Source organism: Pseudomonas sp. PSB18, assembly GCF_014596565.1.
Taxonomy (GTDB): Bacteria; Pseudomonadota; Gammaproteobacteria; order Pseudomonadales; family Pseudomonadaceae; genus Aquipseudomonas.
In genome coordinates, this window is record NZ_NOIN01000011.1 from 115,344 (window position 1) to 159,505 (window position 44,162).

Below are 44,162 nucleotides of genomic sequence, written 5' to 3' on the forward strand. Positions count from 1 at the left end.
GGTGCCAGCGGCGCTGAACAATCTGGTGGGGTTGAAGGCCACCCTGGGGTTGATCTCCACGGCGGGCGTGGTTCCGGCCTGTCGCACGCTGGACTGCGTCACCACCTTCACAGGGACGGCGAAAGAAGCCAGCCAGCTCTTGGCGCTGACGGCCCGTCCAGACCCTCGTGATGACTACAGTCGCCACAACCCGCAGTGGAACGATGGCACCGCGTTCGGCACGCCCCGACGCTTTCGCTTCGGTGTGCCGCGCCAACAGGACCTGGCGTTTTTCGGCTGTCCTGAAGGTCCGCAACTGTTTCTGGATGCCATTGAGCGCCTCGAACGTCTGGGCGGCGAAGCCGTGGAACTAGACCTGTCGCCGTTCCTGGAAGCGGCGCGGCTGCTTTATGAAGGCCCGTGGGTGGCCGAACGCTACAGCGTTGCCGGCCCATTGATGGAGCGCGAGCCCGACGCCGTACTGCCCGTCATCCGTGCCGTATTGGCGAAAGCACCTACGGTGGATGGCGTACAAACCTTCCGCGCCCGCTATCGCTTGCAAGCGCTCAAAGCCCAATGCGACCGGGCCATGGACGCGCTCGATTGCGTACTCACCCCGACCATCGGCCGGCCGGTGACCCTCGCAGAGCTGGCCGCCGAACCCGTGTTGCGCAACTCGGAGCTGGGGTACTACACCAATTTCATGAACCTGCTGGACTATGCCGCCGTCGCCGTGCCCAGCGCGTTCATGGCCAACGGCTTGCCCTGGGGCGTGACACTGTTCGGTCGAGCGTTCACCGATCAATACCTCTTGAGCGTGGCCGACGCCTTGCAGCGTCAACAGGGCAAGGCCTTGCCCGTTCCCGGCCATCCGGCCCGCCATGATCGGGCGCGACTGGTGGTGTGTGGCGCACATCTGGACGGGTTGGCATTGAACTGGCAGCTCAAGCAACGCGGTGCCCGGCTGATCGAGGCCACCCAAAGCTCGCCGGACTACCGCCTCCATGCCTTGGCCGGTGGCCCACTCTTGCGTCCCGGCATGGTTCGGGTTCGTGAAGGCGGTGTGGCGATCAAGGTCGAAGTCTGGGAGCTGCCAAGCAGTGAACTGGGCTCGTTCCTGACTGGCATTCCCGCACCGTTGGGGCTGGGCAAGGTGCAACTGGCCGATGGGCGCTGGGAAAGTGGATTCATCTGCGAGTCGTATGGCCTGGAGGGCGCTCAGGACATCAGCCATCTGGGGGGATGGCGGGCTTATCTAACGACCCTTGAGTAAACACTGCCCTGTGGCGAGGGGATTTATCCCCTCGCCACAATCTTGCAAACCGGCAAATCTGAATGTCTTTTCCCACAAGGCCACTAAACTGACGTCATTGTCTGTGCCAAGGGAATCGCCATGTCGCTCCGTTCGCCGTTGTATTCCCAGCGCAAGCCGCTCCTGGCGGTGGTGGCGCTGCTCGGTACAGGTTTCCTGATCATTGCGTTGCTGGGTTATTACGCAGCCCATGCCTCTGTGCGTGACCACATGCTCAAGACGCTGTACTTGAACCTGCTGATCGGCGTGCTCGTGACGCTGGCGGTCCTGGCCATCCTTTATCGGCTGATCAATCACTACCAGCAGCGCATCGACGCCCAATCCACACTCGACAGCCTGACCGAATTGCCGAACCGTCGTGGCTTCGACCTGCTGGCCGTGCAAGCCCTGCACGAAGCCCAGCGCGAGCCAAAACCCTTGACGGCGCTGCTGGTGGAGCTGGACGACTTCAAACGGCTGGACACCACCCACGGTCACATCGCCACCGACCAACTGCTGACCGCGTTCGCCCGCGACCTGACCCAGAGCCTGCGGCATTCGGACATCGTGTGTCGCTGGAGTACCGACGCCTTTGTCGTCCTGCTCAAGGACACCGACGGACAGACAGGTCTGAAGATCGCCGAGAAAATTCGTCAGCACATCGAGAGGCAACGCTATTTCTGCAGTGGCAAGCAATTGTTGGCGACCATCAGCATCGGCCTCACCACCTTGCAGGACAACGACACCTTGCACAGCCTGCTGTCGCGGACCGATCATGCGCTTCAACGTGCCCGACAGACCGGAAGCAACCGAACCTGTGTAGAGATGCCTCACTCCAGTTATGAATAAACCCGACCTGTGCCCCGCCTGCGGCAGCGCCAACGACTGCACCCTGGCCAACCCGAAGACAGTCGACCGAACCTGCTGGTGTTACGGCGTGAGTATCGACCCGGCTGTGCTCGAAGCATTGCCGGTCGAGCTGCGCGATCAATCCTGCCTGTGCCCGCGCTGCGCCCAGGTCGAAAGCCAATTGCGCGCCAAGCAGCCGCCGATCGCGTAAGATTCTCGCCCTCCGCTCCTTTGCCTGAATGCCCCATGCGTGTCGACCGTTTCCTCAGCAATCTGTCGCGTTTCAATCGCCAGCAGGTCCGGTTATTGCTGGTGGCACGCCGGGTGCGAATCGACGGCCTGGTGATCAGTGACCCACACGCCCAGGTCCGTGAGTTCAGCCGCGTCGAAGTCGACGATGAACTGTTGCAGGCAGGCCGACCGGCGCGGTATTTCATGCTGCACAAACCCGCCGGCTGCGTCAGCGCCACGCGCGATCCGCAGCATCCCACCGTGCTCGATTGGCTGGACGAACCGGACAAGGACGACCTGCACATCGCCGGGCGGCTGGATTTCAACACCACCGGGCTGATGCTGATCACCAATGACGGCAGTTGGTCGCGACGGCTGACCCAGCCGCAAACGAAACTGCCCAAGGTCTACTACGTCGAGACCGAGCAGACCATCACTGCCGAATACGCTATCACCTTCGCCCGTGGCCTGTACTTTGCCTTCGAAGACCTCATCACCCAGCCTGCGGAGTTGACGCTGCTGGGGCGGAACTCGGCGCGGCTGAGCATCGTTGAAGGGCGCTATCATCAGGTCAAGCGGATGTTCGGCCACTTCGATAACAAAGTGCTGCGCCTGCACCGCGAACGTATGGGACCGCTTTCGCTGGACGCCGAGCTCGAGCCGGGCCAATACCGCGCCTTGAGCCCTGACGAAGTCAGCCTGATCTGAGCGGACGACCGCCGGGCAGAAGTGTCGAACAATTTTCAAAAGGACACTTGCGCAACGGCCGTCCCCCTGCTTGAATCAGACCGTCGGCCGAAATGTGACCGATGAGTCACCCCATACCTCTAAGAAACTTTTTGTCGGCCGGAACCCTCTGGTTCCACCTTGCCCGCCGACAAACTGCCCGCCTAATAACAACACCCGTCGACCGGTCTGTATGGATCGACTTGGGCCTGATCTTCCAGGCGAATGCCTACCTGTCACATTGCCCGTGCAATCTCATTGCGCGCATACCCGCTTGCCAGGAGTCTATGACATGAGGCCAGAAATCGCTGTGCTGGATATACAAGGTCAGTATCGGGTTTACACGGAGTTCTATCGCGCAGACGCCGCACAAAAGACCATCATTCTGGTCAACGGCTCGCTGGCCACTACCGCGTCGTTTGCACAGACCGTCAAGAACCTTCATCCGCAATTCAACGTCGTGCTGTACGACCAACCGTACGCAGGCAAGTCCAAGCCCCACAACCGGCACGAGAAGATGCTGACGAAGGAGGTCGAGGGCCAGATCCTGCTGGAGCTGATCGACCATTTCGCCGCCGAACACGTGCTGTCATTCTCGTGGGGCGGCGCCGCCACGTTGACCGCGTTGTCCCATCGCCCACGACGCATCGAAAAAGCGGTGATCAGTTCATTCTCACCGGTTCTCAATGCGCCGATGCGCGACTACCTCGAGCGTGGCGTCGATTACCTGGGCAGCCTGGATGGCGACCGGGTGGGGCATCTGGTCAACAGCACCATCGGCAAACACCTGCCGCCACTGTTCAAACGCTTCAACTATCGTCATGTCAGCAACCTGGCCGAGCATGAATATGGACAGATGCATTTCCACATCAGCGAAGTGCTCCAGAGCGACCTGCGCTGCTACGCGACGGCAGCAAAAAAAATCAACGTACCGGTGCTGTTCCTGAACGGTGAATGGGACGAGTACACCTCGGCCGCCGACGCCAGGCTGTTCGCCGACTATGTGCAGCACAGTACATTCAGCACGCTGCAAGCCACCGGGCACTTCCTGGACATGGAACACAAGGCCGCCTTCCGGGACAGTCGCAACGCCTTGCTGGGCTTCCTCAAGCCGGGTCACCACGAAAGCCGGCCACGCTACAGCCAGGTGCAGGGCTACCATGCACTGGCAATCTGAAACCGCGTCCTCGCGGGCAAACCCCGTCCCCTCGACAACGGGGTTTGCTCGCGAATGACCGCTCTGTTTTGAGGCTTGGGTCGACCGGAAACCTCACCGCAGGCAAAGAAAAACTTCAAATCCGCGCCCACATCTGGTACAAAGTCAGCCGCTCTGAGCGGGTGTCGTATAATGGCATTACTCCAGCTTCCCAAGCTGATAACGAGGGTTCGATTCCCTTCACCCGCTCCAATCGAATTCAGGTCTCGCGTCGTGGTGGTTTGACGGGGGATAAAAAAACCGGCATTTGAATGGCCGGTTTTTTTTGGTCTGGTGTTTTTGAATGGCTCGCCTGGGGCCGGTTGAATGGTTAACCCCTGCTCACCATCGAAGCTCCCAGCGCTCACCTGCGGCTTTTGTTCTCGGAGAGGCAGTTGCCCCCATCCACCACGAGAACCTCGCCCGTAATGTAGCTGGACTCCGGGGAAGCCAGAAAAGCGACCGCTGCGGCAACCTCATCTGGCCTACCGGCACGTCCGACGGGAACATACTGCGCTGCGCTCATTTCCTCCGCAGTGCTGGACTGCGTCGCGATCCACCCGGGGGCAACTGAGTTCACGGTGATACCGTAGGGCGCGACTTCCAGCGCCAAGCTCATGTTCATGCCCACCATCCCCGCTTTCGCCGCCGCATAGGCCGCCTCGCCAGGATTGCTGACGCGGGTGCCGGTCGTAGAGCTGATATGGACGATGCGTCCGTAACGACGATCCTGCATCCCCGGCAACACAGCACGGGTCAGCAAAAATGCAGTGGTCAGATTACGGGCAATCGAAGTGTTCCACAGCTCGACGCTCATATTGGCCACTTCAGAGAACGTTTCAGGTTCACCCTGAATCGCCATACCGGCGTTGTTCACGAGTATATCGATTCGTCCCCAGAGCGATTCAGCCCACGTCACCAGTTCGACGACCTGAGCCGGCTGGGTAAGATCCGCAGCACGTCCTTGCACCTCATGACCTTCCGCCCTCAGCTGCGCGACGCGATCATGGATACGGGCACTGCTGCCGGTAATGATCAGCTGTGCACCCGCCTCCGCGAGCCGTCGCGCGATAGCCAGGCCAATCCCGTGTTCGCTGCCAGCGCCACTGACCAACGCGACCTGACCACTCCAGCTTTTGACCATTGCACGGCTCCACAGAGAGACACACGAAGACAGTTTGACTGTCCAGAGTAGACGCCAGGCGCCCGCATTCACGCAATAAAGATTGTGAGCGGCAGGGAATGGCCAGAAGCGGATGGTCTGTCTTGTGCAATAAACCCGGCTTGTTAACCCTATTTGCGTGAATAGAGAGGCCACAGGCCACTAGCACGGAACGGATACCGGACTAGACTTTTCAGCGCTTCGCTTCGGCAGCCACGAAGCGCATCACTCAAAAGCTGCTTTTATCCGCGGATAGGGAGATCTCTCATGTTCAGCCTCAACGCCTCTGGATATACAAAAAGCGCCACCACCCCTGCATTTGCCACCGTTCCGCCCATCAGTGGAGGCATCGGAAGCACCAGCGTGACCGTTGTCTGGCAGAATATTCTGCAAAGTGATGTGCTTCAGATGCTCTCGGAAATCAATCCTCCTCTGACCGGTTCCTTCATTGATTACCGATACTGGGCAAACGGCATTCTCCGCTGGGCACTGAGCCAGCAGGACGACAATGGCAACCCGCTTTATGCTTTCGCTATCCCGTCATGGGAAACGGGCTTCGATGACAACGGCAATCCTGTCGTCGGGGCGTTTCTGTTTCCTGTGGGTACCCAGGTTACCGTGCTCCAGCCCAGCGGCGACGAACTCAACGCCGCGTTGGCAAATGCCTATGGCAACCAGCCGCCCCTCACATTGACCACCAACCAGACCGGCGATCCTGACGAGCGCCGCTGGGCCGCTGCCGCCCACGCCTATGCCCTGACGCAAAGCGACGCCAACGGCAACGCCTACGTGGCCGGTATCCCGAGCTGGGAAATGGCGGTCGAGGGCGACCAGACCATCCGCGGCGTTTTCGCTTTCAGCAACACCCCTGGTATCCAAGTGCTCAAGGCGGGTCGCGCCGCCCTGATGGATCAGATCCTCGCGGGCATTCTCGAACCCTTGAACAGTCCGAACCTGATGGACACGAACATGAGTGTCCTCGCCGTGGCCGCCAACCGTTGGGCCATGCGCTACGGTGGCGCATGCGGCGCCGGTACCTTTGGCTATTGCTCTGCCAAATACCCCGAGGGGGACGAGTGGGACACCATCTTCACGCACGACGTCGTCATCTGCTTCGCGCCACAGCAGCCGACCATGGATTTGCTGCAATCCATCGTCGATCAGCCGGCCGTGGCCTGGCCTGATTTCAACGGCGCCTACTCGGCGCTGTGCATCGCGCTTGGCAATATCATCAATGGCGCGAACTCCAATGACCCACTCGATCCGCGTGGGCTGGCAGCGGCCTCCCCCGATTGGTCTCCGAACACCGTCGCCACCCAGCTCGACAACTGGTTGCAATTCAACGCAAACGGCGACTACAGCCTGTCTCCAACCGCCCCCGCGGTGCCGACCGGTGTGGCCGCCGACGACTGGCTCCAGATCATCTATACCGTCTGGCAGGAGATGAGCGCTGTCGGACAACTCCAATCGCTCTACACCTACACCCAAGGAACCCTGAACACAGCGCAAGGCACAGCAAATACCCTGATAAGCGGCGCTATCGCCAACATGCAAGCCAAGACCGACGACAGCACGCTGCTGGACTTCGGCCAGTTGCTCAAAGACCTCGGTTATTCGCTGGTATGGTTCTTCTCCGGAACCACTGCTGCCTGGGCCAACCTGGCGGCGGTTGCCGTGACCGATGTCATTCGCGTGATTACCAGCGCTCTCGGCGGAACGTCCGGTTCGATCACCATCGGCCAGTACTGGGACCAGGTCGCTGACTCCTTCGAGGCGAGCAACAAGAGCCTCAGTAACTTCTACACGACCATCGCCAGCGACCACGGACGCCTGGTGAACTTCTACAGGTATGCCGACAACGGTAACCTTCCGATACCCACTGGCAACAACGGCGGTTCTTCGACGGACCACGACAGTTCCACTGCCACCGCCATGGCCAACGGTCTGATGTTGCAGGCCTACCAGAACCTGATGCCGCTCTACTGGGCAATCGCCTGGGCCTGTCCCGATCCATACGTCGGCCCGGGATACAGTGCTTATACGACACTTACTATTCCAGAAGCCCCCGAGGGCACCTATGTCGAAGGGCCGTATTACGAATTTGCGATCGTCTGGAGTAGCAGTGGCGTCATCAAAAGCTACCCGACACCGGCGATGATGACGGACCTCACCGACACACTGAACGTCAACCTGATGGATGTCCTGGCGCGGACCCAGCCCTGGCTCGGTATCGCCGCTTGGTTTGGCTGGTTCGCTGGCACCCAGGTCAACTTGCAAGGCCCCTATACCCGTTAATCCGCAGGCGTTAGCCCCAACGACGCGGCGCCCGCGCCGTTGGGGATCTTCATTAGCCATGCGTCCGAATTGCGATTTGCACCATAGCCGGCAAAGACTGACTCATGCCCCAGGCAAATGCCCTAACGGCAACGGCACCGGGGTCTTCACGGTATGAATCGCAAAGTTACTGCGAATATCACTGACCCCCGGCAGCTTGAGCAGTCGCCCCGTAAGAAAGCGGTCATACGCCCGTAAGTCAGGCACCACCACTTGCAGCAGAAAGTCCGACTCTCCCGATACCAGGAACGCTGAAATCACCTCCGGCAATGCCGTAACAGCCTGGCGAAACGCGTCGGCTTGTTCATCGTTATGCCGCTCAACCTTTATGCCGACGAAGATCGTCAGTCCAAGGCCCACTTCGTCTCGGTCGAGGACAGCTTGGTAGCCGCGAATCACGCCGGCCTCTTCGAGCATCCGCACGCGGCGCAGGCACGGCGAGGGTGACAGGCCGATTTCTTCGGCCAATTGCACATTGCTCAGGCGGCCATCGCGTTGCAACGCGGCGAGGATCTTGCGATCGAAGGCATCGAGTTTCATGATTTGGCATTTTCCAGATTCTTTTATTTGATCGTTGGCAGGTTATGCCAACTTTTGCCAACTTAGAAGCTGACTTCGCAACCACCTGCCCTGCCCTTCCGCCTTAGACTGGCCTATCAAACGTTACGGAGGGGCGTGGCATGGCAGAGTTCTGGTTGTTCTTGATGGCCTTGACGGTGGCGTATCTGTTACCGGGGCCCGATATGATTCTGTTGCTGCAAACCGGCGCACGTCAGGGTAAGGGCCCGGCACTGGCGACAGCAGTAGGCTTGGGAATCGCTCGAGGATGTCATGTCGTATTGGCCGCATTGGGGCTCTCGGCATTGTTCAAGACCGCCCCCTGGACGTTCGATGCGGTACGCCTGGCCGGTGCTGCCTACCTGTTATGGATCGGCTTTCAATGCCTGCGGACCCGTTTGTTGCCAAGCTTTGAAACGGCTGGTATCGAGCCCGCAAAGCAGCGTTGGTACCAGGCAATTCGGCGCGGGTTGTTGACCAACCTGCTCAATCCCAAGGCATTGCTGTTCTGTTCGATCTTGCTGCCGCAGTTCATCGACCCGCAAGGCGGCCCGGTGCTTGGGCAATTTGCGGTCCTCGGTGTGATCCTGGTCGGTGTCGGCTTGCTGTTCGATTGCGCCTACGCCCTGGTGGGTGTGGCGCTTGGGCGCTGGCTACAGCGTTCTCCTTCGGCTCAGCGCATGCAGCAGTGGTTGTTTGGGAGCCTGTTGATTGGTTTTGCAGTGCGATTGACGTTCGTACAGCAGTCATAGCACTGCGGATGTCGCAAGGGCCCGCCCATAGAGACCTGAATCCGGGCTGCTGCGCAGCCCATCGGGAGCAAGCTCCCTCGCCACGTTTTTTCCGTCCTTCATATCCGCTAACAACTCCATCCCACTACCCACCGGCCTTGTCTGGCGCGGCTTCTAGACTTGGTTGCGATGAACGCGCCTGCTCGCCCGATTCGGAGCGGTGGTTATAGTGTTGATCATAAACTCATAGTAGGTATAGTTCCCACCAAGCACACCACACGGAGGTGATGTGAATAGCCGATTTTTGATAAGCCAACTCCTTGCGGACGGTTGGTACCTGGTGCGGGTTCGGGGAAGTCATCATCATTTCAAGCACCCGAGCAAGCCGGGACTGGTCACCGTTCCTCACCCGAAGAAGGACCTGCTCAAGAAAACGGCCATCAGTATCCTGCAACAGGCCCTGCTCCAGACCGCCCGTTGCCCTGCGTTCCCGGAGGACGATGAACATGCTGTACCCGATTGCGATTTCCATGGGTGATGACAAACACGCCTGGGGTGTTGAAGTGCCGGATATTCCAGGCTGTTTTTCCGCGGGAGATGATCTGGATGACGCCATGGCCATGGCCCGCGAGGCCATCGAAGGTCACTTCGAGATTCTCGCCGAAGACGGCTCGCCGATTCCATCGGCCAGTAAAGTCACCGTCCACGCGGCCAATCCACACTATGCCGGTTGCACATGGGCACTGGTGGACATTGACGTAACCAAGTACCTGGGCAAGGCGCAGAAACTCAACATCACCCTTCCCGGCTATCTGCTGAACCGTATCGATGAATATGTGCTGCATCATCCTGAAGAAAAGAGCCGCTCCGGGTTCCTGGCCTCGGCGGCGCTCAAGGTGTTGCAGCAAGGGCGATAAACAGCTGGCGCCTGGGTACGAACGCTGTGGGAGCGAGCCTGCTCGCGATGGCGATGGTTCAGCAACATTGGTGTTGCCTGGCACACCGGCATCGCGAGCAGGCTCGCTCCTACAGGACTTTGCGGATCGATGCCTATTTTTTCTGGGCGTCGGACTCTTTCATCTGCACCGAAGACTTGGTGCCATCCGTGTTGTCCTTGGTTTCATTGTCCGAATTGTCGAAGCAGCCTTGCAGGACGAACAGGCTACAGGCGAGGCAGAATGTGCGCGTGAGGTTCATGGTGTACTCCGGCTGAGGGCTTTAAGGAGTGACCGATGAAGGCGGTAAATGGTTGCGACAGTCTTCGGCCAGGACGACAGGCGTTCGCCCAAGGGCTGCACTTAAATGTAAGTAGAATTTTCACCGAGGCGTTGCTGTCACACCAGACAGGTGCAATCCAATAAGGAACACAGCAATGACCTTCGCCAAAATCGCGCAAAAACTGTCCCTGTGGGCGGGGAGCCCCAAGACATTTCTGGGGGCTATCGTGCTCCTCGTGCTTTGGGCCTGCAGCGGGCCACTGTTCAAGTTCAACGATACCTGGCAACTGATCATCAATACGTCCACAACGATCATTACTTTCCTGATGGTGTTCCTGATCCAGAACACGCAAAACCGCGACACCGATATCCTGCACCTGAAGATCGACGAGTTGTTGCGCGCGACCAGCGAAGCGCAAAACGCAATGCTCGGGCTCGAAGCGCTGGACCTCAAGCAATTGGAAGCGCTGAGGAAGCATTACCAGGCCATGGGACAAGGCGAGGCTAAAAGCCTGGAAGGGTTGGAAAAGAAGAACAAGATCGATCTGAATCAGTGCTGATCGCGATGCGCGAGTGGCGTGCGTCACTCGCGCATCCTGAACACACGTCAAGGCAGCGGATTACCACCTGTCACACCGAAAACTTCGCCGGTGATGTAACTCGACTCCTGAGACGCCAACAGTACATATAACGGCGCGCATTCGGCCGGTTGCCCGGGACGCTTCATCGGCACGTGGGAGCCGAAGGTAGGAATTTTCTCCTGGGGTTGTCCGCCGCTGGGTTGCAGCACCGTCCAGATCGGTCCAGGCGCCACGGCGTTGACGCGGATGCCCTTGCTGATCACCTGCCCCGCCAATGCCTTGGTGAAAGCCACGATGGCCGCTTTGGTGGTGGCGTAATCCAGCAGCGTCGCGGACGGATCGTAAGACTGGATCGAGGCGGTGTTGATGACCGTCGCCCCCGCCGGCATCAGCGGCACCGCGGCCTTGCAGATCCAGAACATCGCGTAGATGTTGGTTTTCATGGTGTCATCGAATTGCGCGGTGGTGATGTCGGCGATGTCCTTTTGCGCCTCCTGCTTACCGGCAACGTTTACCAGGATATCCAGGCCCCCCAATTGCTCATGGGCGCTTCTCACCAGCTGGACGCAGAAGGCTTCGTCCTTGAGATCACCGGGAATCGCAATGGCTTTGCGGCCTTCGGCTTCGATCAGTTCGATGACTTGCCGGGCGTCGCGCTCTTCGCTGGGCAGGTAATTGATCGCGACGTCGGCGCCCTCCCGGGCATAGGCAATGGCTGCCGCGCGACCGATCCCCGAGTCGGCGCCGGTCACCAGCGCCTTGCGACCTTCCAGACGGCCAAAGCCTTGATAGCTTTTTTCACCGTGATCAGGCTTCGGCACCATATCCTGGTCGATGCCCGGCGGCGATTGTGGCTGGTCGGGAAACGGTGGACGGGGATATTGGGTCAGCGGGTTCTGCATCGCGTATTGGTTAGGTTCTCGGCGTGTGGACATCGAGGTTCTCCTTTTCGGCGGGCAAGACAAGCCGGGGGCGAACGCCCCGGCCCTGAATGTAAGACGTGCCGCGATCAGCGGCTGGCCTGCAGCGCCCTTGCCATCTCCAGGTGGGTCTGCAATTTAGGCAGGGTTTCATCGGCAAACGCTTTGATTTCCGGTACTTCGGTGGTCTTGGCCTCTTGCTCGATCTGTGCGATGGCTTCCTCGGTGGCCTTGACCTGGCTGGCGGCATAAGCGGCTTCGAACGACTCGCCTTCCTGCATCGGCGGGATCATGGTCTTGGCCTTGTCAGCGACTTCCTCCCGTGGTGCGACAGGCAGGTCGAGTTTCTTCGCAATCTTGGCCAGATGCTGATTGGCGGTGGTGCGGTCGTTGATCACCATGATGGTGTAATCCTTGACCTCCCTGGATTCGGCTTTGCCGTGGGCCATGCGACTGGCCTCGATGTCGGCCATGCCTTTGGCGGAGGCATCGTTGATGAATTCGGCTGGCGATTGGGCCCAGGCACTGTTGGCACCCAGGCCCATCAGCACGACGAGACTGGTGGTGCGAAAAAAGGTAGCCATCCGGCTCATGGTCGCGCCCTCCTCGTAGTTAAAAGTTCGGGCAGGTTCCCCTGCCTCTGAATCAGGACCACCGATGACCGTTCTGCGACATGTCCGACCCGATGTTCAACGGGGCTTGTCGGCGGTCACGAGGGTGGTCCTCCCACTTTTGCGACCCGCTTCAAGCACCTTGGTTCGATCCTGGTCGATATTTCCGGGGTGAATGCTTCGTGAACCCGGCCTGGTCTGGTCCTCCAGATGCATGAACGTCGGCGAGCAGGGCCCGCCTGATATTCGAAAGGACCAGGGGCGCAAAGGTTTGAATAAACACGCGACGCCACGACGAACGGTGACGTCTTTCAGATGCCGAAGGCTCTGTGATTCTGGCGCTTGGCGGCGTACATCGCTTCGTCGGCATGGCGGAACAGCGCGACGTCTTCGATGCCATGGTCCGGGAAACAGGCCACGCCGATACTCGGCTCGATGCTCAGGCAGTGCCCGTCCAGTCGCAACGGCTGGGCCAGCGCCTGACGGATTTTTTCCTGCACTCCGTGGGCGTCTTCCAGAGTCTGGATGCTATGGAGCAGCACCACGAACTCATCGCCGCCAATACGCGCAACCGTGTCGGAATCACGTACACACCCCTGGAGCCGACTGGCCACCGCTTGCAACAGCATGTCGCCGACGCCGTGACCGTAGGTGTCGTTGACCTGCTTGAAGCGGTCCAGGTCGATATACAGCAATGCCATGCGCCCTGACGCTATGCGGGCACTCGCCAGTGCGGCCTTGAACCGTTCACGCAGCAGTTCGCGATTCGGCACCTGGGTCAGTTGGTCATATTGCGCCAGACGCTGCAACCGGGCATGCAATTGCTGGCGCTCGACGGCGAGGGTGATTTGCGCACAGACGTACTGCAGCAGTTCCATATCCTGCTCGGTGTAGCGCTGCTTGTCCTGGGCACTCTTGAGGATCATTGCGCCAATCGTGCCGTTTTGCGAATTCAGCGGCACACCCAGCCAGCATGGCGCGCCCGGTTGCGCCACGAGGTCGAAAAACCCCGGTGGCAGTGGATTGCAATCAGGCGTCAACAGGATCGGCTGACCGCTTCGGATCACCTCGGTACACAAACGCCCGGTGATTGTCCCCGGCAGTTCGGGTTGCCGTTCCTGGTCGTCGACGTGATAGGCAAAATTCAGTTGGGCGCACTGTTCATCGTACAGCGCCACCGAGAAGTTCAGAGCCGGCAACCACTCGCCGATGATCAGGTGGATACGCTTGAAGAGCGCCAGCAGGTCCGCCGCGGCATGGGCCGCTTCGGAAATGGCGTACAGCGCCGCCTGTCGGGACTCGGCCAGTTTGCGCTCGGTAATGTCGCGTGCCACGGCGATGCGCAATTGATCAATTTCCGACCAGCGTGCCGACCACAGGATATGCGCCACCCGACCGTCCTTGCGCAGGTAGCGGTTCTCGAAGTTGAGCTTGGGCTCGCCCCCCATGATCTCCCGCGCCGCCTCGAGGGTGCGCTGGCGGTCGCCGGGGTGAACCAGATCGATCATCGGCCGACCGATCAGCTCCTGGGGGGTGTAACCGAAAATGCGTTCACAGGCGGCACTGACGAACACGAAACACCCCTGGCCGTCGACGGCACACACGGCGTCCAGCAGAAGGTCGATGTAACTGGCCAGCGGCGCGGAATCTCGAGTACCCATTGGCTGGAAGCCATCCGGAGAATGCAGCGGTGGGCGAATTGGGTGATCGGACGTACACCCACGATACAAGGAGGATAGCGCAGGCAATCAGGCCACCCGAGAAATTGATTGCAATGCGCCACCCATTGGCTAATCGGTATGAGTGGCCCGTCATGGGACCGTGAAAAACTCCATGCCGGCATAAGGTGCCTGCCGACAGGCCTCGAGCCGCGACGCGAGGTCCCCCACATGGATTTCAAGCTTATGTCCGTCCGGGTCGAGGAAATAAAACGAGTCGCCTTCGCTGCGGTTGTCCCGCCATGACGTTACCTGCGCTGCGCTCAGCCGTGCCACTAGCACCGGAAAGTGTTCGACAGCCAGGCTGAATGCGTAATGGGTGTAGTCCGCCATGGGTTCAGTTTTACGCTGGGGATCGAGAGACAAGCACAACCACAATCCGGGCAGGGAAAGATATGCCCCGGTATCCCACCGAGCCTCTAGACGCAACTGCAACAGCTCGCGATAGAACCGCACGCTTCGATCCAGGTCGGTGACGGCAAAGGTCAGGTGATTGAGGCCTGAGAGCATCGACAGGCAACCTCCACAGAAAAGAAATGAATGTTACGCCCGTTTACCCATGCCTTGACAGCGCTTCAGGCCAGGCAGAACCCAGCGGATCCGGGGATATCCGGATACCCCCTCCGCACTCCGACTCCCTGCTGGGATTCCCCGTCCACGTTCATAGGCAAGGTCCTACACGGAAGACTCCGGCAGCCCTCAAACACACCGGAAACAGCCGATTCAAAGCCCTGGGCGGTGGTCTGTAAAGTCCGGAAACACACAGATATTGAAACAACCCACGGACAGCAGCACTCAACCAAGGATCGTAATCGCACCATGAACCAGATCGCGCAACCCACCCACCGCTTTACCAATTACCGCAAGGTCATCTCCCTGGCGGATCAGGACTGGCAGTATGCCGAGGCCGGAAAAATCTCCGGACTCGATGTCGAGGTCAAAACGCCCAACGTCCTGGTCGACCAGTACGGCCGTACCCTCCACCACTTCTGTACGACGTCCTACTTGGGCCTGGACTATCATCCCGCCCTGCTGGATGGTGCCATGACCGCACTCTGGGAAACCGGAACCCTGCGTGTCGCCAACTCGAAGAATCGCTGCAAACTGGCGATCCTGGCCCAATACGAAACTCAACTGTCGGAACTGTTCGGCGCCAGTTGCCTGAGTGCCTTGTCCTGTAGCGCGGCCAGCGCCGGGATCCTGCCGCTGCTGGCCAGCGGTGCGCTCACGGGCAATCGGCCCCCGGTCATGGTGTTCGACAAACAGGCCCATTATTCGATGAACCACCTCAAGACCGCCTGTGCCGATGAAACCCAGGTCATCACCTGCCCGCACAACGACATGGACTTCATCGAGGACCTGTGCAAACGAGAGCGCAACGTCGCCTATGTGACTGATGGTGCCTATAGCATGGGCGGCATGGCCGACCTGGACAGCCTGCTGTTTCTCAAGCAGCGATATGGCCTGTTCCTGTACCTCGACGACTCCCATGCATTGTCCACTGTCGGCAAATGCGGTGCGGGGCTGGTCCGTTCGCGTCTGCCCGCCGTGGACGAACGCACGCTGATCGTCGCCTCGCTGGCCAAATCGTTCGGCGCCAGTGGCGGGCTGGCCATGTTCGGCAGTGAGCGGCATAAAGCACTGGTGCAGCGTTACGGTGGGCCGAGCAACTGGTCCCAGAGCCTGAACGCAGCGGCCATCGGGGCCGGCATGGCCTCGATCCGCCTGCATCGCAGCCGGGAGCTGATGTCGTTGCAGGAGCGTTTGCAGGCTAATATCCGCGTCTTCGACAACCTTGTCCGTACCGAACAACACGGCAGCCCGATGGCGATACGTCTGGTGCCCTGCGGCGAAGCGACCTTGGCCAACCGCCTGGCGGTCGAGCTGGCCGAGCTGGGGTACCTCACTTCGGCGGTCTTTTTCCCCGTTGTGCCACAAGACAAGGCGGCCATACGCATTACCCTGCGCGCCGACATGGAACCGAGCATGATCCAGTCTTTTTGTGAACAGCTCATCAACCTGCTCCAGGTCCACGGGCGCGATATCCGCCCCTGACACGAGTCCTCAATGAAAAGTCGTACAACCCTGATCGTCACTTGCACTACCGTTTTCCTGGCACAACTGGGCATGAGCATCTACTTGCCCGCACTGCCGGATATCGCCCGGGACCTTGAGGCCGATGCGTCCCGGGTGTCCTGGGGCCTGTCGGTGTACCTGATCGGCATGGCGCTGCCCATGCTGGCATGGGGCAGCCTGAGCGAACGCCTGGGGCGCAAACCGGTCTTGCTGGCGGCATTGGGGTTGTACGGGTTGGGTAATCTGGCGCTGCCGCTTGGTACCTCGGTGGAGGCGTTCCTGGCGTTCAGGTTGATCCAGGGCATCGGTGCCAGCGGTATCTCGGTGATGGCGCGGGTCTTGATTCGTGACAGTTTCAGCGGCGATCAGTTGGCAAAAGCCCTGTCATGGATATCGATCGCCTTCGTGATCGCCCTCGGTATTGGCCAATACCTGGGCTCGCTGATCCAGGCGGCCTTCGGTTGGAAAGCGATCTTCCAGGGTGTGGGTGCCGCCAGCCTGATCATGGCCGCAGCGGTCTTTAGGGCCAGGTTCCCGATCCTGGCGCAGGGCGGCAATGGGCAGTCGGCATGGAAGGTGTACGGACGGATACTGCAGCAACGCAGCTTTCTACTGCCGGCCCTTGCGGGAGGGCTGGGATACGGTGTGATCATCGCTTTCAACACGACAGCGCCGCTCATTCTGCAAGAAGGCTTTCACTGGTCGGCCATCGAGTACGGCCTGCTGGGTTGGCCGATCAGTGCCGCGTATCTGCTCGGCGCATTGGTGGTGAACGCCTTTGTGCTGCGCACCGGCCAGCGGCGGCTCATGGACTGGGGCCTCGCGCTGGTGCTGGTGGGAAGCGCGACCATGCTGGTGGGCAGCCTTACCTTGAGCAGCATCGCATTGCTGTTCTGGTTGCCGTATTGCCTGGCCGTGTTCGGCCAGTCGTTGAACTACCCCATCAGCCTGTCCCTGGCCAACGAAGGCTCGCCGGTGCCCGGCGCCTACGCCATGGCGTTGAGCGGTTTCCTGCACCAACTGCTGGCCGCGCTGATCGGGGCCATGACCAGCCTGTTATCGAGTCAACAGGCCTGGCCGTTGGCGACGCTGTGCACATTGCTGGCGGTAGCGGCCACGGTCTGCTTGAGAACCATGCCGCCCCGGAGCCGGATCGGCACGGGCCTACAGAATTGACCAGTCAGTCACGCGGCTCCTTGATCTGGCTCAAGATTAGGTCGTGATAAAGTCGCGCCCTGCCCTTGCCATGTTTTGAGATGACTTACCAATGACCGACTTCCAGGAATACGACGCCCGGCTTGAAGACTGGGAGACCTTGCGCGCCCAAACCGCTTTCAGCGGGCTGCTGGTGGGCAATGGCGCCAGCCGTGCCGTATGGGATGATTTCGGCTACGACTCGCTGTTCGAAAACGCCCGTACCGTCGAGGAAAAACCCCTGAGCCCGTCGGAGCTGAGCGTGTTCGACGCGCTGCAGACCCGCAGCTTCGAACAGGTGCTCGGTGCACTGAAAACCACCAGCCGGGTCAACAAGGCCCTCGCCGTCAGCTCCGCCGCCCCGCGTAATCGCTACTACGCGATCAAGGAAGCGCTGATCAACACCGTGCACGCGGTGCATATCCCATGGCGACTGGTGCAGCCATCGACCCTGGCGACCCTCAGCCAGGAGTTGAGCCGCTATGCCTCGGTGTTCACCACCAACTACGACCTGCTCAACTACTGGGCGATCCAGCAGGCGCCGCAGGCCATTACCGATCTGTTCACCGGCGCCGATCACAGTTTCGATCTGGGCCAGGTGGGCACGGACAAATCGCGCCTCTTGTACCTGCACGGCGGCCTGCACCTGGTGCGCAACCAGGACGGCACGGCGCGCAAGCTCACGTCTACCGAAGGCACGCTGCTGGGCAACTTCGCCATCAACAACTCCCTCAAGACCCTCGACGACGTACCGTTGTTCGTCAATGAAGGCCCGAGCGAAGACAAGCTCAAGACCATCCGCAGTTCCGACTACCTGTCGTTCTGCTACGACCAACTGCTGCACCACGGCGACAACCTGTGCCTGTTCGGCCACGCGCTGGGCGAGCAGGACCGGCACATCGTCCGCGCCCTGCGCCAGGCGAAACCCCGCACCCTGGCGATCTCGATCTACCCCCGCAGCCAGGCATTCATCCAGCACCAGAAGCGCCATTACGCCCAGCTGTTCCAGGGATTGGATATAGAGCTGCGATTCTTCGACGCCAAGAGCCATCCGCTGGGCGATCCGAAGCTGTCGGTGCCGGTGGAGGTGTAGGAATGGAATCCGCGTAGAGACCTATGGCGAGGGGATTTATCCCCTCGCCATAGGAAAAGCGTCTTTACCTACTGGAAGGTCAGAGCGCCAACAGAGTCTTGTCCTTGACCACCGTGGTCGGCCCGTTCGCCTTGACGCTGGCAATGCCCTTGTCCCGAGCAGCCTCCGATGAATAGGTTTCGCTGCTGCCGATCACTTCATGGTTGGCGGCCTTGAGATTGAAGTAGGGATGACCGTCCCTGGTGTTCTTGAGCTCGTAGCGCTCGGCCAACAGGCTGTTTTTCTGCACCGCGGCGATGCCACCGTCGGCACCGCTGCGGGTGGTGTACAACTCGCTGGTCAGGATTGTCTCGGCGTTGGCTGCCTTGAGCACGAACCGAAACTGACCACTGCTGCTTTTGCTGATTTCGTACCATCCGGACATGATCATTTCCTTGAGAAGTCAAGAAGGCCTGCCCCGCTGGCTCTGCCAGTTGACCCCGCTACAGGGTAATGGCCGTGCCCAACAGCGTCAGGAACCCCGCCAGCCAGTTCGGATGAGCGGGCCAGGCCGGTGCAGTCGCCAGGTTGCCCTGGACATGACCTTCGGTCACCGGAATGTCGATAAAGGTCCCGCCCGCCAGGCGCACTTCCGGGGCACAGGCCGGATAAGCGCTGCATTCGCGCCCTTCCAGAATGCCCGCCGCCGCCAGCAATTGCGCGCCGTGGCACACCGCGGCAATCGGCTTGCCCGCCACATCGAAATCGCGCACCAGTTGCAGGACTTTTTCATTCAGGCGCAGGTATTCCGGCGCCCGCCCGCCGGGAATCAGCAGCGCATCGTAGTCAGCCACGTCGACACCGAAAAAATCACGATTCAGGGTAAACAGATGGCCCGGCTTCTCGCTGTAGGTCTGGTCGCCTTCGAAGTCGTGGATCGCCGTGCGCACGGTCTGCCCGGCGGTCTTGTCAGGACACACCGCGTGCACGGTATGGCCGACCATCTGCAAGGCCTGGAACGGCACCATCACTTCATAATCTTCGACGTAATCGCCGACCAGCATCAGGATTTTCTTTGCGGCCATGGGTTGGGCTCCTTTGGGCATGCGTGAGGGGTGAACGCATTAAAGGTAGTCCGGTGGGGAAGTCTTCACTCGTCATCTGACGGGCTGCACGACGATGGGGGGGCGAATGTCGTTCTGTGGGAGCAAAGCTTGCTCGCGATTCAGCGCCGAGGTTCAGCAGCACAATTGAGTAATCGCTCATCGCGAGCAAGCTATGCTCCCACAGCGTTGCATCTGTCCCGCTTCAGGCGAGATAACCGTCAGCCCGCAGCAGCGTTTCGAGGCAGTGTTCGGTGATGTGGTAGAACGCTTTCAGTTCCTGGATCTTCACCAGCAGTTCGGCCGGATCGATCGGCGTGGCACGTTTGACCGCCAGGATCATCTTGTTCTTGTTGGTGTGCTCCAGGGATATGAACTCGAACACTTTGGTTTCGTAGCCACAGGCCTCCAGGAACAGCGCCCGCAGGCTGTCGGTGACCATTTCCGCCTGCTGGCCCAGGTGCAGGCCATATTGCAGCATCGGCTTGAGCAGCGCCGGGCTCTGGATCTGCAAGCGGATCTGCTTGTGGCAGCACGGCGAGCACATGATGATCGAAGCGCCCGAGCGAATGCCCATGTGGATCGCGTAGTCGGTGGCGATGTCGCAGGCATGCAAGGCGATCATCACGTCCACCGCGCTCGGCGCCACGCTGCGCACGTCGCCGTGCTGGAAGCTCAGGCCCGGGTGCTCCAGGCGCGCGGCCGCCTCGTTGCACAGCCGGACCATGTCCTCGCGCAACTCGACGCCGGTCACCACGCCTTCGGCCTGCAAGGTGTTGCGCAGGTAGTCATGGATGGCGAACGTCAGGTAACCCTTACCCGAGCCGAAATCCGACACCCGAACCGGTTTGTCCAGGGCCAGTGGCGAGGAGGTCAACGCGTGACTGAAGACTTCGATGAATTTGTTGATCTGCTTCCACTTGCGCGACATGGCCGGGATCAGCTCGTGCTTGTGGTTGGTCACGCCCAGGTCGGCCAGGAACGGTCGGCTCAGGTCGAGGAAGCGGTTTTTCTCGCGGTTGTGTTCCACCGAGGGCACTTCGCGCAATTGCTGGGGCTTGCTTTTGAACAGTGAAGGTTTGCCCTTCTTGCTGTATTCCAGCTGCGCCTCGTCGGTGACCGCCAGCAAATGGGCGTTCTTGAAGGACGCCGGCAATAACGCCGCGATGGTCGCCACGCCTTCGGCCAGCGGGAAATTCTTGGTGATGTCACGGGTTTTGTAGCGGTAGACGAAGGACAGGCAAGGCTGCTCCTTGACCGTCAGTTGCTTGATGATCAGCCGTTGGAGGTCCGCTTCGTCGCCGACATGCTTGGCCAGCACCAGCTTGATGAACGCGTTCTGGTCGAGGCTGGCCTGCAGCAACTCGATGAACTCGGCGTGATGATCCGGCGCGGGACGGGCGATGGTGGTAACGGACATGAACAAGCGGCCTCGGGGCGGGCGGATCGGGAATGGCGGGTATTTTAGGGGGGATGGGGGTCGAGGGCACGGGGAATTATTGTGGCGAGGGGATTTATCTGTGGGAGCAAGGCTTGCCCGCGATGAAGTTGTCGCAATCTACCCTGGGACCGAGGCGCCTTCATCGCGGGCAAGCCTTGCTCCCACAGGTTCCCTACAGTTGCTCCCCCAATGTGTTTCGCCGGCAGGTTCTAGCCCAGCACCACCAACCGGTTCGGCAGCTCATTGCGTTCATGAGTCACCGGGACGTGCTCCTTGAGTAACTCGCCGCAGGCTTCGATGCAGGTCACGAAGCCCTGCAAGGTCTGCCCCTGGCGGACCTGTTCGGTGAAGGCCGCGACAATGGCATCCCAGTTCCGGTTGTCGAGGCGCTTGGAGATGCCTTCGTCCACCAGGATCTCCACGTAGCGCTCGGCCTCGCAGACAAAGATCAGCATTCCAGTGCTGCCCACGGTGTGGTGCAGGTTCTGTTCGAGAAACTGCCGACGAGCCAGGTTGGACGCCCGCCAGTGGCGCACTGAGCGGGGGATCAGATGGGTGGTGACCTTCGGAATGCGAAACACCAGGCACAGCACGATGAAGCTGACCCATTGCACCAGCAACAGGCTGTGCATGGTCAACCAGCCCGTCAGGTAGTGCAGCACACCGGGTACCACCAGGGCCAACAGGCTGGCCCATAGCAACGGGATGTAGGCATAGTCGTCGGCGCGTGCAGCGAGCACCGTGACCAGTTCGGCGTCGGTGTCCCGCTCGACCCGGGCGATGGCTTCGGCCACCTTGCGTTGTTCGTGTTCAGTCAGTAATGCCATGGTTAAAAGTGCCTGCTCATTATTATTGTCACCAGCCGCCCGACGAACCGCCGCCACCGAAACTGCCACCGCCGCCGCTGAAACCACCACCCCCGCCGCCGCCACCGAAACCGCCGCCGCCAAAGCCTCCTCCGCTTGAGCCGCTCGAGCCGCCTCCCCCGGCCGGCAGGATCCCCAGCACCTGGCAGACCATGATCGTGACGATGAACAACATCACCAGCAAAACAAACGGCCACGGATGACGCGAGACGAAGTCGCCCTCCTCCTGCTCGCTGGCATTGTACGCAGCGGCCGGCTCGTCCAGAGGGCTGCCCCCCAACACCACCAGCATCGCGGCCACGCCGTCACTGATGCCTTTATTGAAATTGCCGGTCTTGAAGGCTGGGGTGATGACCTGGTTGATGATCACCGAACTCTGGGCATCGGTCAGGCGGTCCTCCAGGCCATAGCCCACTTCGATCCGCAGTTTCCGATCGTCCCGGGCCACGATCAGCAGCGCACCGTTGTTCTTGTCCTTCTGCCCGATGCCCCAGTGGCGTCCCAACTGATAGCCGAAGTCTTCGATGCTGGTGCCTTGCAGGTCAGGCAGCGTAACGACGACCACCTGTTCGCCGGTGGCCTGTTCGTGGGCCTTGAGCTGCGCCTCCAGTTGTTCGCGCACCGACGGCTGGAGCAACTGGGCGGTGTCCACTACCCGGCCGGTCAGCGCCGGAAACTTCAACTCGGCCTGGGCCGTGACTGCAAATACCCAGAGCAACAGCACCAGGCCAAACTTCAACATGCGCATTGGAACCTCTGTGGGAGCGGGCTTGCTCGCGAAAGCGGTGGGTCAGCGGGCAACAATCATTGGATGTGCTGCCGCCTTCGCGAGCAAGCCCGCTCCCACAACGCTTCAGGCTGCCGGGTATCGATCAGAATTTCACCTGCGGTGCTTTTTCGGCATCGGGGCTGGTGGCCTCGAAGGTTTCGCGGATCGGCAGGTCGCTGTACATCACGCTGTGCCACAACCGCCCAGGGAAGGTCCGGATCTCGGTGTTGTACTTCTGCACCGCCAGGATGAAGTCACGACGGGCCACGGCGATGCGGTTCTCGGTACCTTCGAGCTGCGATTGCAGCGCCAGGAAGTTCTGGTTGGCCTTGAGGTCCGGATAGCGCTCGGACACCACCATCAAGCGGCTCAGCGCCCCGGTCAATTGATCCTGGGCCTGTTGGAACTGCTTGAGCTTCTCGGGGTTGTCGAGGGTGTTGGCATCGACCTGGATCGAGGTGGCCTTGGCCCGCGCCTCGATGACGGCGGTCAGGGTTTCCTGCTCGTGCTGGGCATAACCCTTGACGGTTTCCACCAGGTTCGGGATCAGGTCGGCACGGCGCTGGTACTGGTTCTGCACCTGGCCCCAGGCAGCCTTGGCCTGTTCGTCGAGGGTCGGAATCGTGTTGATGCCGCAACCGGCCAGCAGCGAGGTGAACAGCATCAGGGCCAGCAGTTGCAAGCCGCTTCGGTGATTCAGTCGTAGATTCATCGGGTGAAGCTCTCCCTTGCCTTTACATTGGAAAACACGGCCACCTATCCCACCGGTGTCTGGGGCATAATCCGCCGCCGCACTGGATTGAAACGGATCGATGGGCTAAAAGATGCTCGGTGCGAAACTAAGTTCAGCACCCTGGGTTCGAAAGTGTGCTGCATTTGAGCGAACAACAATAGCCACTCCTCACATTTTGGCTGACGGCGTGTCCTGATTACCGCCTTTGGGCCTGCGAGAAAACTATTCATGAAGAAGCTGTGTTTGCTGGGCCTGTTTGTCAGTCTGGCCAGTCAATCCGTATTAGCCAACAACCTGCCAGCCCCCATAGAGAACAAGGACGCTTTCATCAGCAACCTGATGAAACAAATGACCCTCGAGGAAAAGATCGGCCAGTTGCGCCTGATCAGCATCGGCCCGGAAATGCCCCGGGAGATGATCCGCAAGGAAATCGCCGCCGGTAACATCGGTGGCACGTTCAACTCCATTACCCGCGCCGAAAACCGTCCGATGCAGGACGCGGCCATGCGCAGCCGGTTGAAGATCCCGATGTTCTTCGCCTATGACGTGATCCACGGCCACCGCACCATTTTCCCGATTCCCCTGGCCCTGGCTTCGAGCTGGGACATGGACGCCATCTACCACTCCGGCCGCATCGCCGCCCAGGAAGCCGCCGCCGACAGCCTGGACATCACCTTCGCGCCGATGGTCGACATTTCCCGCGACCCACGCTGGGGCCGGACCTCAGAAGGCTTTGGCGAAGACACCTACCTGGTGTCGCGCATTGCCGGTGTGATGGTCAAGGCGTTCCAGGGCAACGGTGCCAACGCGGCCGACAGCATCATGGCCAGCGTCAAGCACTTTGCCCTGTACGGCGCCGTTGAAGGTGGCCGGGACTACAACACCGTGGACATGAGCCCGGTGAAAATGTACCAGGACTACCTGCCGCCCTACCGCGCCGCCATCGATGCCGGTGCCGGCGGGGTAATGGTGGCGTTGAACTCCATCAACGGCGTGCCGGCCACGGCCAACACCTGGCTGATGAACGATCTGCTGCGCAAGGAATGGGGCTTCAAAGGCCTGGCCGTCAGCGATCATGGCGCCATCTTCGAACTGATCAAGCACGGTGTCGCCCGGGACGGTCGCGAAGCGGCGAAGTTGGCGATCAAGGCCGGCATCGACATGAGCATGAACGACTCGCTGTATGGCAAGGAATTGCCGGGGCTGCTCAAGTCCGGCGAGATCGAGCAGAGCGACATCGACAACGCCGTGCGTGAAGTGCTCGTCGCCAAGTACGACATGGGCCTGTTCAAGGACCCGTACCTGCGCATCGGCAAGGCCGAGGATGACCCGGCCGACACCTACGCTGAAAACCGACTGCACCGCAGCGATGCCCGCGACGTGGCACGCCGCAGCATGGTCCTGCTGGAAAACCGCAACCAGACCCTGCCCCTGAAGAAGAACGCGAAAATCGCCCTGGTCGGCCCGCTGGCCAAGGCACCGATCGACATGATGGGCAGTTGGGCCGCCGCCGGTCGTCCTGCGCAGTCGGTCACCCTGTTCGACGGCATGAGCCGCGCCCTCGGCGGTGACGCCAAGTTCATCTATGCCCGTGGCGCCAACATCACCAGCGACAAGAAGGTGCTCGATTACCTGAACTTCCTCAATTTCGACGCCCCGGAAGTGGTGGACGATCCGCGCCCGGCCCAAGTGCTGATCGACGAAGCGGTGAAAGCCGCCAAGGACGCCGATGTGGTGGTGGCTGCCGTGGGTGAGTCCCGTGGCATGTCCCATGAGTCTTCGAGCCGCACCGATCTGAACATCCCCGCCAGCCAGCGCGAGCTGATCAAGGCCCTGAAGGCCACCGGTAAGCCGCTGGTGCTGGTGCTGATGAACGGCCGTCCGTTGTCGTTGCTGGAAGAAAAGCAGCAGGCCGATGCGATCCTGGAAACCTGGTTCAGCGGCACCGAAGGCGGCAACGCCATCGCCGACGTGCTGTTCGGTGACTACAATCCGTCGGGCAAACTGCCGATCACCTTCCCACGCTCCGTGGGTCAGATTCCGACCTACTACAACCACCTGAGCATTGGTCGTCCGTTCACCCCGGGCAAGCCAGGCAACTACACCTCACAGTACTTCGACGACACCACCGGCCCGCTGTACCCGTTCGGCTACGGCCTGAGCTACACCGAGTTCAGCCTGTCGGACATGGCCCTGTCCTCCACCACGCTGAACAAGACCGGCAAGCTCGACGCCAGCGTGACCGTGGAGAACACCGGCAAGCGTGACGGCGAAACCGTGGTGCAGCTGTACATCCAGGACGTGACAGGTTCGATCATCCGCCCGGTGAAGGAACTGAAGAACTTCCAGAAAGTGATGCTCAAGGCCGGCGAGAAGAAGGTCATTCACTTCACCATCAGCGAAGACGACCTGAAGTTTTACAACGCCCAGCTCAAGTACGCTGCCGAGCCAGGCAAATTCAACGTGCAGATCGGCCTGGACTCCCAGGATGTGAAACAGCAGAGTTTTGAGTTGCTCTGATCCCAGAGCGACACGACTCCCCTGTGGGAGCGAGCCTGCTCGCGATAGCGGCATGTCAGCGACTGAATGGTTGACTGATTCACCGCTATCGCGAGCAGGCTCGCTCCCACAGTTGTTTTGGGGTGTCTGGATCAGCCCCGCCGATCCAGCAGATTCACTACCAACCGATCCACCAGCCCCCACACCCGCTGCTTGAAACGCTTCCACAACGGGCGGCGCTGCCAGGCGTCGAGGCTGACTTGCAGGCTTTGGCTGAAGTCCTGCTCGAAGCTTGCCGCCACTGCATGGCTGAGTCTGGAATCCAGGGCTTCGAGGTTTGCTTCCAGGTTGAAGCGCAGGTTCCAGTGGTCGAAATTGCAGGAACCGATGCTGACCCAATCGTCCACCAGCACCATCTTCAGGTGCAGGAAACACGGCTGGTACTCGAAGATTTTCACACCGGCCTTGAGCAGACGCGGGTAGTAGCGGTGCCCGGCGTAACGCACGGACGGATGATCGGTGCGCGGGCCGGTGAGCAACAGGCGCACGTCGATGCCCCGGGCGGCGGCCTTGCGCAAGGAGCGGCGCACGTTCCAGGTTGGCAGGAAGTACGGCGTCGCCATCCAGATGCGTTTCTGGCCGCTGTTCAAGGCCCGGGACAGCGATTGCAGGATGTCGCGGTGCTGGCGGGCGTCGGCATACGCCACCCGGCCCATGCCCTCGCCCGCCGGCGGCACCCGGGGCAGTCGCGGCAAGCCAAAATTGGAGGCCGGTTTCCAGGCCCGGCGATGGCGGTTGGCGAGCCACTGGCGATCGAACAGCAACTGCCAGTCCAGCACCAGCGGGCCGACGATTTCCACCATCACTTCGTGCCAGTCGCTGCGGTCGTCGAGGGGGTTCCAGAACTCATCGGTCACCCCGGTACCGCCGACCACCGCCAGACGCTGGTCCACCAACAACAGTTTGCGATGGTCGCGGTAGAGATTACGCACCCAGCGGCGCCAGCTCAGGCGGTTGTAGAAACGCAGTTCCACACCCGCCTCGATCAGGCGGTTACGCAAGCTCAAGGTAAACGCCAGGCTGCCATAGTCATCGAACAGGCAACGCACCCGGACGCCGCGCTCGGCAGCCTGGACAAGGGCCTGGACCATCGCTTCGGCGCAGGCGCCCGCCTCCACCAGATACAGCTCCAGTTCGACTTGCTCCTGGGCGCGGGCGATCTCCACGAGCATGCGCGGAAAGAACTGCGGGCCGTCGATCAACAGCTCGAACCGATTGCCTTCACGCCATGGAAAGACCGGGCCGCTCATGTCAGCGCGCCGTGAAGATCAGCACCGCATTCACCGGCACCGAAAGGCTGATAGCCGACAACCCGGCCATTTTCCGCAACGTCTCCAGCCCCGGCGCCAGGTCGAAGTCCGCCGCGTTGAGCACCACCGGCTCCAGGGTCACCACCTGGAAGCGGTGTTCATCTAGGCGTGTCGCCAGGAGTTCGACGTTGTACTCGTGTTGCTTGCCGTGCAAATCCACGGTCAGCGGCAGGCGCAGTTCCAGTTGTGCGCCGTTGGCCAGGTCCTGGATCGGCAACAGGTCGATCTGCGCGGTGACGATGGCTTCGCCGAACTGCTTGATGTCGAACAGTTCGGCGCGCATGCGCTCGTCCCGCAAGGGGATACCACTGTTGATCGATTCCAGCTCCACTTCCAGCCGCGCCAGCCCCTTGGGTTGGACCTGGCCATGCAGCACCAGGAAGCGCTGGACCTCGGAAACATTGCCATTCTTACTGCTGATGAACGACAACCGTGACGATTCGCCGTCCAGGTACCAGTCGGCCCGAACGGGCAGCGCAGCGCCAGCCAGCAGCAAGGTCGCGACAGCGACGGAAAGAAACCGCTTGAACATACACACTCGGAGGGCAGATAAACCTGTGGCGAACCTTAACCGGGCCGAGGGCGCTTGCAAACTGTCTGTTTAATCCATCGTCAGCAAACACACAGATCCTGTGGCGAGGGGATTTATCCCCGCTGGGGTGCAAAGCGCCCCCAAAAAACTATCAGCCACCGCGATGAGACAGACAGGACGCAGGGGGTCGCTTCGCAACCCAGCGGGGATAAATCCCCTCGCCACAAGGTTCGCGTCGATCCAGGCTCACGGCTCCAACCGACACCCCTGGCGCTCCCCCAACCACCGCGCGCTGTTGCTGCGTCCCAGCCCGGAGACCGTCACGCGTTTCGCTTCAGGGGTTTCGAGAAAGTCACTGATAGGCACCGACTGTTTCACGTAGCCACGGCAGTAGTCGGCCGGTTGCCCCATCACGTAACGACACGAGCAATACTCCTTGGCGGTGTAGGCGCTGATGATGTCGGGGAACGCCCGCAGCGCCACCCGATCGATCCAGAGCCAACCGAACAGCGCGATCAGCAATGCCACCACCAAGGTCAGCCATGGTCTACGCCTCATGGTTGCACCGCCCCGGCGAACGCCGCCATGACGCGCTTGAGCAATTCGTTATGGCGATAGCTGCCGTCGCGATCGTCACCGTATCGCACAACGACCAACCGGGCGCTGGGGATGACATACAACGCCTGCCCCCAATGCCCAAGCGCAGCGTAGGTGTCCGCCGGCGCATCGGGCCAGGGACGAAGGGTGGAGTCGGCGGCGCGGTTTAGCCACCAGTGTCCGCCGGGCACGGCCTCGTCCTGGCCGGCCTGGAACCGGGCGAAGGGTTCGCGATTGAACGCCACCCACTCCTTGGGAATCAGTTGCCGCTCGCCCCAGCGGCCATCGCGTTGCATCAGCAAGCCGACACGGGCCAGGTCGCGGGCGGTGAGGTAGGCATAGGACGAACCGACAAAGGTGCCGCTGGCATCGGTTTCCCAAACAGCATGGTGGATGCCCAGGGGGTCGAACAACGCCGTCCAGGGATAGTCGGGGTATCGCGCCGGGCCGACGATATTTTTCAAGGCCGCCGCCAGCAGGTTGCTGTCGCCGCTGGAATAACGGAACGACTGCCCCGGTGGACTGTAACGTTCGTGTTGTGCGGTGAACGCCGCCATGTCGCGACGTCCTCGGGTGTAGAGCATCGCCACCACTGAGGAATGGAGCGGTGCGTATTCGTAGTCTTCCTGCCAGTCCAGGCCCGAGGCCCAGTGGAAAAGATCGGCCAGGGTCAAGTCAGGCGAGTGGCCCAACGCGGGGTAATACCGGGCCACCGGATCCTGCAGGGCGAACCGTTGTTCACCGTAGGCCACGCCAAACACCGTCGCCATCAGGCTTTTGCTGATGGACCAGGTCAGGTGCGGGGTGTCGGCGCTGGTGGGGCCGGCGTAGCGCTCATAGACCAGGCGACCGTCCTGAATCACCAGCAGCGCGTCAGTGCGAATGCCTTGACGGGTGGCGTCGTCACGCGGCGGAAAAGCATATTGCTCGAGGGCTTCGATGCTCGACCCGGCGGGCGTCGGGCCGATTGGCCATTGCTCGCCAGGCCAGTCTTCGGCATGGATGCTCAGGTTGAACAGCAGGAGCGGAATCAGGAACCAGCCTTTGCGCATATGGTGGGGCTCGGAGGATTGAACCGGTTGAGCTTAATCGAGGTTGATGACGGTTTCAGGATCGTTCCCACGCTCCTGCGTGGGAATGACGCAACGGACGCTCCGCGTTCGGCTCTGGGGACGCGGAGCGTCCCGGGCTGCATTCCCACGCGGAGCGTGGGAACGATCAATCAACAGGCGGATCCTTGAGGGCTGTCACATAAGCATCACCAAAGCTTCATGGCGATGACACCGGGGCTACATAGCCTGACTTTGCACAACATGGCTGCATAAAGAAAGTCGATTGGCTCAACCCCAAGACGGGTACACAGCCCGCACGGAGATTCGCTATGACTCAGATCGCCCGCATCAGCGACACCGGCAATGAACGCCGCCTGCAAGCCGAACGCCTGCTCGGCGTCCAGGCTTTGCAAGAAGCCCAAGCCCTGCGCTTCAACGTCTTCAGCGGCGAATTCAACGCCAAGCTCAAGGGCGCGGAAATGGGTCTGGACATGGATGACTACGATGTTCACTGCGCCCACATCGGCGTACGCGACCTGAACACCGGCCGCCTCGTGGCGACCACCCGCCTGCTCGACCACCGAGCCGCCAGCAGCCTGGGCCGTTTCTACAGTGAAGAGGAATTCAACCTCCACGGCCTGATCCACCTAAAGGGTCCGATCCTGGAAATCGGCCGTACCTGCGTCGACCCGGCCTACCGCAACGGCGGCACCATCGCGGTGCTCTGGGGTGAACTGGCCGAAGTCCTGAACGAAGGCGGCTACAGCTACCTGATGGGGTGCGCGAGCATTCCGATGCAGGACGGTGGCATCCAGGCCCAGGCGATCATGCAGCGCCTGCGTGAACGCTACCTGTGCACCGACCACCTTCAAGCCGAACCGAAAAAGCCGCTGCCGGCCCTCGACGTACCGTCCAACGTCATCGCCGAAATGCCGCCGCTGCTCAAGGCGTACATGCGCCTGGGTGCGAAGATCTGCGGCGAGCCGTGCTGGGACGAAGACTTCCAGGTGGCCGACGTGTTTATCCTGCTCAAGCGCGACGACCTCTGCCCACGCTACGCCCGCCACTTCAAGGCAGCGGTGTGATGAGCCGGTTGCGGGTGTACGCGCGTATCGCGCGAGTGCTGCTGGTGGTGACGCTGGGCCTGACGATGGCCAGCGTGTTCAGCCTGTTCGAGCGCCTGGGGCTCGCCAACTCCATGATGCGTCGTCAGCGCTGGTCGCGATTCTTCATGGCACGCCTGAGCAACGCGCTGCCCTTTTCCGTGACTGTCCACGGTCAGTTGCCACAGCGACCGATGTTGTGGGTCAGTAATCACGTGTCCTGGACCGACATCCCGCTGCTGGGCATGCTCACGCCATTGTCGTTCCTGTCCAAGGCTGAAGTGCGCACCTGGCCGGTGGCGGGTTGGCTGGCGGCCAAGGCCGGCAGCCTGTTTATCCGGCGCGGTTCGGGTGACAGCCAGTTGATCCGCAAGCAGATGAGCCGTCATCTGGAACAGGCGCATCCGCTGCTGATGTTCCCGGAAGGCACCACCACCGACGGCCGTTCGTTGCGCACGTTCCACGGTCGCCTGCTGTCGGCGGCCATCGACGCCGACGTAGCGTTGCAGCCCGTGGCGATCCGTTACCTGCGCAACGGCGAGCCTGATTCGCTGGCGCCGTTCATAGGCGATGACGACTTGTTGTCACACCTGATGCGCTTGTTCAGTAACGACCTGGGGGATGTGCACATCCACCTGCTGCAGCCCATCGCTTGTCACGGCCAGGAACGTGCGGCCCTGGCCTTCCAGGCGCAGCAGGCGGTGCACAAGGCCTTGTTCGGTGTAGTTCCCGAGAAGCAACAGGCGCCGATGCGCCCGGCCATTGCGGCTTGATCCGAAACCCTTGCGCAATCCCCTGTGGGGGCGAACCTGCTCGCGATAGCGGTCTGACATTCAGTGGAGATGTTGACTGTTACACCGCTATCGCGAGCAGGCTCGCTCCCACAGGTGGTTCGTCGCAAACGCTTGAAGCTGCGGATAGAACAAGCGGAAATCCTCGCTCAACGGCTCATAAAGCCGGATCAACTCTTCCATCGCGCCAGCCAGCTCCTCCGGCCGGGACAGACGTCGGGAAATACCCCGCAGCACCTGCCCGAGCACTTCGAATTCCTGGTAGGACCCCAGCCAGTCATCCGCGGCCATGTACGGCGCGATGTGCGCAAGACGTCCCGGCAGTTGCGGTTCGTCGGCCAGCACCCGGTACACCCTGGACGTAAAGTCCGCCAGCGCACCGTCGCCATACAACGCCCAATCCCGGGCCAGGCAATGGTCGAAAAACACGTCCAGCACGATGCCGGCGTAGCGCCGCCGCACCGTGGAAAAACGCGACAACGCAGTATCCACCAGCGGGTGGCGGTCGGTGTACTGGTCGATGCGCCGATGCAGGGCAATGCCCGCTTCGATCCGTGGGTCGTAGGTGCCTTGCAGCGGTCCCTTGACGAAATCGCCATAGAGACTGCCGAGCAGTTGTTCCCGGCCGGTGCCGCCGAGGTGCAGGTGCGCGAGATAGTTCATGACCGGCAGCTTAGCATCGTCGCGCTCATATCGTTATAACCCGATATAGCGATTTGTTCGGTATTCAGATCAAATCCATATTGGTATATCGCGAAATAACGATTTAAGGTTCGCTTCATCGCGATATAGCGTTTTACTCACCCATACGAACTGCCCTCATGACCCTTGACCTCGACGAAATAATAAAAGCACTGGCACACCCGGTACGGCGAGACATCCTCAACTGGCTCAAAGACCCCAAGGTCCAGTTCCCTGAACAATTGCACAACCACGAGTTCGGCATCTGTGCCGGACAGATCGACCAGCGTTGCGGCCTGTCGCAGTCCACGGTGTCGGCCCATCTGGCGGTGTTGCAACGGGCGGGGCTGATCACCAGCCAGAAGGTCGGTCAATGGCACTTCTTCAAACGCAACGAGGAAGTGATCCAGCAGTTCCTCAAGCAAATGAGCCAAGAACTCTGACAAGGATTCGCCATGCCCCTCTCACTCCTTATCCTGGCCCTGAGCGCCTTCGCCATCGGCACCACCGAGTTCGTCATCATGGGCCTGTTGCCCGATGTGGCGACTGACCTGGGCGTATCGATCCCTGGCGCCGGCTGGTTGGTGACCGGCTACGCCCTCGGCGTGGCCATCGGTGCTCCCTTCATGGCCCTGGCCACCGCCCGGCTGCCACGCAAGGCCGCCCTGGTGACGCTGATGGGGATTTTCATCATCGGCAACCTGCTGTGCGCCATTGCCAGCGACTACAACGTGCTGATGTTCGCCCGGGTCGTGACCGCTTTGTGTCACGGTGCATTCTTCGGGATCGGTTCGGTGGTGGCCGCCGGCCTGGTGGCGCCCAACAAGCGCGCCTCGGCCGTGGCCCTGATGTTCACCGGCCTGACCCTGGCCAACGTGCTCGGCGTCCCGCTGGGTACGGCATTGGGCCAGGAAGCCGGCTGGCGTTCGACCTTCTGGGCCGTGACCGTCATCGGCGTGGTGGCATTGATCGGTCTGATCCGCTTCCTGCCGGCCAAGCGCGATGAAGAAAAGCTCGACATGCGTTCGGAACTGGTGGCGCTCAAGGGAACGGGCCTGTGGCTGTCCCTGGGCATGACGGCGCTGTTTTCCGCCTCGGTGTTCACCCTGTTCACCTACGTCGCCCCGTTGTTGGGTGAAGTCACCGGCGTGTCGCCCCGTGGCGTGACCTGGACCCTGGTGCTGATCGGTCTGGGTCTGACCCTGGGCAACATCATCGGCGGCAAGCTGGCGGACAAGAGCCTGGCGAACACGCTGATCGGCGTATTCATCACCATGGCCGTGGTCTCCACCGTATTGAGCTGGACCAGCGTGGCGCTGATCCCTACCGAAATCACCCTGTTCCTCTGGGCCACCGCCTGCTTCGCGGCCGTGCCGGCCCTGCAAGTCAACGTGGTGACCTTCGGCAAAGAGGCACCGAACCTGGTGTCCACCCTGAACATCGGCGCTTTCAACATCGGCAATGCCCTGGGCGCCTGGGTCGGCGGCAGCGTCATCGACCAGGGCCTGGGCCTGACCACCGTCCCCCTGGCCGCCGGAGCACTGGCGGTACTGGCGCTGTTGATCACCCTGATTACTTTCCGCCAGGGCGCCAACCCCGACCTGGCTCCGGCAACTCGTTGACTTTTACCTGTTACTTTCGAGGCTGTAATTCATGACGACTATTTTCGACCCGATCAAACTTGGCGACATCGAACTGAACAACCGCATCATCATGGCACCCCTGACCCGCTGCCGCGCCGACGCAGGCCGCGTGCCGAACGCGTTGATGGCCGAGTACTACGTGCAACGCGCCTCTGCCGGCCTGATCCTCAGCGAAGCCACCTCCGTCACACCAATGGGCGTGGGCTACCCGGACACCCCGGGCATCTGGTCCAACGATCAGGTACGTGGCTGGTCCAACGTGACCAAGGCGATCCACGGCGCCGGCGGCAAGATCTTCCTGCAACTGTGGCACGTCGGCCGGATCTCCCATCCGTCGTACCTGGATGGCGAAACCCCGGTGGCACCCAGCGCGATCCAGCCCAAAGGCCACGTGAGCCTGGTGCGTCCATTGGCCGACTATCCGACGCCACGGGCCCTGGAAACCGCTGAAATCGCCGACATTGTCGACGCCTACCGCGTAGGCGCAGAGAACGCCAAGGCCGCCGGTTTCGACGGTGTGGAAATCCACGGTGCCAACGGCTACCTGCTCGACCAGTTCCTGCAAAGCAGCACCAACCAGCGCACTGACAACTACGGCGGCTCCCTGGAAAACCGCGCCCGCCTGTTGCTGGAAGTGACCGATGCCGCCATCGAAGTCTGGGGCGCCGGCCGGGTGGGCGTGCACTTGGCGCCACGTGCCGACTCCCATGACATGGGCGATGAGAACCGCCTGGAAACGTTCAGCTATGTGGCCCGTGAGCTGGGCAAGCGTGGCATCGCCTTCATTTGCTCCCGCGAGAAGGAAGGCGACGACAGCATCGGCCCGCAACTCAAGCAAGCCTTCGGCGGCCCATACATTGCCAACGAGCGCTTCACCAAGGACAGCGCCAATGCCTGGCTGGCCGAAGGCAAGGCCGACGCCGTGGCATTCGGTGTGCCTTTCATTGCCAACCCGGACTTGCCGGCACGTTTGAAAGCCGATGCACCGCTGAATGAGCCACGCCCGGAAACGTTCTATGGGAAAGGCCCGGTGGGTTATATCGATTACCCGGTGATGTAAGTTTCAAAACGGCCCTACTGAAAAGCCCCGACTCGAAAGAGCCGGGGCTTTTTTATGCCTGCCGACTTTATCCCGCATCAATCATTCAGAATCGAAATATCAAATAACAAGACGAAACCTGTTCACTATGGATTCCCGCTGCGGACAACGCTAATAATAAAACCCGAACAACACCCCACCCACTCAAAGGACTGATACTTATATATATTTATTTTTTAGAAAGCATTAAAGACGCTGAGCAATGGAAATCAGCAACAGCATTACTTAATCAAACACAACAGCATACAAGCCCAACGCAGGCAGGCTTCAGCGAGCCCTGCGTTCATGAGAGACCCATGACTATGAACACCCTGAAAAGTCTTATCCTTGCCCTGATACTGGGCCTCACCATGGTTGCCCACGCCATGGCCGCCACCGAAGTCACCGTGGAAATCACCAACAATACTCGCGGCACATTGAACATGACCAACTTGTTGACTGACCCACCGCAACATGCGGACTTTCCCTTAAGCGCTCATGACGTACCGCCAAAATCAACTTACATCCTCCGTGTAGCCCACGAAAGGAACTACACTCACCCTACATCTGGCTGGCAACCGACATTAAAGAAAGTCAAACCTATCGAGCTGGTTCTCAATTATAAAATGAGCAACTTCAATTTCGAGTGTCAGATGCAAACCCGCTTCCAGGCCCCCATCGTTTTTGGCGCTCTGGAGCCCAGTTACAAGCCGGACTGGAAAAGCCGATCGAACTACACCGGCAATGGCCAGTTCACGTGCAGAACGGAAATCTCCCGAAAGAGGCTCGAGCCGCCCTTCAACTACACTGTCCGCCTGATTGTCGAATAGACGGTAGCGACTCACACGCTGTCAACCTGCCAGCGGTTCATCTATAAGTACCCCATCGGGCTCGAAGTCCGACGGGGTATTTGCCATCCGCTATTGACACATATCGACGCAATTACGCATTTTGTTTCATTTGCGCAGGCTGGGGCTCAGGCGCAGCATATCCAGCCCGATGTCCACCCAGCGCTCGGCCTCACCAGCCAGGGCGAAACTGTCGGGGACCAACAGCCACTGGTAGAGGATGCCGTCGATGTAGGCATGAAGGGCGACCGACGCCCTTTCCGGGTCCAGATCACCCGGCAACTGTCCACGCTTCATTGCATTGCGCAACGACAGCGCGATACGCACATTGCAGTCGAGGCTGACTTCGCGCCGCTGCTGGCGCAAATCGCACATCTCATCGGTGAACTCGCACTTATGGAAAAGAATCTCATTGATGCGTCGGGTTTTCGGGTCCAGGGCCACCTGCTGGAACAACCGCACCAGCAACTTCTGGACGCAGCCCAACGGGTCCAGCTCCTCTTCATTTTCACTGGCCCGGGCCAGTTCATCGAGCGGCTCATGCAAGGTGTCGAGCATGGCCTGGAGCAGATCCGCCTTGTTGCTGAAATGCCAGTAGATTGCCCCGCGCGTCACACCGGCCAGGGTCGCAATGTCGGCCAGCGTCGTGCGCGCCACGCCCCGCTCGAAAAAGGCCTTTTCGGCCGCTTCGAGTATCTGGCTGCGAGTCTCCAGGGCTTCCTCTTTGGTACGACGAACCATGGCAGTAAACACCTCAATCAGGATGCATCGGCAATGCGTAAGGTCAGCTAAGCGACTGGAGGGCGCTTGCTCATAGAGAACGCCTCCGGTCAACAGGGCCTTTGTCAGGCTTTTGTAAATCCGGATGGTACGCAATTTGGCTGTTTACAAACAACCATGTACGTAAGTATATTTCTTAGCAACCTACTAATTGAAAAATGATGCCTTTCTAAACCTTCCACCTTTCGAGTGCGCCTGTTGCGCGCCTGACCCGAGGATTTCCATGCAATTCAAGCCAGCTGTTACCGCTCTGGTTACCGCCATCGCCCTGGCATCACTGCTCAGCGGATGCAAAAAGGAAGAGGCGGCCCCCGCCGCACCACCCCCTCAGGTCGGCGTCGTAACCCTCAAAACCCAGCCTTTCACCTTGACGTCCGAGTTGCCTGGCCGTACCAGCGCGTTCCGCGTTGCGGAAGTTCGCCCACAAGTAAACGGCATCATCCTCAAGCGTCTGTTCAAGGAAGGCGCCGACGTCAAGGCCGGTCAGCAGTTGTATCAGATCGACCCGGCCGTATACGACGCGACCCTCAAGAGCGCCGAGGCCAACCTGCGGTCGACCAAGTCCATCGCCGATCGCTACAAGCAATTGGTGGATGAACAGGCCGTCAGCCGCCAGGAATACGACACCGCTGTGGCCAATCGCCTCGAGTCGGAAGCCAACCTGCAAACCGCCCAGATCAACGTGCGCTACACCAAGGTCTATGCACCGATTTCCGGTCGCATCGGTCGTTCTTCAGTGACCGAGGGCGCGCTGGTCAGCAACGGTCAGGCCGACGCCCTGGCGACTATCCAGCAGTTGGACCCGATCTATGTCGACGTGACCCAGAGCTCGGTCGAGCTGCTGCAACTGCGCCGTGAGCTGGAAAGCGGCCGGTTGCAGAAGGCAGGCGACAATGCAGCCATGGTCAAGTTGACCCTGGAGGACGGCAGCCAGTATGCCCATGACGGCAAGCTGGAGTTCTCCGAAGTGTCGGTCGACCAGACCACCGGCTCCGTCACCTTGCGCGCCGTTTTCCCCAACCCGGATCACACCCTGCTGCCCGGCATGTTCGTCCATGCGCAGTTGCAGGCCGGTGTGAACAGCGCGGCGATTCTCGCGCCGCAGCAGGGCGTGACCCGCGACCTCAAGGGCTTGCCGACCGCATTGGTGGTAGGTCCGGACAACAAGGTCGAACTGCGTCAGCTCAAGGCCAGCCGCACCGTGGGCAGCCAATGGCTGATCGAAGACGGGCTCAAGGCCGGCGACCGCCTGATCACTGAAGGCCTGCAGTACGTAAGGCCCGGGGTTGAAGTCAAGGCCACCGAAGCCAGCAACGTAGGCACCGACGCAGCCACCAAGAACCCGGCCCCCGCTCAGGCAGCTGACAAAGCAGCCGGCGGCAAAGGGGAGTAAACCATGTCGAAATTCTTTATCGACCGTCCGATCTTCGCCTGGGTGATCGCCCTGGTGATCATGCTGGTCGGGGCTCTATCGATCCTCAAGTTGCCGATCAACCAATACCCGAGCATCGCGCCGCCGGCCATCGCGATCCAGGTCACCTACCCGGGTGCGTCCGCGCAAACCGTGCAGGACACCGTGGTCCAGGTGATCGAGCAGCAGCTCAACGGTATCGACAACCTGCGTTATGTGTCCTCGGAAAGTAACTCCGACGGCAGCATGACCATCACCGCGACCTTTGAGCAGGGTACCAACTCCGATACCGCGCAGGTCCAGGTCCAGAACAAGCTGAACCTGGCCACCCCACTGCTGCCGCAAGAAGTGCAGCAGCAGGGTATCCGCGTGACCAAGTCAGTGAAAAACTTCCTGATGGTGATCGGCGTTGTATCGCGCGATGGCAGCATGACCAAGGACGACCTGTCCAACTACATCGTGTCCAACATGCAGGATCCGATCTCGCGCACGGCCGGTGTCGGTGACTTCCAGGTCTTCGGCGCCCAGTACGCGATGCGGATCTGGCTCGACCCGGCCAAGCTGAACAACTACGCCCTGACCCCGGTGGACGTGAAAACCGCCATCGCCGCGCAGAACGTCCAAGTGTCCTCCGGCCAGCTCGGCGGCCTGCCCGCCCTGCCCGGCCAGCAACTGAACGCCACTATCATCGGCAAGACCCGCCTGCAGACCGCCGAGCAGTTCAAGGCGATTCTGCTCAAGGTCAACCCGGACGGCTCGCAAGTGCGTGTCGGTGACGTCGCCGATGTCGGCCTGGGTGGCGAGAACTACAGCATCAGCGCCCAGTTCAACGGTGCCCCGGCTTCGGGCCTGGCCGTCAAACTGGCCAACGGTGCCAACGCCCTCGACACGGCCAAGGCCCTGCGCAAGACCATCAACGACCTCAAGCCGTTCTTCCCGCAAGGCATGGAAGTGGTGTTCCCTTACGACACGACGCCAGTGGTGAGCGAGTCGATCAAGGGCGTGGTGGAAACCCTGGTCGAAGCCGTCGCCCTGGTGTTCCTGGTGATGTTCCTGTTCCTGCAGAACTTCCGCGCCACCATCATCACCACGATGACCGTGCCCGTGGTGCTGCTGGGTACTTTCGGGATCCTCGCGGCGTTCGGCTTCAGCATCAACACCCTGACCATGTTCGGCATGGTGCTTGCCATCGGCCTGCTGGTGGACGACGCCATCGTCGTGGTGGAAAACGTCGAACGGGTGATGAGCGAGGAAGGCCTGTCGCCCAAGGAGGCGACGAAGAAGTCCATGGGCCAGATCCAGGGCGCCCTGGTCGGTATTGCCCTGGTGCTTTCGGCGGTACTGCTGCCGATGGCGTTCTTCGGCGGTTCCACCGGTGTGATCTATAAACAGTTCTCCATCACCATCGTCTCGGCCATGGCCCTGTCGGTACTGGTGGCGCTGATCTTCACTCCGGCACTTTGCGCGACCATGCTCAAACCCATTGCCAAGGGTGACCACGGCGTGGCGAAACGTGGGTTCTTCGGCTGGTTCAACCGCAACTTCGACCGCAGCGTGCAAAGCTACGAGCGGGGTGTCGGCAATATCCTGCGCCATAAAGCGCCGTACCTGCTGGTCTACCTGATTATCGTCGTGGGTATGATCTGGCTGTTCATGCGTATTCCCGCCTCGTTCCTCCCCGAGGAGGACCAGGGGGTGCTGTTTGCCCAGGTCCAGACGCCAGCCGGGTCCAGCGCCCAGCGCACCCAGGTGGTGGTGGACAAGATGCGTGAGTACCTGCTGCGTCCAGGCAAGGATGGCGGTGAAGGCGATGGCGTGGCCTCGGTGTTCACCGTGACCGGCTTCAACTTCGCCGGCCGCGGCCAGAGCTCGGGCATGGCGTTCATCATGCTCAAGCCGTGGGAAGAGCGTAACGCCGATAACAGCGTGTTCAAGATCTCCGCCCGCGCCCAGCAGCACTTCTTCACCTTCCGCGACGCCATGGTGTTCGCTTTTGCCCCTCCGGCAGTGTTGGAGCTGGGTAACGCCACAGGCTTCGACGTGTTCCTGCAGGACCGTGCCGGCGTCGGCCATCAGAAGTTGATGGAAGCGCGTAACCAGTTCCTGGGCATGGCGTCCCAAAGCAAGGTACTGGCCCAGGTGCGTCCGAACGGCCTGAACGACGAGCCGCAATACCAGCTGGAAATCGATGACGAGAAGGCCAGCGCACTGGGCGTGACCATTTCGGACATCAACAACACCCTGTCGATTGCCCTGGGCAGTAGCTACGTCAACGACTTCATCGACCGTGGTCGGGTGAAGAAGGTGTATGTCCAAGGACAGGCAGGCGCTCGCATGAGCCCCGAAGACCTGCAGAAGTGGTACGTGCGCAACAGCGCCGGAACCATGGTGCCGTTCACCGCGTTCGCCAAGGGCGAATGGGTCTATGGCTCGCCGAAGTTGTCCCGTTACAACGGCGTGGAAGCGATGGAAGTGCTCGGTACCCCAGCTCCGGGCTACTCCACCGGTGAAGCCATGGCCGAAGTCGAAGCCATCGCCAAGAAACTGCCGGCCGGTGTCGGTATTTCCTGGACCGGCCTGTCGTACGAAGAACGACTGGCCGGCTCCCAGATGCCAGCGCTGTTCGCCCTGTCGATCCTGATGGTGTTCCTGTGCCTGGCAGCGTTGTATGAAAGCTGGTCGATCCCGATTGCGATCGTACTCGTGGTGCCGTTGGGGATCATCGGAGCATTGCTGGCCACCAGCTTGCGCGGCCTTTCCAATGACGTGTACTTTCTGGTGGGCCTCTTGACCACCATCGGCCTGGTCGCGAAAAACGCCATTCTGATCGTCGAGTTCGCCAAGGAACTGCACGAACAGGGCAAGAGCTTGCAGGAGGCGGCCATCGAGGCTTGCCGGATGCGATTGCGGCCGATCATCATGACCTCGCTCGCGTTTATCCTGGGCGTCGTGCCACTGGCGATATCCACGGGTGCCGGTTCAGGCAGCCAACATGCCATCGGTACCGTGGTTATCGGCGGGATGATCACCGCCACCGTCCTGGCAATCTTCTGGGTGCCGCTGTTCTTCGTGGCCGTGTCGTCGATAGGTCGTCGCAAGCAGGACGACACCCCTGAAACTTTTAAAGAGGCTGGGCAATGAGCAAGTCGTTACTCTCTCTGACCATCGCCGCCGTCGTGCTCAGCGGCTGCTCGCTGATCCCCGACTATCAGCGGCCCGAAGCACCGGTCGCGGCGCAGTATCCACAAGGCCCGGCCTACGAGCCGGCCAAGGCGGCCGGCCAGGCGGCCGCGGAACAGGGCTGGAAGCAGTTTTTCCATGACCCGGCCCTGCAGCAGTTGATCCAGGTCGCCCTGGAAAACAACCGCGACCTGCGCGTCGCGGCACTGAACATCGATGCCTATGCCGCGCAGTACAACATCCAGCGGGCGGACCTGTTCCCGGCGGTCTCGGCCACGGGTTCCGGCAGCCGCCAGCGGATACCGGCACGGGCTTCGCAAACCGGTGAAGCGGCCATCAGCAGTTCCTACTCGGCCACCCTGGGCATCAGCGCCTACGAACTGGACCTGTTCGGTCGGGTTCGCAGCCTGAGCGAGCAGGCACTGCAAAGCTATTTCGCCACCGAAGAAGCCCGCCGCAGCACCCAGATCAGCCTGGTGGCCAGCGTCGCCAATGCCTACCTGACCTGGCAGGCCGACAAGGAACTGCTCAAACTGACCCAGGAAACCCTGGGAACCTACGAGCAGAGCCTCAAGCTGACCACCCGTAGCGCCGATGTCGGCGTCGCCTCGGCGCTCGACCTGAGTCAGGCGCGCACGGCGGTGGAAAACGCCCGCGTGCAACTGGCCCGCTACACCCGCCAGGTGGCCCAGGACGAAAACAGCCTGACCCTGCTGCTGGGCACCGGCCTGCCGGCCAACCTGAACTCGCAACCGCTGAGCAACGACCTGCTCAGCGAAGTGCCGGCCGGGTTGCCGTCGGACTTGCTGCAACGTCGTCCCGACATTCTCCAGGCCGAACACAACCTGCTTGCCGCCAACGCCAACATCGGCGCCGCGCGGGCCGCGTTCTTCCCGAGCATCAGCCTGACGGCCAACGCCGGCACGCTGAGCCCGGACCTGTCCGGCCTGTTCAAGGGCGGCTCGGGCACCTGGACCTTCGCCCCGCAGATCAACTTGCCGATCTTCAACGCCGGCAGCCTGCGGGCGAGCCTGGACTACGCCAAGATCCAAAAAGACATCAACGTCGCTCAGTACGAGAAGTCGATTCAGACGGCATTCCAGGAGGTCTCCGACGGCCTGGCCGCGCGCCAGACCTACAACGAACAGCTGCAGGCCCAGACCGACTTCGTCGCCGCCAACCAGGACTACTACCGTCTGGCCGAGCGTCGCTATCGCATTGGTGTCGACAGCAACCTGACCTTCCTCGATGCCCAACGCCAGTTGTTCAGCGCCCAACAATCGTTGATCACCGACCGCCTGGCGCAATTGACCAGCGAGGTCAATCTGTACAAGGCGCTGGGCGGCGGCTGGAATGCCGAGACCGGCAAGAACGAGCCGGTGAAGGAAGAGGCGCCGAAGATGAAGCTGTTCTGATCGATGTTTGAGTGTTGAACACGAAGCCCACCGTAAGGTGGGCTTTTTGTTTGGGTTTCTACAGGGTTGTGTGGGAGCAGGCGGCCGGGGTTTGTTTACTGAGTACATATCCGTTGCTGCGGTAACGGCTGCTTAGGGTTTCGCCCTGACGGCGACTTACTTTCTTTCAGACGCCAAAGAAAGTAAGCAAAGAACGCTGGCCCCACCACTCGGCACCTCGCCTGGGCGAGGTGTTCCCTCACTCCGGCATTGCTCCGTGGGCCCGCCGCGAAGGGCCATCCATGGCCCAGCGCGGCTATCCCGGCATCCATGCCGGGATGCCCACTGCGCAATGCCTGCGTTCGGCCAGCGTGGTTAATGGGGCATTCAAGATCAAGATCAAAAGCCAAAGCCAAAGCCAAAGCGCTGTGATCAACTGAAGTAGCGCCATCGCGAGCAAGCTTTGCTCCCACAGCCCAGCTTGGGGATAAACCCCACTTGGCTAACGCGGGTCGACGATATCCAACGCACGATTAGCCAGTAGCTCACTCAATTCAATCATCTGCGCCACGCCCAATGCGACATGCCGCCGCGAGCCTTCCAGATCGAACGCCAGGTCGCTGACCATGGCATTGGCCGAAGCCAGGGTTTCGCTGAGATTCGCCAGCAGAGACTCGGTGTCGATGGTATCGATGACGGTGAAAACTTGAGTTGAGGTTTTGGGCTTGGGATCAGGGTGGGTGCCGAGATGGAAATCGAGTGCCCGGTCTGCCGCCTCTTGGAGTTTGTCTGGATCGGGGTCGTTGTAGGGGAGGGTGGAACCGGGCGCAGGGGGATTGGGTGTTTCTTTGATCATGATGGTGCTCCTAACGAAAATGAGAGCCGCCAGCATCACTTGCAGATGATAGGTGGCAGCTGTGTACGGGTCTGCAAGACCGAGTCGTTAGGCAACCTCGGCAGACCCGAAGGTCTCCCGCACACAGCCACCATAAAACGATGACATCAGAAAACGCCATGGATTATAGGGGCGCGGCTAGGCGCCTAACAAATTCGGCGGGCTTGCAGTCCCGGTCGCTGAATGGGCAGCGACACAAAAAGGCTAGAGGCACGGCTTCCGAGCGACAACCTTAAAAGCTTGTCGGAAAAATCGACGCGTCTGTCAGACCGTCCACGAACCCTGTGGGAGCGAGCCTGCTCGCGATAGCGGAGGACCAGGCACAGCTGAGTTGTCTGACACGCCGCTATCGCGAGCAGGCTCGCTCCCACAGGTTTTTTGTGTGGGACTGAGGTGTGTTTTTGCCGTTCGATAATCGCCCAAAACCGATAATCGCCAATTGAAGCGATCCCGGCCTGCCCTTCACCATCCCTCGCACACAACAAGAACGACAGGTGTCTCGCCATGACCACACGCCCCGCCTCGCCCGGCTGATCCTCAGCTATCCAACCCCTTGGTTCCGCCGTTTCGTCTGCAACCCAGGTTTGCGGCAGCGGTTCTTCTCGTCCATAAAAAATAGAGACACGCCCATGAAGTCCACACAGCATTTGTTCCCCAGCCTCATCGCCGTTGCCCTGGCCGGTTCCGCCCTGCCTGTCCTGGCCGCAGAGTCGGGTTTTGTCGAAGATGCGAAGGTCAATCTCAACCTGCGCAACTTCTACTTCAACCGCAACTTCACCAACCCGAGCGCAGCCCAGGGCAAGGCCGAAGAATGGACCCAGAGTTTCATCCTCGACGCCAAGTCCGGTTTCACCCAGGGCCCGGTGGGGTTCGGCATGGACGTGCTGGGCCTGTACTCGATCAAGCTCGACGGCGGCAAAGGCACCGCCGGCACCCAGTTGCTGCCGGTCC

43 protein-coding genes, 1 tRNA gene and 2 pseudogenes (1 of these 46 only partly in view) are annotated in these 44,162 nt (G+C 60.8%); 26 read left to right on the forward strand and 20 right to left on the reverse strand.

Annotated elements, in window-relative coordinates:
• From atzF to CGA22_RS22775, 6 genes and pseudogenes are all read left to right on the forward strand, one after another.
• Positions 1 to 1,252, forward strand: the 3' portion of a protein-coding gene (atzF, locus tag CGA22_RS22750; RefSeq protein ID WP_041021092.1) for an allophanate hydrolase. It extends 527 nt beyond the left edge of the window; 1,252 of the gene's 1,779 nt are visible here — the last part of the coding sequence; its start codon lies off the left edge, out of view; its stop codon occupies positions 1,250 to 1,252.
• Positions 1,253 to 1,507: 255 nt separating this feature from the next.
• Positions 1,508 to 2,119, forward strand: a pseudogene (locus tag CGA22_RS22755) (GGDEF domain-containing protein); the annotation flags it as partial.
• Positions 2,112 to 2,330, forward strand: a complete 219-nt coding sequence (locus CGA22_RS22760) for a cysteine-rich CWC family protein (protein WP_041021094.1) — start codon at positions 2,112 to 2,114, stop codon at positions 2,328 to 2,330. The pseudogene CGA22_RS22755 and the gene CGA22_RS22760, both read left to right, overlap by 8 nt.
• Before the next feature lie 35 nt (positions 2,331 to 2,365).
• On the forward strand, positions 2,366 to 3,058 hold the full coding sequence (locus CGA22_RS22765; protein ID WP_041021095.1) for a pseudouridine synthase: 693 nt from the start codon (positions 2,366 to 2,368) through the stop codon (positions 3,056 to 3,058).
• A gap of 310 nt (positions 3,059 to 3,368) precedes the next feature.
• Complete coding sequence (locus tag CGA22_RS22770) at positions 3,369 to 4,253, forward strand: alpha/beta fold hydrolase (RefSeq protein ID WP_041021096.1); 885 nt, start codon at positions 3,369 to 3,371, stop codon at positions 4,251 to 4,253.
• 157 nt (positions 4,254 to 4,410) lie between these two features.
• Positions 4,411 to 4,484 (forward strand) — tRNA-Gly (locus CGA22_RS22775).
• A gap of 151 nt (positions 4,485 to 4,635) precedes the next feature.
• Here CGA22_RS22775 and CGA22_RS22780 read toward each other — a convergent pair.
• Positions 4,636 to 5,415, reverse strand: a complete 780-nt coding sequence (locus tag CGA22_RS22780; protein ID WP_041021097.1) for an SDR family NAD(P)-dependent oxidoreductase — start codon at positions 5,413 to 5,415, stop codon at positions 4,636 to 4,638.
• A 285-nt stretch (positions 5,416 to 5,700) separates the two neighbouring features.
• On the opposite strand from CGA22_RS22780, the gene CGA22_RS22785 reads away from it, so the two are divergent.
• Entirely contained in the window at positions 5,701 to 7,728 is a 2,028-nt protein-coding gene (locus CGA22_RS22785) for a hypothetical protein (RefSeq protein ID WP_041021098.1), read from the forward strand.
• 102 nt (positions 7,729 to 7,830) lie between these two features.
• Here the strand turns inward: CGA22_RS22785 and CGA22_RS22790 are convergent, their stop codons facing one another.
• A complete protein-coding gene (locus CGA22_RS22790; RefSeq protein WP_041021099.1) occupies positions 7,831 to 8,307 on the reverse strand; it encodes an Lrp/AsnC family transcriptional regulator in 477 nt (158 codons plus the stop codon).
• Positions 8,308 to 8,447: 140 nt separating this feature from the next.
• Between CGA22_RS22790 and CGA22_RS22795 the strand changes: the two genes are divergently transcribed.
• The 3 genes and pseudogenes from CGA22_RS22795 to CGA22_RS22805 all read left to right on the forward strand — a co-directional run bounded on the left by CGA22_RS22795 (position 8,448) and on the right by CGA22_RS22805 (position 9,973).
• On the forward strand, positions 8,448 to 9,077 hold the full coding sequence (locus CGA22_RS22795; RefSeq protein WP_041021100.1) for a LysE family translocator: 630 nt from the start codon (positions 8,448 to 8,450) through the stop codon (positions 9,075 to 9,077).
• Positions 9,078 to 9,345: 268 nt separating this feature from the next.
• Positions 9,346 to 9,522, forward strand: a pseudogene (locus tag CGA22_RS22800) (type II toxin-antitoxin system HicA family toxin); the annotation flags it as partial.
• A 40-nt stretch (positions 9,523 to 9,562) separates the two neighbouring features.
• Entirely contained in the window at positions 9,563 to 9,973 is a 411-nt protein-coding gene (locus tag CGA22_RS22805) for a type II toxin-antitoxin system HicB family antitoxin (protein ID WP_041021102.1), read from the forward strand.
• 133 nt (positions 9,974 to 10,106) lie between these two features.
• Here CGA22_RS22805 and CGA22_RS22810 read toward each other — a convergent pair whose 3' ends face one another.
• Complete coding sequence (locus tag CGA22_RS22810) at positions 10,107 to 10,253, reverse strand: hypothetical protein (RefSeq protein ID WP_177329229.1); 147 nt, start codon at positions 10,251 to 10,253, stop codon at positions 10,107 to 10,109.
• Between the two features lie 175 nt (positions 10,254 to 10,428).
• Between CGA22_RS22810 and CGA22_RS22815 the strand changes: the two genes are divergently transcribed.
• Positions 10,429 to 10,833: a low affinity iron permease family protein gene (locus CGA22_RS22815; RefSeq protein WP_041021103.1), complete on the forward strand. Its 405-nt coding sequence runs from the start codon at positions 10,429 to 10,431 to the stop codon at positions 10,831 to 10,833.
• A gap of 47 nt (positions 10,834 to 10,880) precedes the next feature.
• Here the strand turns inward: CGA22_RS22815 and CGA22_RS22820 are convergent, their stop codons facing one another.
• The 4 genes from CGA22_RS22820 to fos form a co-directional block, all read right to left on the reverse strand.
• Positions 10,881 to 11,789, reverse strand: coding sequence for an SDR family oxidoreductase (locus tag CGA22_RS22820; RefSeq protein ID WP_041021104.1), 909 nt, complete (start codon positions 11,787 to 11,789; stop codon positions 10,881 to 10,883).
• A gap of 74 nt (positions 11,790 to 11,863) precedes the next feature.
• A complete protein-coding gene (locus CGA22_RS22825; RefSeq protein WP_041021105.1) occupies positions 11,864 to 12,367 on the reverse strand; it encodes a DUF4142 domain-containing protein in 504 nt (167 codons plus the stop codon).
• Positions 12,368 to 12,696: 329 nt separating this feature from the next.
• Positions 12,697 to 14,046 (reverse strand): GGDEF domain-containing protein, encoded by a 1,350-nt coding sequence (locus tag CGA22_RS22830; protein WP_041021106.1) that lies wholly within the window; start codon positions 14,044 to 14,046, stop codon positions 12,697 to 12,699.
• 150 nt (positions 14,047 to 14,196) lie between these two features.
• Positions 14,197 to 14,613 (reverse strand): fosfomycin resistance glutathione transferase, encoded by a 417-nt coding sequence (gene fos / locus CGA22_RS22835; protein WP_041021107.1) that lies wholly within the window; start codon positions 14,611 to 14,613, stop codon positions 14,197 to 14,199.
• A 309-nt stretch (positions 14,614 to 14,922) separates the two neighbouring features.
• Between fos and CGA22_RS22840 the strand changes: the two genes are divergently transcribed.
• From CGA22_RS22840 to CGA22_RS22850, 3 genes are all read left to right on the forward strand, one after another.
• On the forward strand, positions 14,923 to 16,158 hold the full coding sequence (locus tag CGA22_RS22840) for an aminotransferase class I/II-fold pyridoxal phosphate-dependent enzyme (protein WP_041021108.1): 1,236 nt from the start codon (positions 14,923 to 14,925) through the stop codon (positions 16,156 to 16,158).
• Positions 16,159 to 16,170: 12 nt separating this feature from the next.
• Positions 16,171 to 17,355, forward strand: coding sequence for a multidrug effflux MFS transporter (locus CGA22_RS22845; protein WP_041021109.1), 1,185 nt, complete (start codon positions 16,171 to 16,173; stop codon positions 17,353 to 17,355).
• Positions 17,356 to 17,446: 91 nt separating this feature from the next.
• A complete protein-coding gene (locus CGA22_RS22850) occupies positions 17,447 to 18,466 on the forward strand; it encodes a DUF4917 family protein (protein ID WP_041021110.1) in 1,020 nt (339 codons plus the stop codon).
• A gap of 79 nt (positions 18,467 to 18,545) precedes the next feature.
• Here CGA22_RS22850 and CGA22_RS22855 read toward each other — a convergent pair whose 3' ends face one another.
• The 6 genes from CGA22_RS22855 to CGA22_RS22880 all read right to left on the reverse strand — a co-directional run bounded on the left by CGA22_RS22855 (position 18,546) and on the right by CGA22_RS22880 (position 23,336).
• Entirely contained in the window at positions 18,546 to 18,890 is a 345-nt protein-coding gene (locus CGA22_RS22855; RefSeq protein WP_041021111.1) for a YegP family protein, read from the reverse strand.
• A gap of 58 nt (positions 18,891 to 18,948) precedes the next feature.
• The gene (locus CGA22_RS22860) at positions 18,949 to 19,530 is read right to left on the reverse strand and encodes a DJ-1/PfpI family protein (protein ID WP_041021112.1); all 582 of its coding nucleotides are present in this window, start codon (positions 19,528 to 19,530) and stop codon (positions 18,949 to 18,951) included.
• A gap of 223 nt (positions 19,531 to 19,753) precedes the next feature.
• A complete protein-coding gene (locus tag CGA22_RS22865) occupies positions 19,754 to 20,968 on the reverse strand; it encodes a class I SAM-dependent methyltransferase (protein ID WP_041021113.1) in 1,215 nt (404 codons plus the stop codon).
• A 230-nt stretch (positions 20,969 to 21,198) separates the two neighbouring features.
• Positions 21,199 to 21,816 carry a TPM domain-containing protein gene (locus CGA22_RS22870; RefSeq protein WP_041021114.1) on the reverse strand — a complete coding sequence of 206 codons (618 nt, stop codon included), beginning with the start codon at positions 21,814 to 21,816 and terminating at the stop codon, positions 21,199 to 21,201.
• A 28-nt stretch (positions 21,817 to 21,844) separates the two neighbouring features.
• Positions 21,845 to 22,603, reverse strand: a complete 759-nt coding sequence (locus CGA22_RS27245) for a TPM domain-containing protein (protein WP_041021115.1) — start codon at positions 22,601 to 22,603, stop codon at positions 21,845 to 21,847.
• Between the two features lie 124 nt (positions 22,604 to 22,727).
• Positions 22,728 to 23,336, reverse strand: coding sequence for a LemA family protein (locus CGA22_RS22880; protein ID WP_041021116.1), 609 nt, complete (start codon positions 23,334 to 23,336; stop codon positions 22,728 to 22,730).
• A 249-nt stretch (positions 23,337 to 23,585) separates the two neighbouring features.
• Here CGA22_RS22880 and bglX point away from each other — a divergent pair, with 249 nt between their 5' ends.
• Positions 23,586 to 25,877 carry a beta-glucosidase BglX gene (bglX, locus tag CGA22_RS22885; RefSeq protein WP_041021117.1) on the forward strand — a complete coding sequence of 764 codons (2,292 nt, stop codon included), beginning with the start codon at positions 23,586 to 23,588 and terminating at the stop codon, positions 25,875 to 25,877.
• Positions 25,878 to 26,008: 131 nt separating this feature from the next.
• Here the strand turns inward: bglX and CGA22_RS22890 are convergent, their stop codons facing one another.
• The 4 genes from CGA22_RS22890 to CGA22_RS22905 all read right to left on the reverse strand — a co-directional run bounded on the left by CGA22_RS22890 (position 26,009) and on the right by CGA22_RS22905 (position 29,407).
• Positions 26,009 to 27,166 carry a phospholipase D-like domain-containing protein gene (locus CGA22_RS22890; RefSeq protein WP_041021118.1) on the reverse strand — a complete coding sequence of 386 codons (1,158 nt, stop codon included), beginning with the start codon at positions 27,164 to 27,166 and terminating at the stop codon, positions 26,009 to 26,011.
• 1 nt (position 27,167) lies between these two features.
• The gene (locus CGA22_RS22895; RefSeq protein ID WP_041021119.1) at positions 27,168 to 27,758 is read right to left on the reverse strand and encodes a YceI family protein; all 591 of its coding nucleotides are present in this window, start codon (positions 27,756 to 27,758) and stop codon (positions 27,168 to 27,170) included.
• Between the two features lie 246 nt (positions 27,759 to 28,004).
• Positions 28,005 to 28,316, reverse strand: a complete 312-nt coding sequence (locus CGA22_RS22900) for a hypothetical protein (RefSeq protein ID WP_041021120.1) — start codon at positions 28,314 to 28,316, stop codon at positions 28,005 to 28,007.
• Positions 28,313 to 29,407 (reverse strand): serine hydrolase domain-containing protein, encoded by a 1,095-nt coding sequence (locus CGA22_RS22905; protein ID WP_041021121.1) that lies wholly within the window; start codon positions 29,405 to 29,407, stop codon positions 28,313 to 28,315. The genes CGA22_RS22900 and CGA22_RS22905 overlap by 4 nt, the downstream gene beginning before the upstream one ends.
• 329 nt (positions 29,408 to 29,736) lie before the next feature.
• Between CGA22_RS22905 and olsB the strand changes: the two genes are divergently transcribed.
• Entirely contained in the window at positions 29,737 to 30,492 is a 756-nt protein-coding gene (gene olsB, locus CGA22_RS22910; protein WP_041021123.1) for an L-ornithine N(alpha)-acyltransferase, read from the forward strand.
• The gene (locus CGA22_RS22915) at positions 30,492 to 31,283 is read left to right on the forward strand and encodes a lysophospholipid acyltransferase family protein (protein ID WP_041021124.1); all 792 of its coding nucleotides are present in this window, start codon (positions 30,492 to 30,494) and stop codon (positions 31,281 to 31,283) included. The genes olsB and CGA22_RS22915 overlap by 1 nt, the downstream gene beginning before the upstream one ends.
• A gap of 87 nt (positions 31,284 to 31,370) precedes the next feature.
• Here CGA22_RS22915 and CGA22_RS22920 read toward each other — a convergent pair whose 3' ends face one another.
• Entirely contained in the window at positions 31,371 to 31,964 is a 594-nt protein-coding gene (locus CGA22_RS22920; RefSeq protein WP_041021125.1) for an ACP phosphodiesterase, read from the reverse strand.
• A 158-nt stretch (positions 31,965 to 32,122) separates the two neighbouring features.
• Between CGA22_RS22920 and CGA22_RS22925 the strand changes: the two genes are divergently transcribed.
• The 4 genes from CGA22_RS22925 (at position 32,123) to CGA22_RS22940 (ending at position 35,533) form a co-directional block, all read left to right on the forward strand.
• A complete protein-coding gene (locus CGA22_RS22925) occupies positions 32,123 to 32,425 on the forward strand; it encodes an ArsR/SmtB family transcription factor (protein ID WP_003198672.1) in 303 nt (100 codons plus the stop codon).
• Positions 32,426 to 32,437: 12 nt separating this feature from the next.
• Positions 32,438 to 33,604 (forward strand): MFS transporter, encoded by a 1,167-nt coding sequence (locus tag CGA22_RS22930; RefSeq protein ID WP_041021126.1) that lies wholly within the window; start codon positions 32,438 to 32,440, stop codon positions 33,602 to 33,604.
• 31 nt (positions 33,605 to 33,635) lie between these two features.
• The gene (locus CGA22_RS22935) at positions 33,636 to 34,685 is read left to right on the forward strand and encodes an alkene reductase (protein ID WP_041021127.1); all 1,050 of its coding nucleotides are present in this window, start codon (positions 33,636 to 33,638) and stop codon (positions 34,683 to 34,685) included.
• 335 nt (positions 34,686 to 35,020) lie between these two features.
• The gene (locus CGA22_RS22940) at positions 35,021 to 35,533 is read left to right on the forward strand and encodes a hypothetical protein (protein WP_041021128.1); all 513 of its coding nucleotides are present in this window, start codon (positions 35,021 to 35,023) and stop codon (positions 35,531 to 35,533) included.
• A gap of 126 nt (positions 35,534 to 35,659) precedes the next feature.
• On the opposite strand, the gene CGA22_RS22945 is transcribed toward CGA22_RS22940, so the two are convergent.
• A complete protein-coding gene (locus CGA22_RS22945) occupies positions 35,660 to 36,292 on the reverse strand; it encodes a TetR family transcriptional regulator (protein ID WP_041021129.1) in 633 nt (210 codons plus the stop codon).
• A gap of 262 nt (positions 36,293 to 36,554) precedes the next feature.
• Here CGA22_RS22945 and CGA22_RS22950 point away from each other — a divergent pair, with 262 nt between their 5' ends.
• The 4 genes from CGA22_RS22950 to CGA22_RS22965 all read left to right on the forward strand — a co-directional run bounded on the left by CGA22_RS22950 (position 36,555) and on the right by CGA22_RS22965 (position 42,756).
• Positions 36,555 to 37,724 (forward strand): efflux RND transporter periplasmic adaptor subunit, encoded by a 1,170-nt coding sequence (locus CGA22_RS22950; RefSeq protein ID WP_041021130.1) that lies wholly within the window; start codon positions 36,555 to 36,557, stop codon positions 37,722 to 37,724.
• A 3-nt stretch (positions 37,725 to 37,727) separates the two neighbouring features.
• Complete coding sequence (gene emhB, locus CGA22_RS22955) at positions 37,728 to 40,883, forward strand: efflux RND transporter permease subunit EmhB (protein ID WP_041021131.1); 3,156 nt, start codon at positions 37,728 to 37,730, stop codon at positions 40,881 to 40,883.
• Complete coding sequence (gene adeC / locus CGA22_RS22960; RefSeq protein WP_041021132.1) at positions 40,880 to 42,337, forward strand: AdeC/AdeK/OprM family multidrug efflux complex outer membrane factor; 1,458 nt, start codon at positions 40,880 to 40,882, stop codon at positions 42,335 to 42,337. The genes emhB and adeC overlap by 4 nt, the downstream gene beginning before the upstream one ends.
• Before the next feature lie 281 nt (positions 42,338 to 42,618).
• Complete coding sequence (locus CGA22_RS22965; RefSeq protein ID WP_041021133.1) at positions 42,619 to 42,756, forward strand: hypothetical protein; 138 nt, start codon at positions 42,619 to 42,621, stop codon at positions 42,754 to 42,756.
• A gap of 62 nt (positions 42,757 to 42,818) precedes the next feature.
• Here the strand turns inward: CGA22_RS22965 and CGA22_RS22970 are convergent, their stop codons facing one another.
• Positions 42,819 to 43,172: a DUF6124 family protein gene (locus tag CGA22_RS22970; protein WP_041021134.1), complete on the reverse strand. Its 354-nt coding sequence runs from the start codon at positions 43,170 to 43,172 to the stop codon at positions 42,819 to 42,821.
• Between the two features lie 668 nt (positions 43,173 to 43,840).
• Between CGA22_RS22970 and CGA22_RS22975 the strand changes: the two genes are divergently transcribed.
• Positions 43,841 to 44,162: OprD family outer membrane porin (locus CGA22_RS22975; protein ID WP_188258714.1), on the forward strand; the 322-nt coding region annotated here is incomplete at its 3' end.

Bases quoted from the DNA above. Each gene is read 5' to 3' on its own strand.
- CGA22_RS22760 (WP_041021094.1), top strand. From the start codon at position 2,112: ATGAATAAACCCGACCTGTGCCCCGCCTGCGGCAGCGCCAACGACTGC.
- CGA22_RS22765 (WP_041021095.1), top strand. From the start codon at position 2,366: ATGCGTGTCGACCGTTTCCTCAGCAATCTGTCGCGTTTCAATCGCCAG.
- CGA22_RS22770 (WP_041021096.1), top strand. From the start codon at position 3,369: ATGAGGCCAGAAATCGCTGTGCTGGATATACAAGGTCAGTATCGGGTT.
- CGA22_RS22780 (WP_041021097.1), bottom strand. From the start codon at position 5,415: ATGGTCAAAAGCTGGAGTGGTCAGGTCGCGTTGGTCAGTGGCGCTGGC.
- CGA22_RS22785 (WP_041021098.1), top strand. From the start codon at position 5,701: ATGTTCAGCCTCAACGCCTCTGGATATACAAAAAGCGCCACCACCCCT.
- CGA22_RS22790 (WP_041021099.1), bottom strand. From the start codon at position 8,307: ATGAAACTCGATGCCTTCGATCGCAAGATCCTCGCCGCGTTGCAACGC.
- CGA22_RS22795 (WP_041021100.1), top strand. From the start codon at position 8,448: ATGGCAGAGTTCTGGTTGTTCTTGATGGCCTTGACGGTGGCGTATCTG.
- CGA22_RS22805 (WP_041021102.1), top strand. From the start codon at position 9,563: ATGCTGTACCCGATTGCGATTTCCATGGGTGATGACAAACACGCCTGG.
- CGA22_RS22810 (WP_177329229.1), bottom strand. From the start codon at position 10,253: ATGAACCTCACGCGCACATTCTGCCTCGCCTGTAGCCTGTTCGTCCTG.
- CGA22_RS22815 (WP_041021103.1), top strand. From the start codon at position 10,429: ATGACCTTCGCCAAAATCGCGCAAAAACTGTCCCTGTGGGCGGGGAGC.
- CGA22_RS22820 (WP_041021104.1), bottom strand. From the start codon at position 11,789: ATGTCCACACGCCGAGAACCTAACCAATACGCGATGCAGAACCCGCTG.
- CGA22_RS22825 (WP_041021105.1), bottom strand. From the start codon at position 12,367: ATGAGCCGGATGGCTACCTTTTTTCGCACCACCAGTCTCGTCGTGCTG.
- CGA22_RS22830 (WP_041021106.1), bottom strand. From the start codon at position 14,046: ATGGGTACTCGAGATTCCGCGCCGCTGGCCAGTTACATCGACCTTCTG.
- fos (WP_041021107.1), bottom strand. From the start codon at position 14,613: ATGCTCTCAGGCCTCAATCACCTGACCTTTGCCGTCACCGACCTGGAT.
- CGA22_RS22840 (WP_041021108.1), top strand. From the start codon at position 14,923: ATGAACCAGATCGCGCAACCCACCCACCGCTTTACCAATTACCGCAAG.
- CGA22_RS22845 (WP_041021109.1), top strand. From the start codon at position 16,171: ATGAAAAGTCGTACAACCCTGATCGTCACTTGCACTACCGTTTTCCTG.
- CGA22_RS22850 (WP_041021110.1), top strand. From the start codon at position 17,447: ATGACCGACTTCCAGGAATACGACGCCCGGCTTGAAGACTGGGAGACC.
- CGA22_RS22855 (WP_041021111.1), bottom strand. From the start codon at position 18,890: ATGTCCGGATGGTACGAAATCAGCAAAAGCAGCAGTGGTCAGTTTCGG.
- CGA22_RS22860 (WP_041021112.1), bottom strand. From the start codon at position 19,530: ATGGCCGCAAAGAAAATCCTGATGCTGGTCGGCGATTACGTCGAAGAT.
- CGA22_RS22865 (WP_041021113.1), bottom strand. From the start codon at position 20,968: ATGTCCGTTACCACCATCGCCCGTCCCGCGCCGGATCATCACGCCGAG.
- CGA22_RS22870 (WP_041021114.1), bottom strand. From the start codon at position 21,816: ATGGCATTACTGACTGAACACGAACAACGCAAGGTGGCCGAAGCCATC.
- CGA22_RS27245 (WP_041021115.1), bottom strand. From the start codon at position 22,603: ATGCGCATGTTGAAGTTTGGCCTGGTGCTGTTGCTCTGGGTATTTGCA.
- CGA22_RS22880 (WP_041021116.1), bottom strand. From the start codon at position 23,336: ATGAATCTACGACTGAATCACCGAAGCGGCTTGCAACTGCTGGCCCTG.
- bglX (WP_041021117.1), top strand. From the start codon at position 23,586: ATGAAGAAGCTGTGTTTGCTGGGCCTGTTTGTCAGTCTGGCCAGTCAA.
- CGA22_RS22890 (WP_041021118.1), bottom strand. From the start codon at position 27,166: ATGAGCGGCCCGGTCTTTCCATGGCGTGAAGGCAATCGGTTCGAGCTG.
- CGA22_RS22895 (WP_041021119.1), bottom strand. From the start codon at position 27,758: ATGTTCAAGCGGTTTCTTTCCGTCGCTGTCGCGACCTTGCTGCTGGCT.
- CGA22_RS22900 (WP_041021120.1), bottom strand. From the start codon at position 28,316: ATGAGGCGTAGACCATGGCTGACCTTGGTGGTGGCATTGCTGATCGCG.
- CGA22_RS22905 (WP_041021121.1), bottom strand. From the start codon at position 29,407: ATGCGCAAAGGCTGGTTCCTGATTCCGCTCCTGCTGTTCAACCTGAGC.
- olsB (WP_041021123.1), top strand. From the start codon at position 29,737: ATGACTCAGATCGCCCGCATCAGCGACACCGGCAATGAACGCCGCCTG.
- CGA22_RS22915 (WP_041021124.1), top strand. From the start codon at position 30,492: ATGAGCCGGTTGCGGGTGTACGCGCGTATCGCGCGAGTGCTGCTGGTG.
- CGA22_RS22920 (WP_041021125.1), bottom strand. From the start codon at position 31,964: ATGAACTATCTCGCGCACCTGCACCTCGGCGGCACCGGCCGGGAACAA.
- CGA22_RS22925 (WP_003198672.1), top strand. From the start codon at position 32,123: ATGACCCTTGACCTCGACGAAATAATAAAAGCACTGGCACACCCGGTA.
- CGA22_RS22930 (WP_041021126.1), top strand. From the start codon at position 32,438: ATGCCCCTCTCACTCCTTATCCTGGCCCTGAGCGCCTTCGCCATCGGC.
- CGA22_RS22935 (WP_041021127.1), top strand. From the start codon at position 33,636: ATGACGACTATTTTCGACCCGATCAAACTTGGCGACATCGAACTGAAC.
- CGA22_RS22940 (WP_041021128.1), top strand. From the start codon at position 35,021: ATGACTATGAACACCCTGAAAAGTCTTATCCTTGCCCTGATACTGGGC.
- CGA22_RS22945 (WP_041021129.1), bottom strand. From the start codon at position 36,292: ATGGTTCGTCGTACCAAAGAGGAAGCCCTGGAGACTCGCAGCCAGATA.
- CGA22_RS22950 (WP_041021130.1), top strand. From the start codon at position 36,555: ATGCAATTCAAGCCAGCTGTTACCGCTCTGGTTACCGCCATCGCCCTG.
- emhB (WP_041021131.1), top strand. From the start codon at position 37,728: ATGTCGAAATTCTTTATCGACCGTCCGATCTTCGCCTGGGTGATCGCC.
- adeC (WP_041021132.1), top strand. From the start codon at position 40,880: ATGAGCAAGTCGTTACTCTCTCTGACCATCGCCGCCGTCGTGCTCAGC.
- CGA22_RS22965 (WP_041021133.1), top strand. From the start codon at position 42,619: ATGGCCCAGCGCGGCTATCCCGGCATCCATGCCGGGATGCCCACTGCG.
- CGA22_RS22970 (WP_041021134.1), bottom strand. From the start codon at position 43,172: ATGATCAAAGAAACACCCAATCCCCCTGCGCCCGGTTCCACCCTCCCC.